General features: G+C 61.7%; 52 protein-coding genes and 1 pseudogene. 33 read left to right on the top strand and 20 right to left on the bottom strand.

The genetic code is table 11. The features are described from left to right. Positions 1 to 220: 220 nt before the first annotated feature. From copM to ACIPSK_RS13765, 3 genes and pseudogenes are all read right to left on the bottom strand, one after another. A complete protein-coding gene (copM, locus tag ACIPSK_RS13775; RefSeq protein WP_162118871.1) occupies positions 221 to 580 on the bottom strand; it encodes a CopM family metallochaperone in 360 nt (119 codons plus the stop codon). Between the two features lie 75 nt (positions 581 to 655). Further along, positions 656 to 1,021, bottom strand: coding sequence for a hypothetical protein (locus ACIPSK_RS13770; protein WP_162118872.1), 366 nt, complete (start codon positions 1,019 to 1,021; stop codon positions 656 to 658). 53 nt (positions 1,022 to 1,074) lie between these two features. Next, positions 1,075 to 1,864: pseudogene (locus tag ACIPSK_RS13765) on the bottom strand (hypothetical protein). Between the two features lie 129 nt (positions 1,865 to 1,993). Here ACIPSK_RS13765 and hisS point away from each other — a divergent pair. From hisS to hisG, 3 genes are all read left to right on the top strand, one after another. Then, complete coding sequence (gene hisS, locus ACIPSK_RS13760; protein ID WP_162118873.1) at positions 1,994 to 3,514, top strand: histidine--tRNA ligase; 1,521 nt, start codon at positions 1,994 to 1,996, stop codon at positions 3,512 to 3,514. Positions 3,515 to 3,691: 177 nt separating this feature from the next. Continuing rightward, positions 3,692 to 4,813: an ATP phosphoribosyltransferase regulatory subunit gene (locus ACIPSK_RS13755; RefSeq protein WP_162118874.1), complete on the top strand. Its 1,122-nt coding sequence runs from the start codon at positions 3,692 to 3,694 to the stop codon at positions 4,811 to 4,813. Continuing rightward, complete coding sequence (hisG, locus tag ACIPSK_RS13750; protein ID WP_162118875.1) at positions 4,810 to 5,505, top strand: ATP phosphoribosyltransferase; 696 nt, start codon at positions 4,810 to 4,812, stop codon at positions 5,503 to 5,505. The genes ACIPSK_RS13755 and hisG overlap by 4 nt, the downstream gene beginning before the upstream one ends. Before the next feature lie 78 nt (positions 5,506 to 5,583). Here the strand turns inward: hisG and ACIPSK_RS13745 are convergent, their stop codons facing one another. Beyond that, entirely contained in the window at positions 5,584 to 6,000 is a 417-nt protein-coding gene (locus tag ACIPSK_RS13745; protein ID WP_162118876.1) for a DoxX family protein, read from the bottom strand. A 313-nt stretch (positions 6,001 to 6,313) separates the two neighbouring features. Between ACIPSK_RS13745 and ACIPSK_RS13740 the strand changes: the two genes are divergently transcribed. After that, on the top strand, positions 6,314 to 7,024 hold the full coding sequence (locus ACIPSK_RS13740) for a glutathione binding-like protein (protein ID WP_162118877.1): 711 nt from the start codon (positions 6,314 to 6,316) through the stop codon (positions 7,022 to 7,024). 117 nt (positions 7,025 to 7,141) lie between these two features. On the opposite strand, the gene ACIPSK_RS13735 is transcribed toward ACIPSK_RS13740, so the two are convergent. The 3 genes from ACIPSK_RS13735 to groES form a co-directional block, all read right to left on the bottom strand. Next, positions 7,142 to 7,618 (bottom strand): hypothetical protein, encoded by a 477-nt coding sequence (locus ACIPSK_RS13735; RefSeq protein WP_162118878.1) that lies wholly within the window; start codon positions 7,616 to 7,618, stop codon positions 7,142 to 7,144. A gap of 726 nt (positions 7,619 to 8,344) precedes the next feature. Then, positions 8,345 to 9,988, bottom strand: coding sequence for a chaperonin GroEL (gene groL / locus ACIPSK_RS13730; protein ID WP_017967179.1), 1,644 nt, complete (start codon positions 9,986 to 9,988; stop codon positions 8,345 to 8,347). A 72-nt stretch (positions 9,989 to 10,060) separates the two neighbouring features. Beyond that, positions 10,061 to 10,357 (bottom strand): co-chaperone GroES, encoded by a 297-nt coding sequence (gene groES / locus ACIPSK_RS13725; RefSeq protein ID WP_003545797.1) that lies wholly within the window; start codon positions 10,355 to 10,357, stop codon positions 10,061 to 10,063. A 392-nt stretch (positions 10,358 to 10,749) separates the two neighbouring features. Between groES and ACIPSK_RS13720 the strand changes: the two genes are divergently transcribed. Together ACIPSK_RS13720 and ACIPSK_RS13715 are read left to right on the top strand one after the other, a co-directional pair. Beyond that, positions 10,750 to 11,598: a TIGR01459 family HAD-type hydrolase gene (locus tag ACIPSK_RS13720; RefSeq protein WP_162118879.1), complete on the top strand. Its 849-nt coding sequence runs from the start codon at positions 10,750 to 10,752 to the stop codon at positions 11,596 to 11,598. 31 nt (positions 11,599 to 11,629) lie between these two features. Then, complete coding sequence (locus ACIPSK_RS13715) at positions 11,630 to 12,613, top strand: bifunctional riboflavin kinase/FAD synthetase (RefSeq protein ID WP_162118901.1); 984 nt, start codon at positions 11,630 to 11,632, stop codon at positions 12,611 to 12,613. 11 nt (positions 12,614 to 12,624) lie between these two features. Here the strand turns inward: ACIPSK_RS13715 and ACIPSK_RS13710 are convergent, their stop codons facing one another. Continuing rightward, positions 12,625 to 13,083: a type II toxin-antitoxin system VapC family toxin gene (locus tag ACIPSK_RS13710; protein ID WP_162118880.1), complete on the bottom strand. Its 459-nt coding sequence runs from the start codon at positions 13,081 to 13,083 to the stop codon at positions 12,625 to 12,627. Beyond that, the gene (locus ACIPSK_RS13705; protein ID WP_017967183.1) at positions 13,080 to 13,343 is read right to left on the bottom strand and encodes a type II toxin-antitoxin system Phd/YefM family antitoxin; all 264 of its coding nucleotides are present in this window, start codon (positions 13,341 to 13,343) and stop codon (positions 13,080 to 13,082) included. The genes ACIPSK_RS13710 and ACIPSK_RS13705 overlap by 4 nt, the downstream gene beginning before the upstream one ends. A 352-nt stretch (positions 13,344 to 13,695) precedes the next feature. On the opposite strand from ACIPSK_RS13705, the gene ileS reads away from it, so the two are divergent. Then, on the top strand, positions 13,696 to 16,587 hold the full coding sequence (ileS, locus tag ACIPSK_RS13700; RefSeq protein WP_162118881.1) for an isoleucine--tRNA ligase: 2,892 nt from the start codon (positions 13,696 to 13,698) through the stop codon (positions 16,585 to 16,587). 133 nt (positions 16,588 to 16,720) lie between these two features. Continuing rightward, positions 16,721 to 17,350 (top strand): hypothetical protein, encoded by a 630-nt coding sequence (locus tag ACIPSK_RS13695; RefSeq protein ID WP_017962987.1) that lies wholly within the window; start codon positions 16,721 to 16,723, stop codon positions 17,348 to 17,350. A gap of 258 nt (positions 17,351 to 17,608) precedes the next feature. Here ACIPSK_RS13695 and ACIPSK_RS13690 read toward each other — a convergent pair whose 3' ends face one another. Further along, positions 17,609 to 18,046: a nucleoside deaminase gene (locus ACIPSK_RS13690; RefSeq protein WP_032985246.1), complete on the bottom strand. Its 438-nt coding sequence runs from the start codon at positions 18,044 to 18,046 to the stop codon at positions 17,609 to 17,611. 90 nt (positions 18,047 to 18,136) lie between these two features. Between ACIPSK_RS13690 and ACIPSK_RS13685 the strand changes: the two genes are divergently transcribed. The 3 genes from ACIPSK_RS13685 to ACIPSK_RS13675 are packed head-to-tail and all read left to right on the top strand — an operon-like array spanning position 18,137 to position 21,650. Beyond that, positions 18,137 to 20,215 (top strand): pseudouridine synthase, encoded by a 2,079-nt coding sequence (locus ACIPSK_RS13685; protein WP_162118882.1) that lies wholly within the window; start codon positions 18,137 to 18,139, stop codon positions 20,213 to 20,215. Next, positions 20,196 to 20,756: a 16S rRNA (guanine(966)-N(2))-methyltransferase RsmD gene (gene rsmD / locus ACIPSK_RS13680; protein WP_162118883.1), complete on the top strand. Its 561-nt coding sequence runs from the start codon at positions 20,196 to 20,198 to the stop codon at positions 20,754 to 20,756. The genes ACIPSK_RS13685 and rsmD overlap by 20 nt, the downstream gene beginning before the upstream one ends. A 12-nt stretch (positions 20,757 to 20,768) precedes the next feature. Further along, positions 20,769 to 21,650: a patatin-like phospholipase family protein gene (locus ACIPSK_RS13675; RefSeq protein ID WP_017962991.1), complete on the top strand. Its 882-nt coding sequence runs from the start codon at positions 20,769 to 20,771 to the stop codon at positions 21,648 to 21,650. Between the two features lie 16 nt (positions 21,651 to 21,666). On the opposite strand, the gene ACIPSK_RS13670 is transcribed toward ACIPSK_RS13675, so the two are convergent. Next, positions 21,667 to 23,481, bottom strand: a complete 1,815-nt coding sequence (locus tag ACIPSK_RS13670; protein ID WP_162118884.1) for a monovalent cation:proton antiporter-2 (CPA2) family protein — start codon at positions 23,479 to 23,481, stop codon at positions 21,667 to 21,669. Between the two features lie 119 nt (positions 23,482 to 23,600). On the opposite strand from ACIPSK_RS13670, the gene ACIPSK_RS13665 reads away from it, so the two are divergent. The 6 genes from ACIPSK_RS13665 (at position 23,601) to lpxK (ending at position 29,540) form a co-directional block, all read left to right on the top strand. Then, entirely contained in the window at positions 23,601 to 24,947 is a 1,347-nt protein-coding gene (locus ACIPSK_RS13665) for a TldD/PmbA family protein (protein ID WP_162118885.1), read from the top strand. 78 nt (positions 24,948 to 25,025) lie between these two features. Continuing rightward, a complete protein-coding gene (locus ACIPSK_RS13660) occupies positions 25,026 to 25,835 on the top strand; it encodes a 3'(2'),5'-bisphosphate nucleotidase CysQ (RefSeq protein WP_162118886.1) in 810 nt (269 codons plus the stop codon). 62 nt (positions 25,836 to 25,897) lie between these two features. After that, the gene (locus ACIPSK_RS13655) at positions 25,898 to 26,140 is read left to right on the top strand and encodes a DUF4170 domain-containing protein (RefSeq protein ID WP_162118887.1); all 243 of its coding nucleotides are present in this window, start codon (positions 25,898 to 25,900) and stop codon (positions 26,138 to 26,140) included. A gap of 170 nt (positions 26,141 to 26,310) precedes the next feature. Then, a complete protein-coding gene (gene waaA, locus ACIPSK_RS13650; RefSeq protein WP_162118888.1) occupies positions 26,311 to 27,630 on the top strand; it encodes a lipid IV(A) 3-deoxy-D-manno-octulosonic acid transferase in 1,320 nt (439 codons plus the stop codon). 9 nt (positions 27,631 to 27,639) lie between these two features. Beyond that, complete coding sequence (locus ACIPSK_RS13645; protein WP_162118889.1) at positions 27,640 to 28,362, top strand: HAD family hydrolase; 723 nt, start codon at positions 27,640 to 27,642, stop codon at positions 28,360 to 28,362. Positions 28,363 to 28,466: 104 nt separating this feature from the next. After that, positions 28,467 to 29,540, top strand: a complete 1,074-nt coding sequence (lpxK, locus tag ACIPSK_RS13640) for a tetraacyldisaccharide 4'-kinase (protein ID WP_162118890.1) — start codon at positions 28,467 to 28,469, stop codon at positions 29,538 to 29,540. A gap of 51 nt (positions 29,541 to 29,591) precedes the next feature. On the opposite strand, the gene ACIPSK_RS13635 is transcribed toward lpxK, so the two are convergent. Next, positions 29,592 to 30,476 carry a GntR family transcriptional regulator gene (locus tag ACIPSK_RS13635; protein WP_017963000.1) on the bottom strand — a complete coding sequence of 295 codons (885 nt, stop codon included), beginning with the start codon at positions 30,474 to 30,476 and terminating at the stop codon, positions 29,592 to 29,594. Between the two features lie 99 nt (positions 30,477 to 30,575). On the opposite strand from ACIPSK_RS13635, the gene ACIPSK_RS13630 reads away from it, so the two are divergent. From ACIPSK_RS13630 to ACIPSK_RS13620, 3 genes are all read left to right on the top strand, one after another. Further along, on the top strand, positions 30,576 to 31,634 hold the full coding sequence (locus tag ACIPSK_RS13630; protein WP_210254223.1) for an ABC transporter permease: 1,059 nt from the start codon (positions 30,576 to 30,578) through the stop codon (positions 31,632 to 31,634). After that, the gene (locus ACIPSK_RS13625; RefSeq protein ID WP_162118892.1) at positions 31,631 to 32,395 is read left to right on the top strand and encodes an ATP-binding cassette domain-containing protein; all 765 of its coding nucleotides are present in this window, start codon (positions 31,631 to 31,633) and stop codon (positions 32,393 to 32,395) included. The genes ACIPSK_RS13630 and ACIPSK_RS13625 overlap by 4 nt, the downstream gene beginning before the upstream one ends. Positions 32,396 to 32,473: 78 nt before the next feature. Next, entirely contained in the window at positions 32,474 to 33,391 is a 918-nt protein-coding gene (locus ACIPSK_RS13620; protein ID WP_017963003.1) for a sugar ABC transporter substrate-binding protein, read from the top strand. Positions 33,392 to 33,899: 508 nt separating this feature from the next. Here ACIPSK_RS13620 and ACIPSK_RS13615 read toward each other — a convergent pair. After that, a complete protein-coding gene (locus tag ACIPSK_RS13615) occupies positions 33,900 to 34,130 on the bottom strand; it encodes a DUF2093 domain-containing protein (protein ID WP_003545832.1) in 231 nt (76 codons plus the stop codon). 67 nt (positions 34,131 to 34,197) lie between these two features. Next, a complete protein-coding gene (gene mutL / locus ACIPSK_RS13610) occupies positions 34,198 to 36,000 on the bottom strand; it encodes a DNA mismatch repair endonuclease MutL (protein WP_017963004.1) in 1,803 nt (600 codons plus the stop codon). Between the two features lie 184 nt (positions 36,001 to 36,184). On the opposite strand from mutL, the gene ACIPSK_RS13605 reads away from it, so the two are divergent. Together ACIPSK_RS13605 and ACIPSK_RS13600 are read left to right on the top strand one after the other, a co-directional pair. Continuing rightward, entirely contained in the window at positions 36,185 to 37,906 is a 1,722-nt protein-coding gene (locus ACIPSK_RS13605; protein ID WP_162118893.1) for a response regulator, read from the top strand. A gap of 329 nt (positions 37,907 to 38,235) precedes the next feature. Continuing rightward, positions 38,236 to 39,600 carry a putative bifunctional diguanylate cyclase/phosphodiesterase gene (locus ACIPSK_RS13600; RefSeq protein WP_017963006.1) on the top strand — a complete coding sequence of 455 codons (1,365 nt, stop codon included), beginning with the start codon at positions 38,236 to 38,238 and terminating at the stop codon, positions 39,598 to 39,600. A 118-nt stretch (positions 39,601 to 39,718) separates the two neighbouring features. Here ACIPSK_RS13600 and ACIPSK_RS13595 read toward each other — a convergent pair whose 3' ends face one another. The 5 genes from ACIPSK_RS13595 to ACIPSK_RS13575 all read right to left on the bottom strand — a co-directional run bounded on the left by ACIPSK_RS13595 (position 39,719) and on the right by ACIPSK_RS13575 (position 43,774). Then, positions 39,719 to 40,330, bottom strand: a complete 612-nt coding sequence (locus ACIPSK_RS13595; RefSeq protein ID WP_017963007.1) for a PRC-barrel domain-containing protein — start codon at positions 40,328 to 40,330, stop codon at positions 39,719 to 39,721. 220 nt (positions 40,331 to 40,550) lie between these two features. After that, entirely contained in the window at positions 40,551 to 41,438 is an 888-nt protein-coding gene (locus ACIPSK_RS13590; RefSeq protein WP_017963008.1) for an SMP-30/gluconolactonase/LRE family protein, read from the bottom strand. Continuing rightward, complete coding sequence (locus ACIPSK_RS13585) at positions 41,435 to 42,076, bottom strand: 2-dehydro-3-deoxy-6-phosphogalactonate aldolase (RefSeq protein ID WP_162118894.1); 642 nt, start codon at positions 42,074 to 42,076, stop codon at positions 41,435 to 41,437. Before ACIPSK_RS13585 ends, ACIPSK_RS13590 begins: the two co-directional genes overlap by 4 nt. 13 nt (positions 42,077 to 42,089) lie before the next feature. After that, positions 42,090 to 43,007, bottom strand: a complete 918-nt coding sequence (locus tag ACIPSK_RS13580) for a 2-dehydro-3-deoxygalactonokinase (protein WP_162118895.1) — start codon at positions 43,005 to 43,007, stop codon at positions 42,090 to 42,092. Continuing rightward, entirely contained in the window at positions 43,007 to 43,774 is a 768-nt protein-coding gene (locus tag ACIPSK_RS13575; RefSeq protein ID WP_170262454.1) for an SDR family NAD(P)-dependent oxidoreductase, read from the bottom strand. The genes ACIPSK_RS13580 and ACIPSK_RS13575 overlap by 1 nt, the downstream gene beginning before the upstream one ends. A 108-nt stretch (positions 43,775 to 43,882) precedes the next feature. On the opposite strand from ACIPSK_RS13575, the gene ACIPSK_RS13570 reads away from it, so the two are divergent. From ACIPSK_RS13570 to ACIPSK_RS13560, 3 genes are all read left to right on the top strand, one after another. After that, complete coding sequence (locus ACIPSK_RS13570; protein WP_162118896.1) at positions 43,883 to 44,680, top strand: IclR family transcriptional regulator; 798 nt, start codon at positions 43,883 to 43,885, stop codon at positions 44,678 to 44,680. A gap of 250 nt (positions 44,681 to 44,930) precedes the next feature. Continuing rightward, positions 44,931 to 45,665, top strand: a complete 735-nt coding sequence (locus ACIPSK_RS13565; RefSeq protein ID WP_162118897.1) for a LuxR family transcriptional regulator — start codon at positions 44,931 to 44,933, stop codon at positions 45,663 to 45,665. 632 nt (positions 45,666 to 46,297) lie between these two features. After that, complete coding sequence (locus tag ACIPSK_RS13560) at positions 46,298 to 47,458, top strand: Mrp/NBP35 family ATP-binding protein (RefSeq protein WP_162118898.1); 1,161 nt, start codon at positions 46,298 to 46,300, stop codon at positions 47,456 to 47,458. A 227-nt stretch (positions 47,459 to 47,685) separates the two neighbouring features. Here the strand turns inward: ACIPSK_RS13560 and ACIPSK_RS13555 are convergent, their stop codons facing one another. Next, positions 47,686 to 47,922: a hypothetical protein gene (locus ACIPSK_RS13555; RefSeq protein ID WP_017963016.1), complete on the bottom strand. Its 237-nt coding sequence runs from the start codon at positions 47,920 to 47,922 to the stop codon at positions 47,686 to 47,688. A 39-nt stretch (positions 47,923 to 47,961) separates the two neighbouring features. Between ACIPSK_RS13555 and ACIPSK_RS13550 the strand changes: the two genes are divergently transcribed. The 8 genes from ACIPSK_RS13550 to ACIPSK_RS13515 all read left to right on the top strand — a co-directional run bounded on the left by ACIPSK_RS13550 (position 47,962) and on the right by ACIPSK_RS13515 (position 55,385). Next, positions 47,962 to 48,939 (top strand): CorA family divalent cation transporter, encoded by a 978-nt coding sequence (locus ACIPSK_RS13550; protein ID WP_162118899.1) that lies wholly within the window; start codon positions 47,962 to 47,964, stop codon positions 48,937 to 48,939. An 18-nt stretch (positions 48,940 to 48,957) separates the two neighbouring features. Then, positions 48,958 to 50,856, top strand: a complete 1,899-nt coding sequence (locus ACIPSK_RS13545; RefSeq protein WP_162118900.1) for a potassium transporter Kup — start codon at positions 48,958 to 48,960, stop codon at positions 50,854 to 50,856. A gap of 424 nt (positions 50,857 to 51,280) precedes the next feature. After that, positions 51,281 to 52,474, top strand: coding sequence for a cell wall hydrolase (locus tag ACIPSK_RS13540; RefSeq protein ID WP_162119675.1), 1,194 nt, complete (start codon positions 51,281 to 51,283; stop codon positions 52,472 to 52,474). A 272-nt stretch (positions 52,475 to 52,746) separates the two neighbouring features. Further along, complete coding sequence (locus ACIPSK_RS13535; protein ID WP_017963019.1) at positions 52,747 to 53,079, top strand: AtpZ/AtpI family protein; 333 nt, start codon at positions 52,747 to 52,749, stop codon at positions 53,077 to 53,079. A 62-nt stretch (positions 53,080 to 53,141) separates the two neighbouring features. Continuing rightward, entirely contained in the window at positions 53,142 to 53,894 is a 753-nt protein-coding gene (locus tag ACIPSK_RS13530; protein ID WP_017963020.1) for a F0F1 ATP synthase subunit A, read from the top strand. A gap of 67 nt (positions 53,895 to 53,961) precedes the next feature. Continuing rightward, positions 53,962 to 54,189: a F0F1 ATP synthase subunit C gene (locus tag ACIPSK_RS13525; protein ID WP_003545854.1), complete on the top strand. Its 228-nt coding sequence runs from the start codon at positions 53,962 to 53,964 to the stop codon at positions 54,187 to 54,189. 77 nt (positions 54,190 to 54,266) lie between these two features. Next, positions 54,267 to 54,890 (top strand): F0F1 ATP synthase subunit B, encoded by a 624-nt coding sequence (locus ACIPSK_RS13520; RefSeq protein ID WP_017963021.1) that lies wholly within the window; start codon positions 54,267 to 54,269, stop codon positions 54,888 to 54,890. A gap of 3 nt (positions 54,891 to 54,893) precedes the next feature. Next, on the top strand, positions 54,894 to 55,385 hold the full coding sequence (locus ACIPSK_RS13515) for a F0F1 ATP synthase subunit B (RefSeq protein WP_162119674.1): 492 nt from the start codon (positions 54,894 to 54,896) through the stop codon (positions 55,383 to 55,385). The last annotated feature ends 556 nt before the right edge of the window (positions 55,386 to 55,941 follow it).

The following is a 55,941-nucleotide window of genomic DNA, read 5'->3' as shown; positions in this document are numbered from 1 at the left end:
CGCGAATGGCTGCCCCTCACCCTAACCTCTCCCCCTAAAAACGGGGCGAGGGGACGTGCCCTGCGAGAGGTGGCGGGGGACGGAGAGGTCGCGGCATATCCCCTTCGCCCCGCGTGCGGGGAGAAGGTGCCGGCAGGCGGATGAGGGGCTGGTCGAGCATGACGAAAGAGTCTGGGAACGCCTGACATTTCCGGCGTTCCCCTTTTCCGTCAACGATCGACTACTTGCCCTGGGCCTTGAGCCAGGCATTCATCTCGGCGATCTCGGCTTCCTGCGCCTTGACGACGGCTTCGGCGAGCTTGCGGATATCGGGATCTTTTCCGTATCGCAGCTCGATCTTGGCCATATCGATCGCGCCCTGATGGTGCGGGATCATGCCGCGGACGAAATCCGCATCGGCATCGCCGCTATACTCGATCATCATATCCTTGTGCATCTTGGCATTCGCATCGCTGAAGGCGTGGCTTGCCGCATCGTGGTTGCCCATCGGCTTGCTCATGTCCATCGGCTTGTCTTCGGCAAGGACGGGAGCGGCGACGATCGCGAGCACTGCGGAGAGGGCAATGATTTTCAGAGACATGAGAGTTCCTTCCTCTGTCTGACAATAGGTTTGCCGGGCGGCTGGGTCACCCGATTGGCATGGATTGCTGTAGTGTCAGGACAGTCGGGGAGGGGGCGGCTGCGGTACCGGCTTGTCGTCGTCCAGGGCGTGGGCAGGCGCCGGCGTGGGGTAGCCGAAAATGGACTTTCCGCTGGCCACGACCGTCACCGTCGGTGGCAGCAACAGGCAGGCGACGCAAAGCGGCATATGTGCGGAATTGCCGCTGGCGCAGGGGCCTTTCGAGGGCTCAGTCTTTCTCCCCGACTCGGAGGTAGCCATGCCGTGCATTTCGTGGTGCACGCCGGTTTCGACGGCAACCGGCGCATTCATCGACGCACATGTCGGACAGCCTGCCCATGCGGACATGGCGCTGTAGACCAGCCAGCCGAGAAACATCGTGATGAGAGCGAACGTGCGCATGCTGTTTTATAGGCGAAGGCCGGATAGAAGCCAAGCCGGCGGTCACATCCCGGTCACCAGGCGGCAATGACCTTGTGCTCGATCTTATAATCCTTGCTCTCTTCGCCGAGCGGCGCGACCGGCCATGTCCAGGCGGCTTTTGCCGGCGGCGGCAAGACGCCATGCAGCAGGTCGGCCTCTTCATGCGTCTTGCCGTTGCGGTCGATGACGGCATAGGCGATGTCGGTCACCAGGCAGCTGCAGCAGGGAAGTCCCGCAAGCCCGGTCAAATGTGCCGCGATCAGCCTTTCCACCGTGTCTTCAGGCATTCGCCTGGCCTCGGCCTCATGGCGTCGTTTCACGCCGCGACCGATCTGCGACAAGAGGTTGGCGGAAACCACGAAATCGAGATAGGGCACGCGGCGCAGGAAGCCGAGCGGTTCGGGTTCGCAGCCGGCAGCAAGCTCATCATAGCCGGAGAGATCGCGCTCGATCAGCCGGACATTGCGATAGAATTTGGCCGACAGCCACAGGCGCACCGAGGCGAGATGAACGAGGTCGACCAGGACGACGGTGTCGAAATCCCGCGCCAGCGCTTCGATCGGGACGTCGCGCAACAGGCCGGAGCCGAGGACGATGGCGGTCCGCTTCTGCCTGAGGTCGGCCGCTGCCGCCAGGATCACCTTCCGGCTCATCTGCCGCCAGGATCACCTTCCGGCTCATCTCCTCATGTTCGGCCCAATCCGCCGCGTAGCGCTCGGCCCGTGACCAGAGATTGACGGAATAGCGGATGAACTTTCGATGCGGCTTGCCGGTCAGCGGCAAGGTCGCGGCATAGAGAAGCGCCTCGGTGATCATGAGCATATCCGCATTTCTGATGGAACTCCTTCGTTCAATCGATTCTCGCAGCCACATCAAGACCCTTCGCCCTTGCCGCTCCCCGCCCAATCCGCTAGGAAACCGCCACTGTCACAGTCAGTGGAATCCCCGGAAATGAACGACAAGCAGAAGAAACCGCAAAAGCTCAAGGCCCGCCTGCCGCGCGGCTTCGTCGACCGGACGGCCGGCGATATCCGCGCCGTCAACGAGATGACGGCAAAGATCCGGGAAGTCTATGAGCATTATGGTTTCGATCCGCTCGAAACGCCGCTGTTCGAATATACCGATGCGCTTGGCAAGTTTCTGCCCGATAGCGACCGGCCGAACGAAGGCGTGTTCTCGCTGCAGGACGATGACGAGCAATGGATGTCGCTGCGTTACGACCTGACGGCGCCGCTCGCCCGTCATGTCGCCGAGAATTTCAACGAGATCCAACTGCCTTACCGCACTTATCGCGCCGGCTACGTCTTCCGCAACGAGAAGCCGGGCCCGGGCCGTTTCCGCCAGTTCATGCAGTTCGATGCCGATACCGTCGGCGCGCCTGGTGTTCAGGCCGATGCCGAAATGTGCATGATGATGGCCGATACGCTGGAAGCCCTCGGCATCAAGCGCGGCGATTATCTCATCCGCGTCAACAACCGCAAGGTTCTGGATGGTGTGCTCGAGGCGATCGGTCTCGGCGGCGACGACAAGGCCGGCCAGCGGCTCAACGTGCTGCGCGCCATCGACAAGCTCGACAAGTTCGGCCCGGAAGGCGTGGCATTGCTGCTCGGTCCCGGCCGCAAGGATGAATCCGGCGACTTCACCAAGGGCGCTGGTCTCGATAAGGAGCAGATCGACAAGGTGCTGTTCTTTGTCGGCATCACGGACTATGCCGAAAGCGCTCTCCGTCTCGCCGAGCTGGTGGCGGGAACCGCCAGGGGTGGCGAAGGCGTCGAGGAGCTGAATTTCATCGGTGCGCTGGTGACCAGCGCCGGCTATAGCCCTGACCGCATCAAGATCGACCCCTCCGTCGTGCGCGGCCTCGAATATTATACCGGCCCGGTCTATGAGGCCGAACTGACCTTCGACGTCACCAATGAAAAGGGCGAGAAAGTCGTCTTCGGTTCGGTCGGCGGCGGCGGTCGTTATGACGGCCTCGTCTCCCGCTTCATGGGCCAGCCGGTTCCGGCGACGGGCTTTTCGATCGGCGTCTCCAGGCTGATGACGGCGCTGAAGAACCTCGGCAAGCTCGGCGCCAGCGAGGTCATCAAGCCGGTGCTGGTGACCGTCATGGACGGCGATGTCGAGGCGATGGGCCGCTATCAGAAAATGACGCAGGAACTGCGCGCCGCCGGCATCCGCGCCGAGATGTTCCAGGGCAACTGGAAGAAGTTCGGCAACCAGCTGAAATATGCCGATCGCCGCGGCTGTCCCGTCGCCATCATCCAGGGCGGCGACGAGCGCGCGACAAGCGTCGTGCAGATCAAGGATCTGATCGAAGGCAAGCGGCTCTCCGGCGAGATCGAGGACAATGCCAGCTGGCGCGAAGCGCGCGTGGCGCAGGAGACGGCGCCGGAAGCCGACCTCGTCGCCAAGGTCAGGGAAATCCTTGCTGCGCAGGCCGAGGATCGGAAGAGGGCAGCGGATGCGTAATAGACCCCTCCCCAACCCCTCCCCACAAGGGGGAGGGGCTTCAAGTGGCGCCGCTGTGCCCAACTCCACGTTTGCTTCATCGAGGGCGCTCTCAATTTTTTTCGGCGATCGCCGCGAGTTAGTCCCTCCCCCCTGTGGGGAGGGGTTGGGGAGGGGACTTTTCCCAGGAGCGACACAATGCCCCTAATCAATCTCCCCGAATTCGCCAACGACCTCATCGCCGAATTCGATGCGCGCAACGCCGAGCGCATCGACACGCCTGTCATTCAGCCGGCCGAACCTTTCCTTGACATCGCCGGCGAAGATCTGCGCCGCCGCATCTTCATGACGGAGAGCGAAACCGGCGCCAGCCTCTGCCTGCGTCCCGAGTTCACCATTCCCGTCTGTCTGCGCCACATCGAGACGGCGACCGGCACGCCGAAGCGTTACGCCTATCTCGGCGAGGTTTTCCGCCAGCGTCGCGACGGCGCCAATGAATTCTATCAGGCCGGCATCGAGGATCTTGGCGATATCGACCTGTCAAACGCCGACGCCCGCGCCATCGGTGATGCCACCGGCATTCTCGCCCGCCTGCTGCCGGGCCGGCGCTTAGCCGTGACATTGGGCGACCAGGCAGTCTTCGAGGCGGTCGTCCAGGCGCTCGGCCTGCCGCTCGGCTGGCAGAAGCGCCTGATCCACGCCTTCGGCAGTATGACGCAACTGGAAGCACTGCTTGCCGGCCTCGTCAGCCCGCAATTCGTCACCGGGCTGGACGACGATATCGCCAGGCTTGTTGCATCAGGCGACGAGCAGGCGCTGGTCTCCCATCTCGAGCGGGAGATGCAGAAGACCGGCTATTCGACGAATGCCGGCCGCTCGGCCCTGGAGATCGCCCGACGGCTCAAGGAAAAGCTCATCCTGTCCGAAACGCGCCTCGACGATGCGGCCTTCCACGTGCTGGAAGAATTTCTGTCCCTCGACGTGCCGCTGGTCAATGCTTCCGCAGCCCTTTCCGGTTTCGCCGATGCTGCCGGCCTGAAACTCGGCAATGCGCTTTCCCGCTTTAATGGCCGCGTTGCAGCACTTTTCAATGCCGGTGTCGATCTTTCCTGCCTCGACTACCGCGCCGCTTTCGGACGGCCGCTCGATTATTACACCGGCCTCGTCTTCGAGGTGACGGTGGAAGGTTCAAGCGCGGTTCTGGCCGGTGGCGGCCGTTTCGACCGGCTCCTGACCTTCCTCGGTGCGACGGACCGCATCCCGGCCGTCGGCTTCTCCTTCTGGCTCGACCGCATCGAAACCGAAAGGGCAGCCGCATGACCATCACCATCGCGCTTCCCTCCAAGGGCCGGATGAAGGAAGACGCTTCGGCGATCTTCGAACGTGCCGGCATGACGATTTCTGCGGTCGGCAACGATCGCTCCTATCGCGGCCGCGTCGAAGGCTGGGATGATGTGGAGATCGCCTTCCTCTCGGCTTCCGAAATCTCCCGTGAAATCGGCAATGGCACCGTCGATTTCGGCGTCACCGGCGAGGATCTGATGCGGGAGGGTTTTGCCGAGGTCGACAAACGCGTCGAATTCTGTGCCCGTCTCGGCTTCGGCCATGCCGATGTCGTCGTCGCCGTGCCGGAGATCTGGTTCGATGTCGACACCATGGCCGATCTCGTCGATGTCGCCGCCGATTTCCGCGCCCGCCACGGCCGACGCCTAGCCATCGCCACCAAATACTGGCGGCTGACCCAGCAGTTCTTTTCGAGCCAGCACGGCATCCAGCTTTATCGCATCGTCGAAAGCCTGGGCGCTACCGAGGGCGCTCCCGCCGCAGGCTCGGCCGATATCATCGTCGATATCACCTCCACCGGCTCGACGCTGCGCGCCAATCACCTGAAGGTGCTCCAGGACGGTGTCATCCTGCATTCGCAGGCCTGCCTCGTGCGTGCCCGCAAGGAAAACCACGCCGGTGAACCCGCCGTGCAAGCAATCATTGAGGCAGTGCGCGCGGCCCTCTGATCCCGGCCATTCAGGCACAAGAAAACCCGCCGTCGGATGACGGCGGGTTTCGTATTTGCGGGAGGATGTCTGCTGGTATCAGGCGGCCACGTAGGCGCCGCGGCGGGCATCGAGCGAGTAGGCGCCGGCACCGACGGTGGCGAGCAGTATGTACGCGCCGGCCAGCGTGATATTCTTCATGACCATGATCTGGTTGAGAATGTTCACGAGTTCCGTGCCACTTGCGTAGGGCAGGTGGAAGGCAATGCCCGTGAAGACACAGAAGGCGGCGAGCAGCCAACCGGCAATGCGGACCTGGAAGCCTGTGAGAACCGCAAGGCCGGCCAGCAGTTCGAAAAGGCCTGCGACATAGGCCAGCAGGGATGCTGCCGGCAGGCCGGCACCGGCGATCATGCCCGCAGTACCGGCAGGATCGGTGAGCTTCATGAAGCCGGAAAGGATGAACATGAAGGAAAGCAGGATACGGGCAATCAGGATGATGACGTTGTTCGACATGGACGTTGTCTCCGTTTCAAGGACTCTGGAGATCTTGGTGCCCCGGCACCGCTTCGACCTCGGATGCCTCTATGTCGCTCTTTTCTCGCGTTGTGGAAAGATAAACGAAAGGGGACACTTCGTTCACTAATATGGAACGATCTCCAAAGCGCGTCGCGTCCGACTGCATTCATGCGACGCGCTTAGATCTTTGTTGTCATGCATGTCGTTGTCCCAAAACCGCTGCGCACTTTTGGGCGACATGCATTGGCTGCCCCCGCTTGCCTTTGCCAAGCCGGGTCTTTTATGGTCGGCTGATAACATGGAGAATCCGATGGCAGATCTTTCCGCATTTCCGATCACGACGCGCTGGCCGGCGAAAAATCCCGATATCATCCAGCTCTATTCCCTGCAGACGCCGAACGGGGTGAAGGTTTCCGTCGCCCTCGAAGAGCTCGGCCTCCCCTATGAACCGCATTATGTTTCCTTCGCCGCCAACGAGCAGAAGTCGGCGGAATTCGAATCTCTCAATCCCAACGGCCGCATTCCGGCGATCATCGATCCGAACGGGCCGGACGGGAAGCCGATCGGCCTTTTCGAATCCGGCGCCATTCTGCTTTATCTCGCGGAGAAAACCGGCAAGCTCATCCCTGCCGATGCCGCCGGCCGATATGAAACTATCCAGTGGGTGTTTTTCCAGATGGCGGGTATCGGCCCGATGTTCGGCCAGTTCGGGCATTTCTACAAATTCGCCGCCGACAAGGTCGCCAACAATTCCTATCCGGTGGAGCGTTATCGCGATGAATCCAAGCGCCTGCTCGGCGTGCTCGAAGACCGGCTGAAAGGTCGCCAGTGGATCATGGGCGATCAGTACACAATCGCCGACATCACCACCTTCACCTGGGTTCGTGGCGCCGACATCTTCTATGGCGGCCGCGAGGTGCTCGAGTACGCGACATTCCCCGCCGTCTCGGATTGGCTGGAGCGCTGCATCGCTCGTCCGGCAAGTGCCAGGGGCCTCAACATACCGGTCAAGCCGGAGTAACGAAAAGATAGCTGGAAAGTAGAAAGGCCGCCCTCGCAGACGTCGGGGGCGGCCATTGATTTTGCTTCTCCGGCTTATTGCCGACGACCGAATAAAACGATGCAGCAATTCAAAATGCTACAGCGTCCTTCGCGCGTCTGAAAAGCTGCGCGGCGCTGTCGTGATCTGCCTTGCGCCTTCCTGCTTGAAGCGCGGAAAGACGAAAACGCCGGCCATGCTGCCGCTGTATTTCTGCTCGAGCCCCTGGGACTCTCCCATGCAGAAGAGCGGCTGGCGAAAGCCGTTCGGCATGATGATCGTCGTCGAAAAACAGAAGGAGGAGCAGAGCGTCGCCGCCTGCTCGAACAGCTCCAATATGTGGCTGCGGTCCTTGGCATCATAGCAGCGGATCAGGCCGAGCAGCCCGCATTCCTGTGCGGTAAGGCCGTGCAGCATCGCGCTCCATTCGCCGAGACGGAGCATGCCGCTGGAAAAATTTCCAGTCCAGGCTTCGGAAACGGAAAACTGCGCCAACGTCTTATGATTTTGATTGGCGTCATCAAGCGAGCTGGGTGTCAAAGGTACGCCTGCATTGGCTCTGGCGATGTTAAACAAGGCGTTCCCCCGTTCGGATGCGGCTCCTCGGCCGCACGCTCGGCAAACACAAAGAAACAGGATCACGCAGCAGCGGGCATGATGCCCGCGCTTACCTTCGGCGGTTATTGCCACGGCCATCTGGCCTCCGTAACCGGAGCCCTCGAAGCCGAACGTTAACGTATCGCTTTCCGCGCTCCGGCCTCGTCTATTGGCGAGAATTATCGCCGGGCGCGGTTGAAGTGCAGCGCGGATTTATAGGGGCTTTTGGACAAACGGCAACGGCTTTTTCAGGGGTATTCGGATCGGCCGCTTTTCTTAGGATGTCTGCATCTTCGGCCTATTTCGCGAGAATTGGCATGGGAATATCATCCTTGAGAGCTTTGCAAACGTTTTCACTCCACGTCGGGCCGGAAATGTTGCTGTGATCTCTCGCATGTCGGCGAGCTGATAAATACGCAGGCAGCGCAAGTTCAGCGCAAGCTTCGTGCCGGGGCCCGCAGGAGAGAACTGCGCAGGCGTTCGTCGGCTATGCAAATTACTATGCCGCCCGTCGAATCGCTTTGGGCAAAAGAAAAGGGCGACCCGAGGGCCGCCCTTCCTGTTCCGGATGCCGGAATGGTAGTCAGTGATGGCTTTCGCCTATCACATCATGTCCATTCCGCCAGTTCAGCGCGCTTGACGCGCTGAACCATCTTTAAATGATGGGCGGATTCATGAACGATGCTGTGAAAGGCCGTTGGCCTATCACATCATGTCCATTCCGCCCATGCCGCCCATTCCGCCCGGCATGCCGCCGCCGGCCGATTCTTTCTTCGGCAGTTCAGCGATCATGGCTTCGGTGGTGATCAGCAGCGATGCAACAGAAGCAGCGTTCTGCAGCGCCGTGCGAACGACCTTGAGCGGGTCGACGATACCCATGGCGATCATGTCGCCATATTCGGATGTCTGGGCGTTGTAGCCGAAGTTGTCTTCGTTCTTGTCGAGGACCTTGCCGACAACGATCGAGGCTTCGTCGCCTGCGTTTTCAGCGATCTGACGAACGAGCGACTGCAGGGCGCGGCGAACGATGTTGATGCCGGCTTCCTGGTCGTCGTTTACACCCTTGACGGTGATCTTCGTGGAGGAGCGGAGCAGAGCGATACCGCCGCCGGGGACGATACCTTCCTGAACAGCAGCGCGCGTCGCGTTGAGCGCGTCGTCGATGCGGTCCTTCTTTTCCTTCACTTCGACTTCGGTCGAGCCGCCGACGCGGATGACGGCAACGCCGCCGGCGAGCTTGGCAAGACGTTCCTGCAGCTTCTCGCGATCGTAGTCGGAGGTGGTTTCCTCGATCTGGGCCTTGATCTGGGCAACACGACCTTCGATGTCGGACTTGGCGCCCGAACCGTCGACGATCGTGGTGTTTTCCTTGGAGATCGAAACCTTCTTGGCACGGCCGAGCATGTCGAGCGTGACGGATTCGAGCTTGATGCCGAGATCTTCGGAGATGACCGTACCGCCCGTCAGGATCGCGATGTCTTCGAGCATGGCCTTGCGGCGGTCGCCGAAGCCAGGCGCCTTGACGGCAGCGATCTTGAGGCCGCCGCGCAGCTTGTTGACGACGAGCGTTGCGAGGGCTTCGCCTTCGACGTCTTCAGCGACGATGAGGAGCGGCTTGCCGGTCTGGACGACGGCTTCGAGAACCGGCAGCATCGATTGCAGGTTCGACAGCTTCTTCTCGTGGAGGAGAATGAAGACGTCTTCGAGGTCGGCGATCATCTTTTCCGGATTGGTGACGAAGTAGGGGCTGAGGTAGCCGCGGTCGAACTGCATGCCTTCGACGACCTCGAGTTCGGTTTCGGCAGTCTTGGCTTCTTCGACGGTGATGACACCTTCGTTGCCGACCTTCTGCATGGCTTCAGCAATGTCGAGACCGACCTGCTTGTCGCCATTTGCCGAAATCGTGCCGACCTGTGCAACTTCTTCCGAGGTCGAGATCTTCTTGGCCTTGGCCTGGAGATCCTTCACGACGTCGGCAACAGCAAGATCGATGCCGCGCTTCAGGTCCATCGGGTTCATGCCGGCTGCAACGGCCTTGTTGCCTTCGCGAACGATCGCCTGGGCAAGAACGGTTGCAGTCGTGGTGCCGTCGCCGGCGATGTCGTTGGTCTTCGAAGCAACTTCGCGGACCATCTGGGCGCCCATGTTTTCGAACTTGTCTTCGAGTTCGATTTCCTTGGCGACGGAAACGCCGTCCTTGGTGATGCGCGGAGCGCCGAAGGACTTGTCGATGATGACGTTACGACCCTTGGGGCCGAGCGTGACCTTCACTGCATCGGCGAGAATGTCGACGCCGCGCAGCATCTTTTCGCGCGCGGTGCGGCCAAACTTGATTTCTTTAGATGCCATATTAGTAACTCCTGAATTCGAGTTGTTCGGGCAAAACGCCCGTCAGCCATTTCGGGAAAGCAGGTCGGCCGATCAGCCGATGATGCCCATGATGTCGGCTTCCTTCATGATCAGCAGGTCTTCGCCGTCGATCTTGACTTCGGTGCCGGACCACTTGCCGAACAGGATGCGGTCGCCAGCCTTGACGTCGAGTGCGACGACCTTGCCGGACTCATCGCGTGCGCCGGAGCCGACGGCGACGATTTCGCCTTCCTGCGGCTTTTCCTTGGCGGTATCGGGAATGATGATGCCGCCCTTGGTCTTGGCTTCGGACTCAACGCGGCGAACAACGACGCGGTCGTGAAGGGGGCGGAAGTTGGTGCTTGCCATTGTCTAATCCCTCGATCGAATGACATTCGCGGGCCGGAGTGGCCCACATGGATAGATGTTAGCACTCCCTTGCGGTGAGTGCTAGCGACGAGCATTTAGGGATGGCTCCGAAAGGAGTCAATGAGAGCAATCACGAATTTTTGTGCCGGAATTGTGAAGAGGCCTGAGAATAGCCTGAGATTGCGGCCGAAACGCCGGCGCGGCCAACCTTTGCCGAAGTCGTCCGCCGTCGGCGATCTGCCGTTTCGGGATAATCGTCAGACCCTTTGCCGATCCCCGCCGTCGGATCGCGTTCGAGTTCTTCGCATGGGCCGGGCAGCGAAGAAAATGCCTTGCCATCGTCTTGCGCGTTTGCAATGTCACCGGTGATTGAAACAAATCGGGAAATCGGAATGGCCAGGCGGATAGAATACTTCTCGGAGATATCAGGTCGATATGATGTGGTGCTCTGCGATGTCTGGGGCGTCGTTCACAACGGCGTCGATCCGTTCCCGAAGGCGGCAGCCGCCCTTGAAGCGGCGCGCGAGAACGGCGTCGCCGTCATCCTCATCACCAATTCGCCGCGCCTTTCCTGGCAGGTGGTCGAGCAGTTGCGCCAGATCGGCGTTCCCGACAACGCCTATGACAGGATCGTCACATCTGGCGACGTCACGCGCGGGCTGATCGCCGAAGGGCCGAAGACCGTCTTTCTGCTCGGCCCCGAGCGCGACAAAGCGCTTCTCGAAGGCATTGGCGTCGAACGCCGGCTGGCGGGCGAAGCGCAATCGCTCGTCTGCACCGGCTTTTTCGACGACGAGACGGAGAAGCCGGAGGATTACACCGATATGCTTCTCGATTTCAAAGCCCGCGACGTGCCGATGATCTGCGCCAATCCCGACCTCATTGTCGAGCGCGGCCATCGCATCATCCCCTGCGCCGGCGCCATGGCCGCCTATTACCAGCAGCTCGGCGGAAAAACCCGCATCGCCGGCAAGCCGCACCGGCCGATCTACGAGGCAACGCTTGCGACTGCCCGCGAGCTTCGCGGCGATTTCCCGGTCGAGCGCGTGCTGGCGATCGGCGACGGCATGCCGACCGATGTGCGGGGCGCCTTGAATTACGGCCTCGACCTCCTCTACATCAGCGGTGGTATCCACGCCAAGGAATATACTCTCAACGGCGAGACCGACGAGGCGATCCTCAACGCCTATCTCGAACGGGAAAACGCCGCGCCGAAGTGGTGGATGCCCCGCCTTGCATGAAGACACGCCTTGCATGAAGAGAAGCCAGCCGATGACCGTCTTCCACCGCAATGAAACCCGCGAACCCTTGCCCGCCCATCTGAAGGGCGGCGTCATTGCCATCGGCAATTTCGACGGCGTGCACCGCGGCCATCAGTCGGTGCTGAACCGAGCGCTCGAAATCTCCAAGGCGCGCGGCATCCCCGCTTTGGTGCTGACCTTCGAGCCGCATCCGCGCACGGTCTTCCGGCCGCAGACGCCGGTCTTTCGCCTGACGCCCGCGCCCCTGAAGGCCCGCATCCTGGAAACGCTGGGTTTCAGCGCCGTCATCGAATACCCCTTCGATTACGAATTCTCGCAGCGCTCGGCCGATGATTTCATCCATTCGATCCTGAAGGATTGGCTCGGCGCCTCCGAAGTCGTCACCGGCTTCGATTTCCATTTTGGCCGCGGCCGCGAGGGCGGTCCCGCCTTCCTGATGAATGCCGGCCAGACCTACGGCTTCGGCGTCACCCTGATCGATGCCTTCCGCGACGAAAACGCCGATGTCGTCTCTTCGAGCCATATCCGCGCGCTCCTCAATGAGGGCAATGTCAGCGAAGCCGCCGGCATGCTCGGTTACCGCTATACGGTGGAAGCCGAGGTGATCGACGGCGAAAAGCTCGGCCGCCAACTCGGTTTCCCGACGGCCAACATGCGCCTGCCGCCGGAGGTCGATCTTGCCGCCGGCATCTACGCCGTCCGCTTTCGCCGTCAGGACGGCACGCTCCACGACGCCGTCGCAAGCTACGGCCGCCGTCCGACGGTGACGGAAAACGGCGCGCCGCTGCTCGAAACCTATCTTTTCGATTTCAACGGCGATCTCTACGGCCAGCTCTGCTCCGTCTCCTTCTTCGGCTATATTAGACCTGAGCTGAAATTCGACGGCCTCGATCCGCTGGTCGCCCAGATCAAGCGCGACGAGGAAGAGGCGAGGGCACTGCTTGCGGGTGTTAAGCCGCTCGGCGCGCTTGACCGGAAATTGTGCTTTTCCTGAGTGGCCTTGAGCTATCTTCGGCTCAGGGGAAATTGACCGGGATCGTTCGTCCATGGATCGAAGATTGCTGCGCCGGAGAAGCGCGTATCCCTGACGTTTCGCGTTACCAGGTAGAGATTGTGCTCGATTGCCGTAGCGGCGAGCATCGTGTCGACAACCGACGGCGCATGTCCAGTCCTCAGTTTCACGCGCCCTGAAATGACGCCCCAGTGCCTGACGGCTGCGTCGCTCAGCGAAAGAACGCGTTGCGAAAACCTTTCCTCCAGCGCATCGCGGGAGGCCGCATAACGATAGCGGTTTTGATCGTCCTCAGGCAGGTTTTCGATGCCCTTGTCATATTCCGCCAGTGTGAGGATGCTGATGAACATCTTCTTCTCGTCTTGAGCCGCAGCCCAGGATTTGACGGAGGGTGCACCGTTCGGATTGATCAGCGCGGCAATGACGTTGGTATCAAGCAGCCAGCCGATCACAGCTCGGCATCCCGTCCGTAATCTGCCTCTCGCTCAAGGTCGAGCTCTTTGAGATCGAGGCTTTCCATGAAGGCGACGAAAGGCTTTTTCGGTTCGGATTTGGTCAGTTGGTCGAGCTCTTCGGCGCTGATGACGACAACGCTGTCCCGGCCGCGAACGGTTACGCGCTGTGGTCCTTCGCTGTGTGCGCGGCGGACCACCTCGCTGAACCGCGCTTTCGCGTCTTCGAGCTTCCAGCTTTGCTTCGTGATTTGTTTCATGCCTCTGGCTCTCAATCTTGTCTGGTCAGATAGTCAGATATATAACGCAAGCCGCACAGAGTTTCCAGCCTTAGGCTTTCCGGAACGATGCGGCTACCGGCGATCCCAGCCACTTATGCCGATTGCGGGCCGCGAATTCTTCTCTTCCTTTTCCCGGCAAAAACGCCTATGAACCGGCGCGATGACGAAATATCGGCTGGCAATGATGATGCGAATTATCGGCCCGGCCTTCCGCGCGCGCTAAGCGGCCGGAAGGTCCGGGTTTTTGGCGCTTGGATACGAGCGCTTCCGTCACCAGCTATTTCACGCCCGTTGCGCCCCTTCCTGGGCCGCCAGAAAACGATTGTCAGACATGACCGACACAGCCGAAAAGATCGACTATTCGAAGACCCTCTATTTGCCCGAGACCGATTTTCCCATGCGCGCCGGCCTGCCGCAGAAGGAACCGGAACTCGTCAAGCGCTGGCAGGAGATGGGTCTTTACAAGAAACTGCGTGCTTCCGCCGCCGGCCGCGAGAAATTCGTCCTTCACGATGGCCCGCCCTATGCCAACGGCAACATCCATATCGGCCACGCGCTGAACAAGATCCTCAAGGACGTCATCAACCGTTCGTTCCAGATGCGCGGGTACGACGCCAATTACGTGCCCGGCTGGGATTGCCACGGCCTGCCGATCGAATGGAAGATCGAGGAGAAGTACCGCGAGAAGGGCAAGAACAAGGACGAGGTCCCGGTCAATGAATTCCGCCGGGAATGCCGTGAATTCGCCGCCGGCTGGATCAAGGTCCAGGCGGAAGAGTTCAAGCGCCTCGGCATCGAGGGCGACTTCGACAATCCCTATACGACGATGAACTTCCATGCGGAATCGCGCATCGCCGGCGAACTTTTGAAGATCGCCGCAAGCGGTCAGCTTTATCGCGGCTCCAAGCCGATCATGTGGTCGGTCGTCGAGCGCACGGCGCTGGCCGAGGCCGAGGTCGAATACCAGGATTATGAGAGCGACACGATCTGGGTGAAATTCCCCGTCGTCGAAGGTCCGGCCGCGCTCAAGGATGCGTTCGTCGTCATCTGGACGACCACGCCCTGGACAATCCCCGGCAACCGCGCGGTCTCCTTTTCGCCGCGCATCTCCTACGGCCTCTATGAAGTAACGGTCGCCGAGAACGATTTTGGCCCGCGTCCTGGCGAGAAGCTGATCTTTGCCGATAAATTGGCCGAAGAATCTTTTGCCAAGGCCAAGCTGCAATACAAGCGCTTGCGTGATGTCTCTGCGGCCGACTTCGCAGAAATGACCTGTGCCCATCCCTTCAAGGGTCTCGGCGACGGCTATGAATTCCTCGTGCCGCTGCTCGATGGCGACCACGTCACCGATGACGCCGGCACCGGCTTCGTCCACACCGCACCCAGCCACGGCCGCGAAGACTTCGATGCCTGGATGTCGGCTGTCCGCACGCTTGAGGCGCGCGGCATCGACACCAAGATCCCGTTCCCGGTCGACGACGGCGGCTTCTACACATCGGACGCTCCCGGCTTCGAGGGCGCCCGCGTCATCGACGACAACGGCAAGAAGGGCGATGCCAACGACCGTGTCATCAGGGAACTGATCGCCCGCGGCGCGCTCTTTGCCCGCGGCCGTCTGAAGCACCAGTATCCGCATTCCTGGCGCTCGAAGAAGCCGGTCATCTTCCGCAACACGCCGCAATGGTTCGTCTATATGGACAAGACCCTTGCCGACGGCACGACGCTGCGTTCGCGCGCGCTCGGTGCAATCGATGATACGCGCTTCGTGCCGGCCGCTGGCCAGAACCGCCTGCGCGCCATGATCGAGGGCCGCCCGGACTGGGTGCTCTCGCGCCAGCGCGCCTGGGGTGTGCCGATCGCCGTCTTTGCCGACGATGAGGGCGAGGTTCTGGTCGATGAAGCCGTCAACGCCCGCATCCTCGAAGCCTTCGAACATGAGGGCGCCGACGCGTGGTTTGCCGAAGGCGCCAAGGAGCGTTTCCTCGGCAATGACCACGACCATTCCCGCTGGACCCAGGTCATGGATATCCTCGACGTCTGGTTCGACTCTGGCTCGACGCACACCTTCACGCTCGAAGACCGCCCGGATCTGAAGTGGCCGGCCGATCTTTATCTCGAAGGTTCCGACCAGCATCGCGGCTGGTTTCATTCGTCGCTGCTGGAATCGGCGGCCACCCGCGGCCGTGCGCCTTACAACGCCGTCCTCACCCATGGTTTCACCATGGACGAGAAGGGCGAGAAGATGTCGAAGTCGAAGGGCAATGTCACCGCCCCGCAGGAGGTGATGAAGGACGCCGGCGCCGATATACTGCGCCTCTGGGTCATGACCTCGGATTATGCCGACGACCTGCGCGTCGGCAAGACGATCATCCAGACCAATGTCGACGCCTATCGCAAGCTGCGCAACACCATCCGCTGGATGCTCGGCACGCTCGCCCACGACAAGGGCGAGGAGATCGCGCTTGCCGACCTGCCGGAGTTGGAGCAGCTGATGCTGCACCGGCTGGCCGAACTCGACGAGCTGGTGCGTGAGAACTACGATGCCTTCGACTTCAAGAAGATCGCCCGCGCGCTGATCGATTTCGCCAATGTCGAGCTGTCGGCCTTCTATTTCGATGTCCGCAAGGATGCGCTCTATTGCGACGCGCCTTCGAGCCTGCGTCGGCGCGCCAGCTTGCACGTCATCCGCCAGATCTTCGATTGCATGGTGACATGGCTTGCCCCGATGCTGCCCTTCACCACCGAGGAGGCCTGGCTGTCGCGCAACCCGTCCGCCGTTTCAGTGCATCTGGAGCAGTTTGCCCCGGTTGCGAAGGAATGGCGCAACGATGCCCTGGCCGAGAAGTGGAAGAAGATCCGCGCCGTGCGTTCGGTCGTGACCGGCGCCCTGGAAATCGAGCGCAAGGACAAGCGCATCGGCTCCTCGCTGGAAGCGGCTCCCGTCGTCCATATCGCCGATCCGGAGCTGCTGAAGGCGCTGGAAGGCCAGGACTTCACCGAAGTCTGCATCACCTCGGCAATCGAGATCAAGGCCGGTGAAGGCCCAGCGGATGCCTTCCGCCTGGCTGAGGTGCCTCAGGTCAGCGTCGTGCCGAAGCTTGCAGAGGGTGAAAAATGCGCCCGCTCCTGGCGCATCACCAGGGATGTCGGTTCTGATCCGGAATATCCCGATGTTTCAGCCCGCGACGCTGCTGCCCTTCGCGAACTCGCCGCGCTCACGTGAAGAATATTGCCGGGTGAATTGCGCTTTCGCGGTTCATCCGGTAAAAGCTGCCTGAAAATGGCCGGATTTTTGCGTCAGGGGGACGGTTGTCCGGTTGGGCGACGATTGCACCGGCTGGGCTGGAAGGGTTTTCATGTTAGCAACGCATTGGTTCCGTATGGGCGCCTGCTTGTCTGTTGTAGTGGCGGGATGTTCCCTGGTGTCCGGTTGCGCCAGCAGCCCCACCTACGGCACCGACAAGACCGCCATGGAACAGTTGACCGACGATCTCGGCCAGTCCGTGTCGTTGACCGGTCCGGACCCGAAGAACAAGGGCGTCAAGTACACGCCGCGTCCGACGCTGGTGCTGCCGGCGCAGGCGCAGAAGGAGACCCTCGTTGCGCCGCAGCAGACGGTCGCCAACAAGGACAATCCGCAATGGCTTGAATCGCCGGAGGAGACCCGCGCCCGTCTCGTTTCGGAAGCCGACGCGAATTCGGACAATCCGAATTACCGCTCGCCGCTCGCCAGCTCTGCGATCGAAGGCGGCCGGCGCACGACGGAAGAACAGACCAAGGCCTATCGCGAAGCCCGCGCCTTGCAGAAGGGCTCCTATATCGATCAGCGCCGCTATATATCGGATCCGCCGCCCGGCTACCGCACTGTAGACGATCCGGCAAAGCTCGACGATGTCGGTGAGCCCGAGCTCAAGAAGCAGAAAAAGCGCAAGAAGGATGCAGCGGTCGCCAACACCGGCAAGCAGTGGTGGAACCTCCTGCAATAGGGGCTCTCGGCGCGTAGGCACTGCTGTTCGGTTGGTTTAAATGCCGAGCAGCCCCTCATCCGGCTGCCGCCACCTTCTCCCCGCTTGCGGGGCGAAGGGACATGCCGCACCGGTTTCCTCAACCTCAACGCCGCATTTGGCACGTCCCCTCACCCCGTTTTTACGGGGAGAGGGTTAGGGTGAGGGGCAGCCATTGGCGCGACCTAGACGGTCGTGGCACGAGGCCGAAGATGACGCCGCCGCGCCTAGGTGCCCGGACTACGGCGCCTCTCTCTTTTGCGAAAAGAACCTTCGCAGCATATCGGCCGATTGGACCTCGTTGAAACCGGAATAGACCTCCGGAGCGTGGTGACAGGTCGGTTGCGCATAGAATCGCACGCCATTGTCGACAGCGCCGCCCTTCGGGTCCTCGGCGCCGTAATAGAGCCTGCGGATACGCGCAAATGAGATCGCTGCTGCGCACATGGTGCAAGGCTCCAGCGTCACGTAGAGATCGGCGCCGACAAGACGTTCCTGCCCGAGCGCTTCGCAGGCGAGCCGGATCGCGGCGATTTCGGCATGCGCGGTCACGTCTTTCAGCTCGCGCGTGCGGTTTCCGGAGCGTGAAACGGCAATATCGTCGACAACGACGACGGCGCCGATCGGCACCTCGCCGCGTTCTCCGGCGGCACGCGCCTCTTCGAGGGCCATCTCCATGAAACGATTTGTCTTCACGATCGCAAGAATTTCCACTTAACCGCAGATGCGTGACCTGATAGACAGGCCGAAAAGGCAGGCAAACAACAAATGACACCCAAAGACAAGCCAAAACGCCCGGGCGCAAAGCCCTTTTCACGGGGCACCGGGCCGAAGCCGGGCGATGCGAAGCCGGCAAAGGCTGCAGCCGCACGTCCAATCGCGGCCGAGACCGATGGCGAGGCCAAGGCCGAACGCATTTCAAAGGTGATGGCGCGCGCCGGCGTCGCCTCCCGCCGCGACATTGAACGCATGATCATGGAAGGCCGTGTGACGCTGAACGGCAGGGTTCTCGAAACCCCCGTCGTCAACGTCACGCTCGCCGACCGCATCGAAGTCGACGGCGTGCCGATCCGCGGCATCGAACGCACCAGGCTGTGGCTTTATCATAAGCCCACCGGGCTGGTGACCACCAATGCCGATCCGGAAGGCCGGCCGACTGTCTTCGACAACCTGCCGGAAGAACTGCCGCGCGTCATGTCGATCGGCCGCCTCGACATCAACACCGAAGGCCTGCTGCTCCTGACCAATGACGGCGGTCTCGCCCGGGCGCTCGAGCTGCCGGCGACCGGCTGGCTGCGGCGTTACCGGGTCCGCGCCCATGGCGAGATCGATCAGGACGCGCTCGACAAGCTGAAGGACGGCATCGCCGTCGACGGTGTGCTCTACGGCTCGATCGAGGCGACGCTCGATCGCACGCAAGGCTCGAACGTCTGGATTACCATGGGTCTTCGCGAAGGCAAGAACCGCGAAATCAAGAACGTGCTTGGCGCGCTCGGCCTCGACGTCAATCGCCTGATCCGCATTTCCTATGGCCCGTTCCAGCTCGGCGACCTGCCGGAAGGTCATGTCGTCGAGGTGCGCGGCCGCACGCTGCGCGACCAGCTCGGCCCGCGCCTCATCGAGGAAGCCAAGGCGAATTTCGACGCGCCCATCTACAATGCGGCGGCGGTCGCCGCCGAGGAAGAGGCAGAGCCGGCAGCACCGGAAAAGCGCGAACGGCCGCGCCGTGACGAGGACAAGCGCGAACGGGCGCTGAGCCGCCTCGACACCAAGCGCGACGACCGCCACGGTGGGGCGCGCAGAGATGATGACCGCCGTGACGGCGGCCGCAGGGACGACGAGAAGCCGAAGCGTCCCCAGCCGCTCGGTCAGCGCCGCAGCGCCAATGTCTGGATGGCGCCGGGCGCCCGGCCGCTCGGCGAAAAGGCCGCGGCGAAAGCTGCCAAGAATGCGCAGACCGCACGCAAGCGCGGCGAGCAGTCGCCGGCAAAAGGCACTGGTTTCGATCGCATCGAAGATCGCCCGCGCACCCAGGTGAACCGTGTGCGCGAAGAGGATGGCGAATGGATCCGCTCGAGCGAAGAGCCCCGCCGCAAGGATGAGGGCGAGGGCTTCGGCCGCAAGCGCGGCTTTGGCGATCGCCCCGCCCGCGAAGACCGCGGTTCTGGCGACCGCCCGGCGCGCGGCGAACGGCCGTTCGGTGATCGTCCCTCGCGTGGGGATCGGCCCTTCGGCGACAAGCCTCGGGGTGATCGTAAGCCGCGTGCGGATGGTGACGAGCGGCCTCGTGCCGCCAGAAGCTCCGCCGGTGAGGGCCGTTCGGAGCGTCCGCGCGGCGACCGGCCGTTCGGTGATCGTCCCCCGCGTGGGGATCGCCCCTTCGGCGACAAGCCGCGCGGTGATCGCAAGCCGCGTGCGGACGGTGACGAGCGTCCTCGGGCGGCCAGAAGCTCCGCCGGTGAGGGCCGTTCGGAGCGTCCGCGCGGCGACCGGCCGTTCGGCGATCGTCCGTCGCGTGGAGACCGGCCCTTCGGCGACAAGCCACGTGGTGATCGCAGGCCGCGCGAGGAAGGCGACGAACGTCCGCGGGCAGCCAGAAGTTTTGCCAGTGAGGGCCGCTCCGAGCGTCCGCGCGGCGAAAGATCGTTCGGCGACAAGCCTGCGGGTGACAAGCCCCGCGGCAAGAGCTTCGCGGGCAAGCCCGGCGGGCCTAAGAATTTTTCCGGCAAGCCGAAAGGCGCCAAGCCGGGCGGTGACAGGCCGGGCGGCGACAGGCCTGCGGGCGGGCCGTCCAGAGGTGGTGCTAAAGGAAAAGGAATGACGCGCGGTGCGGATCGTCGGCGGTGAGTTTCGCGGACGGCCTCTCGCCGTGCCAAAATCCAACGAGATTCGGCCGACTGCCGACCGGACGCGCGAGAGCCTGTTCAATATATTGAGCCATGCCTATCCGGAATGCGTCGATGGCACCCGGATCCTCGACCTTTTTGCCGGAACCGGCGCCGTCGGCCTCGAAGCGGTTTCACGCGGCTGTCGCCATGCGCTCTTTGTCGAAAACAGCGTCGAGGGCAGGGCGCTGCTCTGGGAGAACATCGATGCGCTCGGCCTGCACGGCCGCAGCCGCATCCTGCGCCGGGATGCGACCGATCTCGGCAGCGTCGGCAATCTCGAACCCTTCGACGTGCTCTTTGCCGACCCGCCCTATGGCAAGGGTCTCGGCGAAAAGGCGATGGCGGCGGCGGCCGAAGGCGGCTGGCTGCGGCCAGGCGCCATTGCGGTGCTCGAAGAACGCGCCGATGTTGTCGTTTCCGTGCATCCTTCCTATGTTTTCCTCGAAAGCCGCATCTTTGGCGATACGAGGGTGCATTTCTTCCGATATCAGCCGCAATAAGCGGGGGCGGGCGTGCAGCAGGCAGAGATCATCAGCCCGAAATTGCCTGCGATCAGCGATGTGCCGACCGTCGCAGTCGCTTTTGGCGGCGGCGGTGCGCGTGGGCTTTCCCATATCCATGTCATCGAGACGCTCGATGAACTCGGCATCCGCCCGGTGGCGGTATCAGGCTCGTCGATCGGCGCGATCATGGCGGCCGGCATGGCCGCTGGCATGTCCGGCGCCGAAATCCGCGAACATGCGCTGACGACCGTCGGCAACAAGACGGCGGTCGTCGCTCGCATCTGGGGCCTGAGGCCGGCGACGGTGCGCGATGCGGTGGCCAAGGGTATCCGCATCGGCCAGTTCAATCTGGAGCGGATCCTGAAAGCCTTCCTGCCGTCCGAGCTGCCGGCCCGCTTCGAGGATCTGCTGGTCCCGATGAAGGTCATCACCACGGATTATTACGGGCAGTGCGAAGTCATCATCGAACAGGGCGAGCTGTTTCCCGCACTCGCGGCCTCTTCCGCCATCCCCGCCGTCTTCATGCCGGTGCGCCTGCGCGACCGCGTGATGATCGATGGCGGCATCAGCAATCCGGTGCCCTATGAATGCCTGATGGATCTTGCCGACATCGTCGTCGGCATCGATGTCGTCGGCGCGCCGGAAGGTGACGGCACCCATATTCCGAACCGCATGGAGAGCATCTTCGGTTCCGGCCAGCTGATGATGCAGACGGCGATCTCGCTGAAGCTGAAGCTTCGCCCGCCGCATATCTTCCTGCGCCCGACGGTCGGCCGCACCGGCGTCATGGATTTCCTCAAGGCCCGCGAAGTCCTCGCCATGTCCGTCGGCGTCAAGGACGACCTGAAATTCGCCCTTGACCGGGAAATTGAGGCTCGGCTGAAGAAATAATGCTCCATTCCTTCGTCTAAGCGTCCGCCGATGCATCCACGGTTCCAGCTAGCGGGTCGTCCTCGAAGGGATCGGCAGCGCGCTTCGGCTTGACCAGCGGTTCGGGGCGGACGGGGTGGGAAAACAGCATGTCGCGCCCGGCCTGCAATCCTTCGGACACCTGCAGCACCAGGCGCGCCTCGTCGCGCTTGCGGATATCCTCGCCGATTTCGTAGGCGTCCACCTCGGAAACGCCGAGCGCCTCCAGTGTTCGCCGTCCGAAGAGCAGGCCCGATTCCAGCGTTTCACGCAGTTCGTAGTCGACGCCCTTGTTGCGCAGTTCGATTGAGTGGATGCGGTCGTAGGAGCGCACGTAGAGCCGCGTGTGCGGATAGTCGGCCTGCACCAGCTCTACTATCTTGTCGGTGAGTTCCTTCTTCTGCGTGCAGACAAGCACGATCTTTGCCCGGTCGATGCCGGCCGAGCGCAACACGTCCTTGCGGGCGCCATCGCCGAAATAGATGCGGAAGCCGAAAGAGGAGGCCTGGCGGATGCGGTCGGCCGAAAAATCAATGACGGTGACGCTGCGCCCGCCGGCAAGCAGGATCTGGGCGGCGATCTGGCCGAAACGCGAGAAGCCGACCATCAGCACGTCGGCGCCCGCGCCTTCGAAATCCTCGTCCAGTTCCTCCTGTTCGTCGCCGTTGAGCAGCCGCTTCGAAAGGGCCGCCCCGATCGGCGTCAGCGCCATGGAGAGCGTGACGATGGCGATCAGCAGCGAGGCGGTGCTCGTCGACATCAGCCCGGTCGTACCTGCTGCGGTGAACAGCACGAAGCCGAATTCGCCGCCCTGCGGCAGCAGGAAGGCGATGCGGATCGCATCGTTGTGCGGGGAGCCCGAGATCCGGCAGAGCCCATAGATGACGATCGCCTTGATGGCCATGATGATCGGCACGGCGACGATGATGAAGAGCGCGTTGTCAGCGAGGACGTCGAGTTCCAGCGACAGCCCGACGGCGATGAAGAAGATGGCGAGCAACACGCCGCGGAACGGCTCGATATCCGCCTCCAATTCGTGCCGGTAGGAGGATTCGGCAAGCATCACGCCGGATAGGAAGGCGCCCATCGCCATCGAAAGCCCCGCAAGCTGCATCAGGCTCGCCGATCCCATGACGACGAAGAGGGCTGCGGCGATCATCGCCTCGCGCGCGCCGGTGCGGGCGATGATCTGGAAAAGCGGCGTCAGCAGGTAGCGCCCCATGACGATCATCGCCGCAACCGCGCCGACGGCGACGGCGAAATCGAAGAGCGGCGCGTTGTTGCCCTTGTCGCCGCCGTCGAGGATGGTGATCAGCGCCAGCAGCGGCACGATCGCCAGATCCTGGAACAGCAGCATCGAAAAGGAGCGCTGCCCATACCTCGTATTGACGTCGCCGTCGCCCTCGAGGATCTGCATGGCAAAGGCCGTCGAAGACAGCGCCAGGCCGAAGCCGGCAATGATGCTGCCGCGCCAGTCGAGAACCTGGGAAAACCAGGCAAGTGCGGTCAGCGCCAGCCCCGTCACCACCACCTGCGCCGTGCCGAGACCGAAGATGTCGCGCCGCATCTGCCAGAGGCGGGTGGGTTTCAACTCCAGCCCGATGATGAAGAGCAGGAAAACGACGCCAAGTTCGGCGACGGCGAGGATCTGTTCGCCGTCGGTAATGCCGTGGAAGACCGGGCCGATGACGATGCCGGCGGCGAGGTAGCCGAGCACCGTGCCGAGCCCGAGTTTCTTGAAGATCGGCGCGGCGACCACCGCGCCGCCAAGCAGCAGGATCGTTTCGGAAAAAAGGGCATTGGGCGCTGACATGCTGGCAATTTCTTTCAACGGCAGGGAGCAAGCAAGCAGCCCCGACAAAGAATCGGCGGCGGCGGCCTTGATGCTTTGGAGAGTGCACAATAAATGGAAGCCGAAGGAAAGGCCAAATCATGTCCTCTGAAATTGATTCCTCGACACTTCTTTCCCGCGCAAGTCAATTGATCGATCTGGCAAGGAAGGCAGGGGCCGATGCCGCCGACGCTGTCGTCGTCCGGTCGCGCTCACAATCGGTCAGCGTCCGCCTCGGCAAGGTCGAGGGCACGGAATCCTCCGAAAGCGACGATTTTTCCCTGCGCGTCTTCATCGGCAAGCGTGTCGCCAGCGTTTCGGCCAATCCGGGCTTCGATCTCCAGGCGCTGGCCGAACGCGCCGTCGCCATGGCCAAGGTTTCCCCGGAAGACCCCTTCGCCTGCCTTGCGGATGAGGCGAGCCTTGCGAAATCCTATCCCGACCTGCAATTGCTCGACACCACCGAGGTCTCCTCCGAGATGTTGCGCGAGGCGAGCCTTGCCGCAGAAGCAGCCGCCCTTGCGGTCAAGGGTGTCACCAATTCCTCCGGCGCCGGTGCGTCGGCTGGCATGGGTGGCCTCGTTCTTGTCACCTCGCACGGTTTCGAGGGCAGTTACATGGCCTCGCGTTTCGGCCATTCCGTCAGCGTCATCGCTGGCGAAGGCACCGGCATGGAACGCGACTATGATTTCGACAGCCGCCTCTATTATGCCGAGCTCGACGACCCCGCTGAAATCGGCCGTCGCGCCGGCGAACGGGTGATCAAGCGCATCAATCCGCGCCAGGTGCCGACCGGCAAGGACGTCACGGTGATCTTCGACCCGCGTGTCGCCCGCGGCTTCGTCGGCCATATCGCCGGTGCGATCAATGGTGCTGCCGTCGCCCGCAAGTCCAGCTTCCTGCGCGACAAGATGGGCCAGCAGGTGCTGAGATCCGGCCTGTCGATCACCGACGATCCGCTGATCGTGCGGGGGCCTTCCTCGCGGCCCTTCGACGGCGAGGGTGTGTCCGGCGAGCGGCTGGTGATGATCGAGGACGGCGTCTTGAAGCACTGGTTCCTCTCGACCTCGACCGCGCGCGAGTTGGGTCTGGAGACCAACGGCCGCGGCGTGCGCGGCGGCACTGCCGTCTCGCCCTCCTCCACCAACCTCGCCCTGGAGCCCGGCGACATCGCGCCGGAGGATTTGATCCGCAGCGTCGGTGACGGTTTCTATGTCACCGAATTGATCGGTCACGGCGTCAATATGATCACCGGCGAATACAGCCGTGGCGCCACCGGCTTCTGGATCGAGAACGGCGAACTCACCTTCCCGGTTTCCGAGGTGACGATCGCCTCGAACCTCAAGGAGATGTTCATGCGCCTGACGCCGGCAAACGACATCGACCGCAAGTTCGGCGTTGCGGCGCCAACCTTCGCCATCGAAGGCATGACGCTCGCAGGGCGCTAGAGCATGATGCCGAAAAGTGTGAGCGGTTTTCGGGCGACATCATGCTCTCACTATTGAATTGAGAAACGGATTGACGGGATGAGCGACGTGGAAAAGGCCCGCTGGCAGAGCGATCTCGCGCTGATCTCCGATGCTGCGAAAGAGGCGGGCGCCGTCGCTTTCAGCTTCTTCAACCAGTCGCCTGAAGTCTGGTGGAAGAATAAGGATCGCTCTCCCGTCAGCGCCGCCGATTTCGCCGCAAACAAGACTCTCGAGACCATCCTGCGCAAAGCCCGGCCGGATTATGGCTGGCTGTCGGAAGAAACCGAGGACGATGCCGACCGTCTCTCACGCGAGACGCTGTTCATCATCGATCCGATCGACGGCACGCGCGCCTTCCTTGGCGGCCAGAAGGTCTGGTGCGTCAGCGTCGCGGTGGTTCATCGCGGCCGGCCGGTCGCCGGTGTGCTCTATGCCCCGGCGCTCGAGGAGTTTTATGAGGCGGTCGAGGGCGGCGTGGCGCTGAAGAACGGCGTCCCCTTCACCGTCTCGGCCGCCGGACCGGAAGAGATGAGCCGCCTTGCGATCGGCGAAGACCTGCTGAAGGCCTTCCCGTCGGAGTTTCGCGACCGGGTCACGCGCGAGAAATACATTCCTTCGCTCGCCTATCGCATCGCCATGGTGGCGGACGGTCGTCTGGAAGGCACCTTCGTCAAGGGCAATTCACATGATTGGGACCTCGCTGCCGCCGATCTGATCCTCGTTTGCGCCGGCGGCGGTCTCGTCGACCTCGAAGGCAAGCCGATCGTCTACAACCGCGCCGATGTCACCCATAAAGTCCTCTGCGCGGCCCCGACGCCCCGCCTTGGCGAATTCCTCGCGGCCTTTGCGGGACGACGAGACAGTTGACGTTTTCGTCAAAATCCCGCAGATGGGGTGGCGGAGGAGAATAGGCAGAAAGAGAACAAAAAATGACTGAATCCGGTAAGCAGCTTTTGCATCTCGTTTTTGGCGGCGAACTGGAAAGCCTCGATGACGTCCAGTTCCGTGATCTGCAGGGTCTCGATATCGTCGGCATTTTCCCGGATTATGCCACGGCGCTGACAGCCTGGAAGGCGAAGGCGCAGCAGACGGTCGACAATGCGCATATGCGCTACTTCATCGTCCACATGCATCGTCTCCTTGATCCGCAGGAAAAGGCCAAGGGCAACTGACCTCGACAAATGCTGGCGGCCGACCGCTCGGCGAGCGGGGTTTTCGTGCATCGACGCCCGTCGATCCGGATTGTCTGACGCATTCTGAACAAATTGATCGGTCATTGCGGCCGCAACGATAATGAGGGAATGGGTTTGATGTCGATCGGTTTGGATCGGAGGCTGGCGCAATGAGTTCCCGAATGGCGCGCTTCGGTTTGAGCGCATACCGTCTGGCGGGAACCGTGGCCTCTCCTGTCGTCGGTCTCTATATCACCTACCGCACGGCCAAGGGCAAGGAAGACCGGGCGCGCCGCCTGGAACGCTTCGGCTATCCGAGTGCCAACCGGCCGCAGGGCCCGCTCCTCTGGTTCCACGCCGCAAGCGTTGGTGAAACCAATGCCGTCATCCCGTTGATCCGCGAAATCCGCCGCCGCGACATCCATGTCGTCCTGACGACCGGCACCATCACATCGGCCAAGCTCGCTGCCGAGCGCCTCGGCCAGGAAGCGATCCATCAATATGTGCCGCTCGACCTGAAGCCCTCCGTCAGCCGTTTCCTTGACTATTGGCAGCCCGATTGCGCCATCATCGCCGAATCCGAGATCTGGCCGGCAACGGTGCTGGAGCTTGGCCGCCGCCGCATTCCGCAGATCCTGATCAATGCCCGCATGTCGGACCGCTCCTTCGCCCGCTGGCGCCGCCGCCCGGCGATCGCCGAAGCCTTGTTCGAGAATCTTGCCCTCGTCATCGCCCAGTCGGATGTCGATGCCGAACGTTTCCGCGATCTCGGCGCCGTCCCCGTCATCACGTCGGGCAATCTGAAGGTCGATACCGACGCACCACCTTATGACAGCGCTGTCTTCGCCCGCTATAAGAAGCAGATTGGCGAGAGAAAGACCTGGGCGGCGATCTCGACCTTCGACGGCGAGGAGAACGCCGCCGCCATCGTTCACCGGGCGTTGAGGGAGCGCGACCGGCAATTGACGATCATCGTGCCGCGCCATCCCGAGCGTAGCGACGAGATCGAGGCGGCCCTGGTCAAGCAGGGGCTGAAGGTCGCCCGCCGCACCCGCGACGATGTCTTGTCCGCCGATGTCGATATCTTTCTCGGCGATACGATCGGCGAAATGGGCCTCTATTTGAGACTGACGGAAATCGCCTTCGTCGGCCGCTCGCTCTTTGCCGAAGGTGGCCAGAACCCGCTGGAGCCCGCCATGCTCGGCTGCGCCATTCTCTCCGGCGGCCACGTGCAGAATTTCCGCGATGCCTATCAGAAGCTTGCCCGCAGCGGCAGCGCCCGCATGGTGCGCGATACCGAAATGCTGGCCAAGGGCGTGCATTACCTGCTGACCAATGACGAAGCCCGCCGCAATATGATCGAAGCCGGCATCACCGCGGTGCACGAAATGCGCGGTGCGCTGACTGCGACAGTCAAGGGGCTGGAACCCTATATCAATCCGCTGACGGTGAAGGCGCGGTTGCTGCCCAAGGCCGCGGCCCAGGTCTGAGGAGCGAACATGTCGGCTGTGGCGCCTATCAAAGGCATCCTCTTCGATAAGGACGGCACACTGCTCGACTATGATGAGAGCTGGCTGCCGGTCAACCGCGAGCTTGCCCGCATCGCCGCCCAAGGGGACGAGCTTCTCGCCAACCAGCTGCTTTCGGCCTGCGGTATGGATCCGCTGACCGGCCATATCGTTCCCGACAGCCTGCTTGCAGCCGGCAATACCCGCCAGATCGCTTCGGGCCTTGTTGCCGCGGGTTCGATGGTCGATGTCGACGAGTTGACCGTCCGCCTCGACGAGCTCTTTTCCAGCGCCGCCGAATTTTCCGTGCCGGTGACCGACCTCGCCGGTTTTTTCGCCCGGCTGCATCGGCGCGGCTTCAAGCTCGGTGTCGCCTCCAGCGACAATGAACGGTCGATCCGCCAGACGGCCGAACGCTTCGGTTTCGCCCGCTATGTCGATTATATCGCCGGCTACGACAGCGGTTTCGGCGTCAAGCCGGAGCCGGGCATGGTGCTCGGCTTCTGTGCCGCGACCGGTCTTTCGCCTGAAGAGGTCGCCATGGTCGGCGACAACAATCACGATCTGGACATGGGTCTGAATGCCGGCACTGGCCTGCGGATTGCGGTGCTGACCGGCACCGGTTCGCGGGAGACGCTGACCGCTGCGGCCGATCATGTGCTCGACGATATCACCGCCATCGAGACCCTGCTGCCGGACCTGCAGCCGGCCTGACGGGTAAGGGCTTGCATTTTTTCAGGTTTTGGCTTCTCAATTCCTCCGTCGAGAAGCAGGGGACTGGCCGTAAACAGAGGCGGGCAGGGGAGCGGGACGGCAAGATGATATCCGAAGCGCCGCCGTTCTGGTGGAGGAAAGCCGATTGGCGGGCCTGGCTGCTGCTGCCGCTTTCTTTTCTCTATGGCCGTATCGCCGGCCACCGCATGGCCCATGCGCGTCGCGCCTCCGTTCCCATTCCGGTCATCTGCGTCGGCAATTTCACCGTCGGAGGCGCCGGCAAGACGCCGACGGCGCTGACGATCGCTCGCGCCGCCAAGGCGAAGGGGCTGAAGCCCGGCTTTCTCAGCAGGGGCTACGGCGGCTCGCTCGATGTGACGACCGTGGTCGATCCCGATCATCACTGGGCGATTGCCGTCGGCGACGAGCCCTTGCTGCTTGCCCAGGAGGCCCTGACGGTGATTTCCCGCCGGCGCGTCGAAGGGGCTCAGCGCCTGGTGGCGGAGGGCGCCGATCTCATCATCATGGATGACGGGTTCCAGAGCGCCCGGCTGGCGATCGATTATGCCCTGCTGGTCATCGACGCGACGCGCGGCCTTGGCAACGGCCATATCGTGCCGGGCGGCCCGGTCCGTGCTCCGGTCCGCCAGCAGCTGCGCTCTGCGACGGCGCTGCTGAAGGTCGGCGGCGGCAATGCCGCCGACAGGATCGTCCGCATGGCGGCGCGCGCGGCGAAGCCCTATTTCACCGCATCGCTGAAAGTGCGCGGCGACAATACGCTGGCCGGCAGCAAGGTGCTTGCCTTCGCCGGCATCGCCGATCCCGCCAAATTCTTCCGCACGGTCGAATCCCGCGGCGCCGAAATTGTCGTCGCCAAGTCCTTCGGAGATCACGAGCACCTGACCGAGGAGGAGATCGATGACATCCTGACGACCGCCGAACGGCAGGGCCTTCTGATCGTCACCACCTCCAAGGATTTCGTCCGCCTTTCCGCTCATCACGGCAAGGCAGCGCGGCTCGCCGAAAAGAGCCGGGTGATTGAGGTCGATATGGTTTTCGAGGATCACCTCGCCCCCAGCCTCATCATCGACCGGGCGATCGCCGCCTGCCGCGAGCGACGGCTGCGGGAGATGAAGGCCGGGGTTAAATCGATTCCGGGAAAGACTGAGCCGCTCTAACAAGCTGCTGCAAAACGTCTCGTCCTGCGCACATCCGTATATGCAATGCGATCAGGCGATCGAGTGAAGCAAAGTTTCGCGGGCGGAAGTCAGATGCAACCGGTATGCGCGATCGATCAACGCGATATTGCGGCTTTCGAGGGCTTCGATCAGCGCGAGATGTTCGCTAATGGCGACCTCATTCCGCGCGCGTTCATCACGCTTGTTCCACTGATAGTGATAGTGGAAGACCATGGCTATCACGTCTTGGAAGCTTTCGATAAAGCGGTTTGGCGCGACTGCCGTAATCAGCCGGTGGAAGCGGCTGTCCAGCTCCGAAAAATCCTGAAACCGAGCGTCGATATCCGCGAGCAGTTCCAAATGTGCCGCCCGCATGGATTGGATCTGTTTCCAGAGGGGCGACCCGTCGGGCAGGGCAGCGAAAAGCCGTGCGGAGCGCATTTCGAACATCTCTCTGATCTCGAACAATTCGAGTGCGAAACTGGCTGTGAACCCTTTAAAAACCCAGCCCGCATTCTGACGCTTCTCGATCAGCCCATATTTCTGAAATCGATTGAGAAACTCACGGACAATCGTTGTCGCGACGCCGAACTTCCGAGCCAATTCCGTCTCATTGATTTCTGTACCCGGACAGGCATCGCCGCGCAGCATCCATTCCATGAAGCTCGTCTCGACCTGTTCGGAAATGGCTAAGGTCTCTTCCTTCGGATAGCGCGCTATCTGCTGCGGTTGTTCACCTATGATCCGCCTGTGCGCTTCAGATTTGATGATCCCACGTGCGGACATCCCGGCCAGCACCTTCCGCACCGTTGTTCTGCTCACGCCAAGCTGGGCGCGCAGTGCATTTTCGGACGGCAATTCCTCCCCAAGATCGAGCGTCCGAATGATATCGATCATATCATTGAATGCCCGCTTGAAGGTCGTATCCGTTCGCATGGCACAACTCCTGGCATGGTTACTTATCCATAAAAAACAAGTTGACGCACGTGTATCATATGTTTCTTATGTATAAAAAACGGGGGAGGCTAGGGGAATTTGGAAGACTCCGGGATTCTGCCTCAGAATTCGTCGCGGCCTGGTGGTTCGCAGGATGCCGCTTTCCATCCGAGACAATCCGGCATCACTTTGGGGCTGAGGCTATTGAGCCTGGGCCCTCTATTGATCCTGATTATGCTCATCGCCGTCGTCAGTTTGATCACGCCGGCGTTTCTAAAGCCCGTTAATCTCGGGAACATCCTGGCCCAGACAGCAGTGATTGCTGTTGTGGCAATGGGGCAGCAGCTCGTTATCCTGACGCGCGGCATCGACCTGTCTGTCGGCTCGAATCTTGCGCTCGCGACGGTCATCGGCGGGCTGGTCTACCAGCAGGTCGATTCCTCGGTCGTCGTCATTATGGCCATGCTGATTGCCGGTGCTGCTATCGGTGCGGTCAACGGCCTGGTCTTTGTCTATGGCCGGCTGCCACACCCCTTTATCATTACACTTGCGACCTTGAGCATCTGCCGCGGCCTGGCACTTGCATTGGCGCCCGGCCACACCACCATGCGCGGCATGCCCGATGCAGTGACTGCAATCGGCGGCGGTACGACGCTTGGTGTGCCCAATTCCTTCTTTGCCGTTGCGATGTTCGGGCTTCTTTTTCTGATCCTGACGAAGTCGATGGTCTTTGGCCGATGGGTCTATGCGGTCGGTGGCGCGCCGAATGCCGCCAGAAGCATGGGTATACCGGTAAAGGGTGTTCTGCTCGCAACCTACGTTATTTGCGGCTTTTGTGCAGGTGTCGGCGCGGTGCTGCTCGCAGGACGGACCGCCGCCGCCTCGCCAATCTACGGCAACCTTTTGGAACTCGACACGATTGCTGCAGTGATTATCGGTGGTGCCAGCTTCCTTGGCGGACGAGGCCATCTCGGCCACGCCCTGATCGGCGCCGTGCTGATCGGCGTTATCCGCAACGCCCTTAACCTTCTCGGGATCGACGTGTTCTTTCAAATGATCGCGATTGGGCTCGTCATCGTCATCGCCGTAGAGGCCGACGTGCTTCGTAACCATCTCGAGGCGCGCGCGCGTGTGCTTCAATCGGCGAGAGTGCAATGAACCCGGCATCGACCACACCGGCACTTTCGGTTCGAAACGCCCAGAAGCGCTTTGGCGCCATCCATGCCCTGAAAAATGTAAGCTTTGACGCCTATGCAGGTGAGGTAACCGCTCTCTTGGGTGACAATGGCGCCGGCAAGTCGACGCTCGTCAAATGCATCAGTGGGCTTCATAGTCTCGACGAGGGAGAGATCCTCGTGGATGGTGCGCCCGTATCGCTCCATTCAACGGCGGCCGCCCGCCGCGCCGGTATTGAAACCGTCTATCAGGATCTGGCGCTTTTCGACAACCTGACCCCGGTGCAGAATTTCTATTGCGGACGAGAAATCTCTTTCCCCTCCTGGCTGCCGCGTCCGCTCCGCTTCCTCAACACGGGCGCGATGAAGCGGGAGGCAGCAAGTGTCATCGATCGCCTGAAGGTTAAACTGCCGAGATTCGACGCGCCGGTCGCGCTGATGTCTGGGGGGCAGCGGCAGGCGATCGCCGTCGCGCGCGCCATTGTTTTTGCGCGCAAGCTGGTGGTCCTTGACGAACCAACGGCCGCCCTCGGTCTTCGCGAGTCTCGCCAGGTTCTTGACCTCATCCATCAGCTCAAGGCCGACGGCAATGCCGTGATCATCATCACGCACAACATGGAACATGTCGTCGAAATCGCCGATCGGGCGGTTGTGCTGCGGCAGGGTCGCAAGGTGGGTGAACTGAAGCCGACGGAAGCGAACAAGCAGGACCTTGTCGCGATGATTGTCGGCGCCGAGGCTTAAGGGAGATCGCTGCTTCATTGGGGCAGTGGGCAACGAGATCGCTCTAGAGGAGGGCGGTCGAAACATGGGAGGTCTATCATGAAACCGCAATCCCTGCTGGGAGCTCTTGCGCTTCTGGCCGTCGCTGCAGTGCCGGCCTTGGCGCAGGAGCCGGTCAAGCTCGGCTTTATAACCAAATTCCCTGTACCGTTCTTCGCAACAATGGAGAACGCCGCCAAAGATTATGCGAAGAGAAATCCCGGCGTCGAGATCATCTACGGGCAGGGCACATCAGCAACCGACATCGAGGGCCAGATTGCACAGATCGAATCCATGGTGACACGAGGCGTGCAGGGCATTGCCCTCACGCCAGTCGATCCTACCGTGTCGACTGCGCTGGACAAGGCGGTGGCGGCCGGCGTCAAGGTCGTGCTGATGGATAACAACATTCCGGATTGGAAAGGCAGGACGGCGCTTGCCACGACCAATAATTTCGCTGCGGGCAAAATCGCCGGCGAATATCTCAAGACTGTTCTTAAAGCCGGCGATACGCTCGGGATTCTCGAGGGCGTGCCCGGTGTGCCGGCGCTTGATGACCGCGTAAACGGTATGCTTGAAGGGCTGAACGGCCTTGACGTCAAGATCGTCGGGAAAGGCGCAACAAACTGCACCGAGGAGTTAGGGATCAGTGTCGCCGAGGATCTGCTCACGAAAAACCCGGATCTCAAGGCCATTTATGCCGCTTGCGGCCCGCCCGCTGCTGGCGCGGCGCGCGCAATCAAGAACGCTGGCACTGCCAATGACAAGATTGTGCTGGTCGGTTTCGATTTCTGCTGCGGCGAAGAGGAAGCGCTGAAGAGTGGAGTCGAGGATGCGTCGGTGGCGCAGTTCCCCACCAAGATGGCTGAACTCGGTGTGGATGCGCTGGTAAAATCGATTCGCGGAGAGAAGGTTGAGTCTTTGATCGATTCCGGCGCTGCGCTCGTGACGCCTGAGAATATGGCAAAATTCAAGTGAACCGTTGCCCCATGTCGATCGCGTAGGCGGGGAGTCAAACCTCCCCGCTGTCGGGAATGATATCGTCGAGCCTTGCGGCCCGGAGCCACGTTGGCCAGCCGATACGGGCGTTGTCGTGGATGAGCCTATGATATTTCAAGTCGCCGGGTAACCGGAGCGGATATTCTCCCTGGAGCAGCTCCGGGCTGCAGACCGGAGAACCATCACAGCCAGAACCTCCGACGCAGATGGCAGCAGCTAGAGCCTTTCCGGGCTAGATTGAAGTATTCTGTTGGCTCAAACGGAGTCGGATGGTCGACCGGCCGGCGCGCGTCGTAGCCAAGCTCTACGGCCAAGCCGGCCGGTCGATCAGCCGGCCCGTTTCAGCCAACCCGAAGGGCCGGGCATCTTTCCACCAGGATCAAAGGCGATCGGCTCGGACGTACCAAGGGGTATGCCCTTCGCCAATCGCCTCTGCCCTGACGAAAACCTGCTCCGGCAGAATGCTTCAATCTAACCCGGAAAGGCTCTAGCGCCGCTGGTTCGGCAGCACACCGGCGCGTTTGTCGGCATCGATTGCCGAGATCACGTCGGCATAGGGCTCCTGCCGGGCGACGCTCCAATAGCGTAATTCGTCGAGCGGGATCTGTTTTCCCGTCATCGCGCAGACGACATAGGAGCCGGGCGAGAGAATCTGGAAATCGCCATCGAGATACCGGATCTTCGCCTCGCGGTTTCCGTGTCCTTCGAACAAATTCATGCGCTCCGTTCCCTGCAGTCTGTCATCCGTCTGCCATACTCCCGCAAGGGCTGCTTTTCCAGCTTTTTTAGCTTCTGCCGAAAAGCCGTTCGATATCGCTGAGCTTCAATTCGATATAGGTCGGCCGGCCGTGATTGCACTGGCCGGAGCCGGGCGTCACTTCCATCTCCCGCAGCAGCGCGTTCATTTCCTCCGGCCGCAATCGCCGTCCGGAGCGCACCGACCCGTGGCAGGCCATGGTCGCCGCCACATATTCGAGCTTGGCCGACAGGCCGGACGCCGTGTCCCATTCGGCAATCTCGTCGGCGAGCTGGCGGATCAGGCCATGCGCATCGACCTCGCCGAGCATGGCAGGCGTCTCGCGCACGGCGATCGCGCCCGGGCCGAAACGCTCGATCGCCAGGCCGAGTTCGGAAAGCTCGGCCGCATGCTGCATCAGCCGGTCGCAATCCTCTTCCGGAATGTCGATGATCTCGGGGATGAGCAGCACCTGCGAGGCCAGCCGCTTCGAATGCAGCGCCTTGCGCATCGCTTCGAAGACCAGCCGCTCATGCGCGGCATGTTGATCGACGATGACGAGCCCGTCCTCGGTCTGGGCGACGATGTAGTTTGCGTGGATCTGCGCCCGTGCCGCGCCGAGCGGATACCGTGCATTTGGTTCGGTCGCTGCCGGCTGCGGCGAAAATTGCGGCTCGGCTCGCGCCGTCGGCATCGAAAGTCCGTCGAAGGACGCCTGGGGCCGCTCGCCGAAACCCGTTGTCGGCTGATAGGGCCGGGAGGGCGACGTTTCGGCCGACCATGGCGTTTGCGGCCGCTGGCTATTCGGCTGGAAGCCGGGGCGGAAGGAACGCAGCATGTCGCTCGCCCCGGTCGTCGCCGCCCGGCTGCCGTCGCGCGCCAAGGCCTCGCGGATGGCGCCGACGATCAGGCCGCGCACCAGGCCAGGGTCGCGAAACCGCACGTCGGATTTTGCCGGATGCACGTTGACGTCGACCAGAGCGGGATCAAGCGTGATCGACAGAACCGCCACCGGATGGCGTCCGGATGGGATCGTCTCGGCATAGGCGCCGCGGATCGCCGAGAGGATCAGCTTGTCCTGCACCGGCCGGCCGTTGACGAAGGCGTATTGATGGGCGGAGTTGCCGCGATTGAAGGTCGGCACGCCGGCAAAGCCGGTGAGCGAGATCTCTTCGCGCACGGCGTCGAGCGCAATGGCGTTGTCGCGGAATTCCTTGCCGAGTACCTGCGCCATGCGCGCCAGATGATCATCGCCGGTTGCCGGGAATTCCAGCGTCGTGCGGTCCGAGCCCGACAGCACGAAGCGCACGGCCGGAAAGGCGATCGCCATGCGCTTGACGATCTCGGTGATGGCGCCAGCCTCGGCTTTCTCCGTCTTCAGGAATTTGAGGCGGGCGGGTGTGGCAAAAAACAGGTCGCGCACTTCGACGATCGTCCCGGGATTGGCGGCAGCCGGCCTGATATGCGCGATCTTGCCGCCGGCAACGGCGATCTCGTGGCCGCCGGCGCTGTCGCGCCTGCGGCTTGCGATGCTGAGCCTTGCAACCGAGCCGATCGAGGGCAGCGCCTCGCCGCGGAAGCCGAGCGTGCGGATATCCTCGAGCGTCTCGGAGATCTTCGAAGTGCAGTGGCGCCTGACCGCCAGTTCCAGATCGGCCGCGTCCATGCCCGAGCCATTGTCGCTGACGCGCAGCAGCGCCTTGCCGCCGCCTGATGTGGCGATCTCGATGCGCGTCGCCCCCGCGTCGAGCGCGTTTTCGATCAGTTCCTTGGCAGCGCTCGCCGGCCGTTCGATGACTTCGCCGGCGGCGATCTGGTTGATGAGCGTTTCGGAGAGCTGTCTGATGGCCATGGGCTATTTTCGGAGATTCGCGGGCCGGAGGGAAGGGCTTTCCAAGCGCTTTCCCGAACCGTGATCCGGGGGCTTCCCCAAATGTGGGGGTAGGTAATGTTAAGCCGGTTTTAACATAAAAATGGCATTTCTATTCATATGCCTCCGGAAGCTGCGAAATCGAACAGATGTGGGACGGAATAGAATGAGTGCCGGCTTCGAAAAGGCGGACACATCATCAGGAATCGATGGGGCTCCCGCCGAGGCCGATCTGCAGACGGCGCTTTTCGATGTCGTGTGCGACAGCCTTTCCGCAGCTTTCATCATCTACGACAAGAACGATCATCTCATCTTCGCAAGCCGCCAGACTCTCGAATTCTTTCCGCTGCCCGCCGAAATGCTGAAGCCGGGCACGCGGCTTCGCGATTTCCTCGGCGCAATGTACGACACCGGCATTCGCCAGCAGTATGATGTCAGGCGAGGTGGCTCGCTCAGCCGCGAAGACTGGCTGTCGGAGAAAATCGCCTCCCATTGGCGCGAGCGTTTCGACGCTGTCGAGCGCCATGGCACCGACAGCTGGGTCCGCTTCGTCAAGCGCAGGCTGCCGGGCGGCTACGGCGTCACCATCATCTCCGACATTTCCGAGAACAAGAAGCGCGAAGAGCAATGGCGCTCCGATCTGGAGCGCGTGCAGCTCACCGAGGACATTCTCGACAATCTGCCGTTTCCGCTTTTCGTCAAGGATCGCAACCTCACCTATGTCGCGGTAAATCTCGCCTTCTGCGAGAAATATCAGACGAGCGCCGACGAGGTGCTCGGCCGTAAGAGCGGTGATCTGTTTTCAGAGGAGATCGCCAAGCGCTTCGAGGAGAGCGATCGCCACGTGCTGGAGACCGGCGAGATGTCCGTCTCCCGCCAGCGTCAGATCTCCCGCGACGGTATCGAGCGCGACATCGTCAGCCGCAAACATCGCATCGGCAAGCCCGGCCGCTATTTCCTGGTGTCGACCACGCAGGACCTGCCGCGCGACGGCGCCGATCTCGACGAGTTCGGCCAAGCGTCCGCGATCACCGCCTCCAGCAATCAAAGCTATCGCCGCGCCTATGTGCCGGTACCAACGAGCGTCGAGCGGCGCGAACCAGCGGCGATGGAAGCGATTGTTCCGGAGAATTTCTCCGGCCGCAAGGTCCTCGTCGTCACCGCCGACCTCGCAGCCGAAACCGCCGCGCTGCGGACACTGACGAAATACGGCTTCGAATCCTGCTCGGTCCGCGGCGAGGACGAAGAGGAGCGGTTCCTGGAAATCGCCACCTCCTCCGGCATCTCGCTCGATCTTTTGATCATCGACAACCAGATGGGCATGCGCTGCCTCGAGCTTGCCGAGCAATACGGCATCCCGGCGCTCGTCATGGACGGCTTCCAGATCGCCAACGAGCTCACATTCCAGATCGCCCGCCATTTCAACCGCAACAGCCGCAGCGCCGCCGGTTCGGATGCGGATTGGGAAATCAGCACGTCCGACGATGTGGTCGGCCTGCAGATTCTTGTCGCCGAAGACAACGATATCAACCAGATCGTCTTCTCGCAGATCCTTGAAGGCCTCGGCTACCGCCATATGCTTGCGGCGACCGGCGACGAGGCCGTGCGCCTCTGGGCCGAGCACCGGCCGCAGATCGTACTGATGGATATTTCCCTGCCGGGTTTCAACGGTTTCGAGGCCGCCCGCCTCATCCGGCAGATGGAGGAAACCGGCGGCGGAACCCGCACCCCGATCATCGGCGTGCTCACCCAGGCCTTCGAGCGCGACCGCGCCGAATGCGTCAAATCAGGCATGGACGACGTCATCATGAAACCCGTCAGCCCGGACATGCTCGAAATGGTATTTCAGAAGTACCTGATGGGCGAGGCTTTGCGGGCGCGAAACTAAAGCATGTCGCGCAAAAGTGTGCAGCGGTTTTGCGCTAACGACATGCGTGAAAACAAAGACCTAAAGCGCGAGGAGCGAATCTGAAAGATCGCGACGCGCTTTAGAGCAATTTCAGGAAAAGTGTGAAGCGGTTTTCCGTCCGGAATTGCGTAAAACAAATGTTAGAGCGGTTCGGCGCTTCCATGAGAAGCTGAACCGCTCTAACAGAAATACCCGTCAACTCCTAGATTTTGGGTGTTCCAGGCGGCAGAGGTCGCTGATTTCCTATCGAATTGTTAAGACATGCCGGTCATTCTTTTGCATAGCTGCGGGGGAAAGCTCGGGTTTGCATGATAAAATCGGCGGAAATAGCTTTCTTGACCGTGGGTCAGAATGAGCTTCAGGCGATGGCCTACACCGATCCGCTGACCGGATTGGGAAACCGCAATCGCATGCGGGACAAGGTCTTGCAGATCTCTTCCGAGCGCGCCAGCGATCCGGCCCCCTTCACCATCGGCATCGTCAACCTCGACAGCTTCAAGCCGATCAACGACCTGTTCGGCTCGACAGCCGGCGATGAAATCCTCTGTCAGGTCGCTCATCGTCTCAGGGCCTGTATTCCGGACGGCGCGCTTGTCACCCGCCACGATGGTGACGAATTCGCCTTCGTGCTGCCATTGATCTTCGAGCGGGCGAGTGCCGAGAAGTTCGGCCAGATGATCCGCGAGGTGCTATCAGCCCCCTATGACCTCGGTGACCGCAACGTCCGTCTCTCCGCTTCCCTCGGCTTCTCTATCTATCCGTTCGCCGGAGAGGATTGCGAGGAACTGCTGAAGAGTGCCGAAACCGCCCTCTACCGCTCCAAGCGCCGCGGTCGCGGCCAGATCACCGTCTATTCGCGCGAGATCGCGCAGGAAATGAAACGCGCGACGCAACTGGAGCAGGCGCTCAGAAACGCCATCATCTCGGATGCGATCGACGTGCATTTCCAGCCGATCGTCTCGTTGTCCAACAATCAGGTCGTCGGCTTTGAGGCGCTCGCCCGCTGGAACGACCCCGATCTCGGCTTCGTGCCGCCCGGCGTCTTCGTGCCGCTCGCCGAAGAGCGCGGCTTCATCGATGCGCTGTCGGAGGCGTTGCTGCGTAAAGCCGCCGAAGCAGCATTGTCCTGGCCGCGCGAACTCTTTCTGTCGTTCAATCTATCCTCGGCCCAGCTGATGGATCCGGGAACGAGCAGCAGCGTCCTGTCGATCCTCGGCCGCGTCGGCTTCGATCCGCATCGGCTGGAGCTGGAGATCACTGAGACCGCCGTGATGAGTTCGGCCGATACCGCTCATCGGATCATCGCCGATCTGCGCGCCGCCGGTGTGCGCATCTCGCTCGACGATTTCGGCACCGGCCAGTCGAGCCTCGGACGCCTGCGCGACTTTATCTTCGACAAGATCAAGATCGACCGTGCCTTCGTCTCGCGCATCAATTCCGATCGCGCCTCCGAACACATCATCAAGGCGATCCTCACCATGTGCGAGGGTTTGGAGCTGGAGGTCGTGGCGGAAGGCATCGAGGATTATGCGGAGGCAGTGAAGTTGCGTATGCTCGGCTGTGGCATGGGCCAGGGCTATCACTTCGGCCGTCCGGCCGATGGTATCGCCACGCTGCGCTTCCTACACGAGAACTACTACGATCCGACTATGATGGAGCGTGTCAGCGCATAAAACGATGGCGCCCCATAAAACGATGGCGCCCCTAGAGCATGATGCTTTTAGGCCGATCTGGCCTAAAAGCATCCAGTTCTAGGAGCGCCATCGCCTACGCTATACTACCGCGCACGGATTATTTAGGCGTGGTCGAGCCGGTCGCCGTGGTATCGGTACCGTTCGCAGCCGGAGCCGGAGCCCTTTCGGCCGACTGCATTGCCAGCGTCTTGAACTCCGGTGCGGCCTTCAGCGATTCAGCCGTTTCGCTGGTCGTCAGCTTGACGCTGCCGTCCTGAGTGTTCTGCGCGACGGTGATCTTTTCCATCGGAACGGCGACATCCTTTTCGCCGATACCGAGGAAGCCGCCGACGCCAACGATCGCAGCAACAATGCCGCCGTCCTTCTTCATGATCAGGTCGTTGACGCTGCCGATGCTTTCATTCTTGGCGTTATAGACCGACTGGCCGATATAGGTGTTGGCACTGATCTGATCCGGAGCCTGCTCCGTCAGATAGCCGACCTGAGCTGTGTCTGCGGTCGGTGCTGCGGCCGGAGCCTGTGCGGCATCGCCTGCGGGCTTGGTGACATCGGGCGTCATCGGCTTAGGTGCTGCCGGGTTGGCCGGAGCTGCCTGGGTTGGAGCGGCGGGATTCGCTGGCTGCGGCGCCGCCTGCGAAAATGCCGCCGGTGCGAAAGCCGTGGCAAACAGTGCGCCAGCGGCAACGGTCGTCAAGAGTTTGCGTGTCATTTCGAACCTACTTTCATTTCCCTGGAGTAATCACTGACCGGCAACGCCTGTTTGATTGCAGCGCCGGTTCGAAAGGAAAATGAGTGGTGGGCCGATTGGTTCCGGTTGAAAACACGGAAAATTTCTCGATTCTCACGGAACATTTATCGAGGAGCTGCCGCCAAACCCAGAAAAGGCGCCCCGGTCGGGGAGCGCCTCAGATGGCCTCGGCCCCCCGTGTTCAGAGCACATAGACGGGATCAAACACGCCCTTGACCTCGATGCCGAGCTCCAGAAGCGCGCCGGCACTGGGCTGGGCCGAACGGGCATCCTCGTCGAGCCCTTCCCAGGCGGTCGTTACCGCAAGCCGGTCGGCATTGACGCCGATAAAGGCAGGGCAGGAAGGCTGGACGGCGGGGACCTTGTAGCGCGAAATACGCAGGCCATCGGGATTGTAGCGGTCGACGACACCCGCACCCCAGCGCGCATTCCAGATATAACCGTCGGCATCGACCACCGAGCCGTCGATGTCGCCGGGCTCGTTCATGCTGTCGACCAGCACGATAGGCTCGCCCGAGGGCAGGCCGGTCAGCGGATCGACCATGACTCGCATCAGCCGGTTGATGCGGGAATCCGTGTAATAGCCGATCGTGCCGTCAGGCGAGAAGCAGATCGAATTCGGGATGCTGATGCCGTTGAAAATCTTCGTCACCTTGCCGCTGGCGACATGATAGATGGCGCCGGCCTGGTTTTCCGCCCGCTTGCTCATCGTGCCGATCCAGAGCGCGCCGGAAGGATGCGTGCGGCCGTCGTTCGAACGGTTTTCCGGCCTGTCGTTTTCGAGCGCGGCGTAGAAGGTGAGGTTGCCGCTTGCCACGTCGCGCACGAAAAGCCCTTCTTCCGTCGCGATCAGCTGCCGCGCTGCGTCGATGCGTGCAAGCACGCTCGCCATCACAGGCAGCGGATGCACCTTTTTCGCGCCCGTCGAAAGATTGAGCTCGTGCAGTTCCTTGCCGAGGATGTTGAACCACCAGACGGTATTGCTGTCCGGATCATAGGTCGGGCCTTCACCGAGAACGGAATTGGTATTGCAAAGTGTTTTGCCCTCGAACTCATAAATATCGGTCATACGTTCACGCTCCCAATGGCTGCATCATAGGCGTAAATGGTCGCCTTGGCGCGCTCGGCAACCTCTGATGCGGTCATTCCTGGCTTGTAGATGCTGGTGCCGAGGCCGAAGGAGAAGATGCCGGCCTTGGTATAATCGCCGAAATTCTTGTCCGACACACCGCCGACGGCGGCAATCATCAGCTCAGCCGGCAGGATTGCCCGGATCGCCGTGATGCCGGAAGGGCCGAGCACGCTTGCCGGAAAGAATTTGAGACCGGTGGCCCCGGCGCGCGCTGCCGCCAGCGCCTCGGTCGGCGTAAAGACACCCGGCATCGTCACCATGCCATATTCGCGCGCCCGGATGATCACCTCAGGCTCGACATTCGGGGTGACGAGCAGCTTGCCGCCGGCCGCATGCAGGCTGTCGACCGCCTCGACGGTCAACACCGTGCCGGCGCCGATCAGCACCTCGGCCGGCGCCATCTTTGCGGCGATCTCGATGGACTTGAACGGTTCCGGCGAGTTGAGCGGAATCTCGATCGCCGTCAGGCCATTTTCGATCAGAGCACCGACGACGCTTTCGGTCTCGTCAGGCCGGATGCCGCGAAGGATGGCGATCAGCGGGCGCTTCATATCGGGGAAGGGGATGCGGTTCATCGTGTCAGCTTTCTCAATTCGGCCAGATGGATTCGGCGGCAGCCGAAAGCCCGCGGCGCACGGCGGCGTCGGCGTCGATGGCGGTGAAGGCAAGGGAGAGGGTTCTGAAGGCCTGTTCGTAAAGTGCCTGCAGCCGCCCGGAGGCGACGAGGGTGATGTCGGTGCCGTTTGCCGCATCCTGCAGCGCCCCGGCGATCTCGAGGCCGATCAGCGTGCCGGAAAGCCGGGCTTGCGCGGCAGCGGCTGATATGCCGTGAAGGAGCTGGCCCGAGCGGGCGGTGAACAGCAGGTTGGAGGCAAGGGCCGGGCGCGTAAAAGCGGCCGAGACCGCCGCCTCGAAGGCTGCCGCATCCGCCTGCCGCTCTCCCGCGCCGGCAACGGCGTGCGAAAGGATCGTGTGTTTGCTGACGACGTCGAAAAGCTCGCCGGTCATGAAGGTCGAAAAGCCGGTGACCTTGGCGTCCGTCACATGCACCCATTTCGAATGCGTGCCGGGCATACAGACCGCCTGCGCCCCCGAGCTTGCGCGGCCGAGCGCGCCGAGAAGCTGGGTTTCCTCACCGCGCATGACGTCGGGCCTCGCCATGTCCCGCTGGGCAAGGCCCGGCAGGATGCGGATGTCGCGGCTTTCGCCTGGCACGGAGACCGCCCCGGTCAGGATCGAGACGAGCGGCGCCGGCACGTCGATATAACCGGCCTCAACCCAGCCCTGCCTGGCGCCGGCCATGCCGCAGACGATCACCGGCAGGTTTTCCGGCGCCTCGATGGCGGTGAGATGGCTGGCAAGCACCGCGGAAAAGCCGGTCTTTGCCGCGCTCGTCATGCCTTCGCCGCTGCGACGTTCGGCAAGGACGGTGCCGTCTCTGTCGATCAGCCAGAGCCGAAAGCTGCTGGTGCCCCAGTCCACCGCGACATAAGCGGGATTTGCCATTACAGAACGCCTCCATCGACAATCAGGGACTGGGCGGTCATTCCAGCCGCACAGTCGGATGCAAGAAACAGGCAGGGACCGACGATCGCATCGGGTTTGAGCGCGACTTTCAGGCACTGATCCTCGATCGAGCGCGCAATGCTCTCCTCGGTGAGCCAGTGCTGCATCTGCCGCTCGGTGACCACCATGCCGGGCAGGATGCAATTGACCCGGATATTCTCCGGCCCGAGCCTGCCCGCCAGGCTCTTCGTCAGTCCGACGACCGCTGCCTTGGCGGCCGCATAGGCGGGAAAACCACCCATGTTCAGCTTGAAGGCGATTGACGACATATTGATGATCGCCCCGCCGCCGGCCGTCCGCATCGACGGCACGACTGCCTGCGAGGTGAAGAACACATGCTTGAGGTTGACCGCCTGGTTATTGTCCCAATAGGCCTCGGTGACCGCGTCAAATTCATGGCGGTCGTCCCAGGCGGCATTGTTGACCAGCACGCGGATCGGCCCTGACCTGGTAATGACGGTATCGACCGTGCGCCGGATCGCCTCGATGTCGCGCAGGTCGGCATGGTGAAAGGAGACCGGATGCGTGGTCTCCCGCGACAGCCTTTCGGCGAGCTCGCGGCCGGCGGCCTCGGCGATATCGATGAATGAGACCTTGGCGCCTTGGCGCGCGAAACCTTCGACGATCGCAGCACCGATGCCTGATCCGCCGCCGGTCACCAGCACGGTTCGGTTTTTGAACTCGGGAAATTGTGCTGCTGGCATCATGGTCACCGTCGCCTCCCGACCTTATCGTTGTTCCATTATTTGGAACTTAATTTGACTATATGGAATTATCGAATTACAGTGCCCTTTCTGTCAAGGGTGAGTGACGCGATGAATTCGAACGGCGACGGCGCAGCACAGGCACGCGAGACCGGCACGCTCGGCAAACTGATGGTTCTGCTCGATCTCGTCACCCATGCCGACGCCCCGTTGCGTTTCACCGATATCCTGGCTCTCGCCGGCCAGCCGCGCGGCACGCTGCATCGCCAGCTGAGCCACCTGGTGGAGGAAGGGCTGATCGAGCTCGATGGTGACGGCCGCTATGCGCCAGGCCTGCGCCTGCTCGATTTCGCCGCGCGCAGCTGGGCGCGCAACGAATTCCGCTTGATCGCCGAGCCGCACCTCGCCGATCTGCAGCGGGCGACCGGCGAGACGGTGCATCTCGGCGTTCTCCGCGGACAGTCGATCATCTATCTCGATAAGGTCGAAGGCCGTCAGCCTGTGCGCATGTATTCGCAGATCGGCAATGCCTCGCCCTGTTATTGCACCGGCGTCGGCAAGGCCGCCTTGTCGCTGCTGCCGGCCGAAGGCCTTGCCAATCTCGTCGCCGGCTTGAGCTTCACCAGCTTTACCGCCTCGACCCATGTCTCAGCCGAAACGCTGCTTGCGGAAATCCGCGAGATTGCCGATCAGGGCTATGCCTTCGACCGTGAGGAGCATGAGGCCGGCATCCGCTGCGTTGCCGCACCCGTCTGGTCGGAGGATCGGACCTTTATGGGTGGCATTTCGATTACCGGCCCGGCCTATCGGTTGTCGATGGAACTTCTGCACCAGTGGGCCGTTCCGGTTCGACTGGCGGCTGGGAGGATCATGGAAGGCATGCGCGTTCGTCTCGGTCCGCGCCGCTGAGGGAAAAATCACAATCGGCCCGCTGCCGGACGCGAGCAGAGCATGCTTATGATGAGCGCGATATTGAGATTTGCCGACGAATCACCACAACTAGAACGGTCCGCGAAATCTACAACCAGTCATCGGCTGAACGCTCAACGCTGAAGCCGATTCCACAAGCGATCGTCGTTCCCCATGCAATTGAAACACCCCTAGCGGGCAGGTTTCGCAAACGGTTTGCCGGCCGCTGTGCCGAAGATGAAGAAATGTGATGGCACCCTTGTCGCAAACATCCACGGAAGAAGACGATTATGTTCAGGAAATTGCGGGCCTGAAGACCCAGTTCGATATTTTTCGTTTCATGAAACGGGTGACGGAAGCCTATCGCAGCCGTGCCTTCATGGTCCTCAACCTGCCGCCGATCACCTCCCTCGATCTTCAGGGCAGCACCGTCATTACCAGCTGGCCGGCCGAGCTTCTGGCTCTCTACGACCAGGAAGGCCTGATGGTGAACAGTCCGGTTCTGAGGCGCCTCAGAACATCCGCGCGACCCTTTTTCTACGACATGTCGCGTCAGAACTGGTCGCGGGACGACGGCAAGTCCATTCTCGTTGCCTCGCTGTTCGAACGTTTCAAGATGATGCGCTGCGCCTATTTCCCGACGCATGATCCTTCCGGCCTGCGCGGCGCCGTCTCTTTCGCCGGCGACCGCGAGCCCTTCAATCCGGCCGAGATGCGCGAGCTGTGCTACATCGCCATCCACGTCTTCGACAGGCTTGGGGAGATCCGCAACCTCGATACGCGCATGACGGACACGCTGACCGACCGCGAGATCGATTGCCTCAACTGGACGGCAGCCGGCAAGACCAGTGCTGAAATCGCCGAAATCCTCACCCTCTCCGAGCACACGGTCAATCACTACCTCAACCGCGCCACCAAGAAGCTCGACACGGTCAACCGCACCCAGGCCGTCGCCAAGGCGCTGCGCATCGGCCTGATCAAATAAGTTGCAAAAAACAACCGACTGCTTTCCGAGCCGCCCAGCGCGTAGGCATACCTTTCCCGCTGAGGGGCTGCCGCAAGCGCTTTTGCGCTCTTTTCCCTGATTTTTCATCTGGCACGCTTTCTGCATCTCTTCGGCGAGAGGTCCAGAGGGGACTTTGAGACCAGCGCCAGGAAATGGCGCGGCCGACACACCGCTGCCCGACGCCGATGCCGCTTTTCTCCCGGCCCTTCGGCGTCGGCGGCGGTTGTTGCGTTTTGGCACCGCTTCTTTCGCAGCTGTTGGCGATTTCATCTTCCTTGTTCACTTTTCGCTGGTCTTTTTTTCGGCTTGCGCTAGTTCGCCCCGGATTGCGCCGGTTCTAGGGGAGACCGTTGCGGCCATCAGGGCGAAAGCCCGGCGGACTTGATGGCCGCAACGGACTGCCAATTCTCCCCGGCGTTCTTTTTGGCCCGCCGGATTTTCCTCCCGATGATTTTGTTTGGCGAAGGCTTCGGTCTCCACTATTTCTACTGCATGACTTAGCCTATCGGAATGGCTTGGGCTAAGTCTGCAGCAATTCAAGTGCTACAGCGTCCTTTGCGCGTCTTGAGAGACGCGCGGCGCTGTAGTCTGCAAGAAGCATTGAGGGTGAAATGGCCGACGTCACCAAGGAACAGGTTCTCGAAACGCTGAAGACCGTGCGTGGACCGGATCTCGAGCACGATATCGTCGAGCTCGGCATGGTCTCCGACGTCTTCATCTCCGACGGCAAGGTTTATTTCTCCATCACCGTCCCGGCCGATCGCGCCAAGGAGCTGGAGCCGATGCGGCTCGCCGCCGAGCGCGTCATCAAGGAAATGCCGGGCGTCAAGGGCGCCCTCGTCACACTAACGGCGGACAAGAAGGCGGCCGCCGCCGCTCCGGCTGCCCGCCCTGCGCCGAACCCGCCGCACGGCCATGCCGGCCACGATCACGGGGCTCACGTCCCTCAACAGCCGCCGCGCGCCGGCAAGATCGGTGTGCCCGGCATCGGCGCCATCATCGCGGTCGCCTCGGGCAAGGGTGGGGTCGGCAAGTCGACCACCGCCGTCAATCTCGCACTCGGCCTGCTCGCCAACGGTCTTCGCGTCGGCATTCTCGATGCAGACATCTACGGTCCCTCGATGCCGCGCCTGCTGAAGATATCGGGCCGCCCGACGCAGATCGACGGCCGCATCATCAATCCGATGGAGAATTATGGCCTCAAGGTCATGTCGATGGGCTTCCTTGTCGACGAGGAGACGGCGATGATCTGGCGCGGGCCGATGGTGCAGTCGGCGTTGTTGCAGATGCTGCGCGAAGTCGCCTGGGGCGAGCTCGACGTCCTCGTCGTCGACATGCCGCCCGGCACCGGCGACGCGCAGCTGACCATGGCCCAGCAGGTGCCGCTTGCCGGTGCGGTCATCGTCTCCACACCGCAGGATCTCGCTCTGATCGATGCCCGCAAGGGCCTCAACATGTTCCGCAAGGTCGAGGTGCCTGTGCTCGGCATCGTCGAGAATATGAGCTACTTCATCGCCCCTGATACCGGCACCCGCTACGACATCTTCGGCCATGGCGGCGCCCGCAGGGAGGCCGAGCGCATCGGCGTTCCCTTCCTCGGCGAAGTGCCGCTGACGATGAACATCCGCGAAACCTCTGACGCCGGCACGCCGCTCGTCGCCTCCGAGCCGAACGGCATCGTCGCCGGCATCTATCGCGGTATCGCCGCCAAGGTCTGGGAGCAGCTCGCCGGCCAGTCCCAGCGCCCGGCGCCGGCGATCGTCTTCGAATAATGCATGCCGCCCGGAAGTGTGCAGCGGTTTCCGGGATGACGGCATGCATAAGACAAAATGCATGCCGCCCGGAAGTGTGCAGCGGTTCCGGGATAACGGCATGCATAAGACAAAATGCATGCCGCCCGGAAGTGTGAAGCGGTTCCGGGATAACGGCATGCATAAGACAAAGAGCTGGCGCGCGTCGCATGAATCGGGTTCGACGCGAGGTGCTTTAGCGAGCCGAATCACCGCAGCGGATACCCCAAATTGTGGGGGAAACGTGGTGAAAAGCCGCGCTTCACGGAAGATGTCTTGATTATTTCACGGCTTTGCTTCATATGCCGCGGCGCCATGATGGCGTTTTGCTGCAGATGCTCAATGAGGCCGTCCCCGTTTCGAAGGGTCCGGCCCGCCTGCAAGTTCGGAGTTGTCTTGTCGATCGAAGGATTGGGAACTGCGATGCAGTTGAGCACAATGCGCATGCCGGCCTTTGAGGTTGGATGCAGCCGGAGAGACTACCGGTGATTACCGCTTACTGTTCCAATTGCAAGTCGGTCGAGATCCGCGATCTGTCGCATGCCGCCTCCTTTCCCGAGGATGTCGTATGGATCGACATGATCGAGCCGACCCGCGACGAGGAACTCTATGTCGAGAAGGTTCTCGGCATAGAGGTCCCGACCCGCGACGATCTCAAGGATATCGAGCCTTCCGCCCGTCTCTATGTCGAAAACGACGCCGTCTTCATGACCGCCTCGCTGCTCTGGAAGGCTGACACCGACGTGCCGACGCTGACCGACGTCGCCTTCATCCTGGCTGGAAATCGCCTGGTCACCATTCGCTACGCCCATCCCAAATCCTTTGCGCTGTTCATCGCCGCCCTCCACCGGCTGCCGGAAAACTGGCGCAGCGGCGCTGCCCTTCTCGCCAAGCTCTTGGAGACGATCGTCGACCGCACCGCCGAGATCCTCGAAATCTCCATCTCCCGCATCGACATCCTGTCGACACATGTCTTCGGCGATCGGGCAAGGAAGGTGCGCAAGCCCTCGAACTACCTCGAGGAGAAGTTGCGCGATATTGCCGGCCATCACCGGATGATCAGCAAGGTGCGCGACAGTCTCGGGTCGCTTGCCCGCCTGCTGACGTTCTTTCACACGACCCCGGCGATCCAGCAGGACCGCGAGGCGAAGGAGCTCTGCCGCACCGTCTCGCGCGATGTCCAGTCGCTGTCGGAGCATGCTTCCTTCGTCGCCGCCAACATCACCTTCCTGCTCGATGCTTCGCTCGGGCTGATCAACATCGAGCAGAACTCGATCATCAAGATTTTCTCGATTGCCTCGGTGGTGTTCTTGCCGCCGACATTGGTCGCCTCCATCTATGGTATGAACTTTCAGGTCATGCCGGAGCTGACCTGGGTCGCGGGTTATCCCTATTCGCTGGCCCTGATGGTGATTTCAGCCGTCATCCCCTTTTTCTTTTTCCGCTGGAAAGGCTGGCTCTGAGGAGCCTGATGCAACTTCATGTCCGAAGAGAGCCATCCGAACGAAAGCCATATGACGCCGAAAAAGCTGTTCTATCTAGCGTTGGGTTCCGTCGGTGTCGTCTACGGCGATATCGGCACCAGCCCGCTCTATGCCTTTCGCGAGGCGCTGAAGCCGGTGGCCCATGACGGCGTCACCCGTTTTGAAGTCATCAGCCTGATCTCGCTGATGATCTGGGCGCTGACGATCATCGTCACCATCAAATATGTGCTCTTCCTGCTGCGCGCCGACAACGACGGCGAGGGCGGCACGTTGTCGCTGCTTGCCCTGCTGATGAAGACCGCCAACGGCCATACCGCCGTCCTGATGCTGCTCGGGCTGATGGGTGCGGCCCTCTTCCTCGGCGACGCGATGATCACGCCGGCTCTATCGGTGCTGTCGGCCGTCGAAGGCCTGAAGCTCGTCACGCCCAGCCTCGCGGAATATATCGTGCCGATCTCGGTGGTGATCCTGGCGCTGCTTTTCGTCGTGCAATCGCGCGGCACCGGTGCCGTTGCAAGGTTCTTCGGCCCGATCACCGCCGTCTGGTTCCTCGTCATGGCCGCTGCCGGCATTTCTCATATCTCGGACGATTACGGAATCCTTGCCGCCTTCAATCCCTATTATGCCGTTAGCTTCCTGCTGCATGAGGGCTTCTACGGCGTCGTCGTACTTGGCGCCGTCTTCCTGACGGTGACGGGCGCCGAGGCGCTCTACGCCGATCTCGGCCATTTCGGCCGTCGTCCGATCCAGTGGGCCTGGTTCCTGCTGGTATTCCCGTCGCTGACGCTGAACTATCTCGGGCAGGGGGCGCTGGTTCTCGGCAATCCGGCGACGATGTCCGATCCCTTCTATCTGATGTATCCGAAATGGGCGCTGCTGCCGGTCGTCATCCTGGCGACCGCCGCGACGATCATCGCCAGCCAGGCTGTCATCACCGGCGCCTTCTCGATGGTGCGCCAAGGCATCAACCTCGGCTTCCTGCCGCGCATGGAAATCCTCTTCACCTCGGAAACCAATACCGGGCAGATCTTCGTGCCTTCGGTCAACGCCGTGCTGTTCATCGGCGTCATCTTCCTGGTGCTGAGTTTCAAAACATCGGACGCGCTGGCGACCGCCTACGGTATCTCCGTCACCGGCGCGATGGTCGTCACCTCGATCATGGCCTTCGAATTCGTCCGCGTCCGCTGGAACTGGTCGCTTCCGGTTGCGGTGATCGCGCTCGCGCCGCTGGTGGTGCTCGAAATGATCTTCCTCGGCGCCAACCTTTTGAAAATCCACGACGGCGGCTATATTCCGATCATGATCGCCACGGCCTTTACCGTCGTCATGTGGACCTGGCGTCGCGGCACGGCGATCCTGATGGAAAAGACCCGCCACACCGATATTCCGCTCGCTTCCTTCGTCAGCTCGATCGAGCGCAAGAGCGAACATTCGCCGGCCCAGGTCCCGGGCACGGCGATCTTCCTGACCAGCGATCCGGAATCGGCCCCCGCCGCCTTGCTGCACAATCTCAAGCACAACCATGTGCTTCACGACCGCAACGTCATCCTGACGATCCGCACGGTCAACAAACCGCGCGTCCCGAGCCAGGACCGCTACCGGGTTGAGCAGATTTCCGAGCGCTTCTCCCGCGTCGAACTGCTCTTCGGCTTCATGGAATCGCAGAATGTCTCGCAGGCCCTGGCCACGCTGCGCAAGACAGGCCTGAAGTTCGACATCATGTCGACCTCCTTCTATCTCGGCCGACGCAAGCTGGTGCCGGACGCCAAGTCGGGCATGCCCTACTGGCAGGACCGGCTCTACATCGCGCTCGCCAACGCCGCCGCCAACCCCTCCGACTACTTCCGCCTGCCGGCCAACCGCGTGGTGGAACTCGGCTCGCATGTTATTATTTGATGGGTTGAAAGAGGGGCGCTTGCTTCGATCCTAGCTGTGCGATGTTTCGGATCTTCGGCCTTCGCGAAAAAGACCCCGCCCCAAACCCCTCCCCACAAGGGGGAGGGGCTTAACTTGCCGCTCCGGTGCTTCCCACTTTATCGTTTCATCCGCAGAACGGCTGATGTTTGTTGCGTGCGAGCGCCGCAAATTAGTCCCTCCCCCTTGTGGGGAGGGGACTTTCGCAAGGTGGGGAGGGTACTTTCGCAAGGTGGGGAGGGGACTTTCACAAGGCTGCGACACACCTCATTCCACGAAACTATCAGCCACATTAGAGCATCCAAAAGTTCCCACGGTCACATTTCGGCACAGCCCGTTAACCGGACATCAAGGTTAATGCGAGATTTTCAATGGAATGTTCCCGCGTTCCATGCCGGAGTCTGCGTTGCGTCGAAAGAGCCCTTCCCGTAGCAAGCTACGTCTTTTTCCCGAGAATTGGGTGTCGCCCGCAATCTTCGGTCTCGCCGGCTGGCTGATTTTCCCGAGTGTCGCATCCCATGCCGATCTCGCCGCTATGCTTGCCGGCCTCGATCATGAGGGTGAGAACTGGCGCATGGTGCTGACCAATTCGCCGGCCGGCTCCATCCACCAGGCCGAACTCGCCTTCGCCGAGCCGGTGGTGACGGGTTCGATCTCCGCCGGTGCCGGCATGGTGCTGCCCGATGGCCGCAAGGTCGCTTTCACCGCCAAGGACAAGGGCACTGCCAAGGATAGGGGCCGCGAGGATACGCCGGACGAGGATCGCGTCAACCGCGGCGCTAAGAAAGGCCGGGTCGTCGCCGTCGAGCAGATGCAGCCGCCGAAGGATTTTTCCGCCGGCTCGATCCTCGAACGTACCAGGATGCTCTTCGCCCCGAGCTTCGATCTCAAGGACCGCTCGGCCTTCGTCAAGCCGAAGATCCAGGGCAAGGAAATCGAGATCGCCACATCTTTCTATAAGAAGCAGCCGGTGGCGATCGACAACGGCGTGCCGGCCATGCTCGCAAGCCTCGTCACCAGCGACAAGGCCGATGTGCTGGCCACCGCCTATGGGCCGGCGGCACCCGACTATTCCCGCCAATCGCCCTTCGATTCGATCATGATCGATCAGGACAGCGGCCGCTTCGTTCCGGAGATCGGCCCGCACGACCATGCCTGGGCCGCCAGCATATTGTCGCCGAGCGTCTTTTCCGCTCGCGAACAGCAGTGCCTTGCCTCCGGTATCTATTTCGAGGCGCGTGGAGAATCGGTGAAGGGCCAGGCGGCCGTCGCCCAGGTCATCCTCAACCGCGTCCGCAATCCGTCCTATCCGAAAACCATTTGCGGCGTCGTCTATCAGAACGAGGATTGGCGCAACCGCTGCCAGTTTTCCTTCGCCTGCGACAGCATCAAGGACAGGGTGAACTCCGAATATCACTGGCGAGTCGCCCGCGATGTGGCGATGGCGGTGACATCAGGCAAGATCTGGCTGCCGCAGGTGGGCTCGGCGACTCACTATCACGCCGTCTATGTCAGGCCGAAATGGGCAAAGACCATGGAAAAGGTCGGCCGCATCGGACTTCATGTCTTCTATCGCACCTATGGCGGCGGCTGGAGCTGAGATAAATCGCTTGGGTAAGCCGATTTCCGGCCCGGAAAAGCGGATTCTTTCCGTCGAATTTCTGTGATCGACCCAGAGCCGATTTATCTCTTTGATTTAATGGAATTATTTTCTCGCTGGACAGAAGCTGTCTACGCCTTGACTATGCTAATCCCTAAAACTATGTTGCGCGCGACTTCAGAACGGGCCGGAAGGGTCTCAACCTTCGCGTCCGGGGTCCGAATGACCGGGGTAGCGGGAGTGCGGGCGACGGGCAAAGCGAGGAGAGATCCATGGCGGACGACCGCGAGGAAAGTCTTGAAAAGCGCCGTGCGCAACTGGGAGCGGAACTCGCGACCAAGCGTGTCGAGGCGGGAGTGGAACATGCAAGCGAGGCCCAAGCCGAGGTAAGCCGCAAAGGTTATGCCCAGGCGATGAAGCTTTCCAGCGAGTTCATTGCTGCAATCCTCGTCGGTGCTTTTCTTGGCTATGTTCTCGACCGTTTTGTTGGCACGGCGCCTTGGGGGATGATTGTTCTTCTGCTTCTCGGATTCTGTGCCGGCGTTCTGAACGTGCTGCGTTCTGCGGGGGTGGTGGCCCATCCTCTGGATGACGACAAGAAATAAGGACCGGTTCCGGTCCAGTGCAATGACCCCGCGTCCTGCGGGCCAAAGAGAGAGAACAAGCGGTGTCTAACGATCCGACTCATCAGTTCCTGATCCAGAAGATTGTGCCGATCGAAATCGGCGGAATTGATTTTTCGTTCACCAATGCATCGCTCTTCATGGCCGTTTCGGCTGCCGCTGCCGCAGGCTTCCTCTATTTCGCGACGTCGAACCGCGCCACCGTGCCGGGCCGTTCGCAGTCGGTCGCGGAAATGTCCTATGAATTCATCGCGAACATGCTGAAGGAAGGCGCTGGCAAGCAGGGAATGAAGTTCTTCCCGCTGGTCTTCTCGCTCTTCATGTTCGTCCTGACGGCGAACCTGCTCGGCATGTTCCCGTATTTCTTCACTGTCACCAGCCAGATCATCGTCACCTTCGCTCTCGCGATTTTGGTTATCGGTACGGTTCTCGTCTACGGTTTCTATAAGCACGGCTTCAAGTTTCTGAATGTCTTCGTGCCCTCGGGCGTACCGGGCATTCTGTTGCCGCTGGTCGTCACGATCGAAATCATCTCTTTCCTCTCCCGTCCGATTTCGCTCTCGGTTCGTCTTTTCGCCAACATGCTCGCCGGTCACATCACGCTCAAAGTGTTCGCAGGCTTCGTCGCCTCGCTCGGAACCTTGGGTGCTCTCGGTGTCGGCGGCGCCGTTCTTCCCCTCATCATGACCGTCGCCCTGACCGGTCTCGAGTTCCTCGTCGCCTTCCTTCAGGCTTATGTCTTTGCGGTGCTGACTTGCATGTACCTCAACGATGCAATCCATCCGGGCGGGCACTAAGGATAACGACATCGACGTCAAAGGGCGTCAGTCATTTGCCGCAACAACCATTTCAAAGGAGTTCAACATGGAAGCGGAAGCAGCAAAGTACATCGGTGCAGGCCTGGCTTGCTTTGGTATGGCCGGTACGGCTCTCGGCCTCGGCAATATTTTCGGCAGCTACCTCTCCGGCGCTCTGCGCAATCCGTCTGCCGCTGACAGCCAGTTCGGCCGTCTGGTATTCGGCTTCGCCGTTACGGAAGCTCTGGGCATCTTCTCGCTGCTCGTCGCTCTCCTCCTCCTCTTCGCCGTCTGATATCGGCGAATAGATGGATCACGGCCTGCGATCGCAAGCCGTGATCCTTTGCATTTGCAGTCCACCTGGAGGTGAGCATGTTTTTTGTGACCCCGGCTTACGCTGAGGAAGCACCGGCGGCAGCGACGGGTACGGATGCGCATGCCGCTCCGGCCGCAGGCGAGGTCCATACCGAGACTGGTGTTGCCGAAGGCGGACACGTCCGCGGCCCGTTCCCGCCTTTCGATTCGACGACCTACGCGTCCCAGCTGCTCTGGCTGGTGATCACATTCGGCGTCTTCTATTTGCTGATGCAAAAGGTCATCGCGCCGCGCATCGGGGCGATCCTCGATCAGCGTCACACGCGCATTTCCCAGGATCTGGAAGAGGCAGGCCGCCTGAAGGCCGAAGCCGACGCCGCCGTCCAGACCTATGAGGGTGAACTGGCCGCTGCCCGCGCCAAATCCAACGCGATCGGCTCCGCCGCACGCGACGCCGCCAAGGCCAAGGCCGAAGGGGAACGCCGCGCTGTCGAGGCAAGCCTGTCGGAAAAGATCAAGGCTGCCGAGCTCCGCATCGGCGAGATCAAGGCCAAGGCCTTCGCTGACGTCGGCACTATTGCCGAGGAAACCGCGGCTGCCGTCGTCGATCAGCTGATCGGCGGCACCGTCGCCAAGGCCGATGTCGCCGCCGCCGTCGCGGCTGCCAAGAAGGAGGCTTGATCGATGGAATTTGCCTTTGATGCGACTTTCTTCGCCTTTGTCGGCCTCGTCCTCTTCCTGGCGCTGGTCGTTTACCTGAAGGTTCCGGGCATGATGGCACGGTCGCTCGACGACCGCGCCGACCAGATTCGCAACGAATTGGCCGAAGCCAAGCGTCTGCGCGAAGAGGCCCAGCACCTGCTCGCCGAATACCAGCGCAAGCGCAAGGAAGCTGAAGCCGAAGCGGCCCACATCGTTGCCGCCGCCGAACGCGAAGCCGAGATGCTGACTGCCGAAGCGAAGAAGAAGACGGAAGAATTCGTCGCCAACCGCACGGCGCTGTCCGAGCAGAAGATCAAGCAGGCCGAGGTCGAGGCAATGAAGGCGGTGCGTTCCGCCGCCGTCGATCTTGCCATCGCGGCCGCAGAAACCGTGCTTGCCAAGCGGGCCGACGTCAAGGTTCAGTCCGAGCTCTTCGGCAATGCCGTCGGCCAGGTCAAGACGCGGCTGAACTAAGCAACTTTGAAAAAGATTGAGAGGAAGGCCGGGCATGTCCCGGCCTCTTCTTTTGCTGGCAAGGCTTGGTCTTTACTCGGCTTGGGGCCGAGGACAATGCGGTACCGTTGAACCGGCATCGCCACCTTCGCCTGGGTCGAATCACGTTTCTCGAGCCGTCTTCGAACCGTTGCAAACAGGGCGAAGGGACATGCCGCAACGTCTCGATTCCCTCTTCTCCCCAGCGGGGAGAAGGTGCCCGTAGGGCGGATGAGGGGGCCGCGAATCCGATCTTTCCTACAATGCCGATGCGCGCGCTGGGACACATGGCGTTGCCGTCGCGGCGGATAGGTAAGTGGGAGCGTGATTGCCGTGCGGCCCCCTTGCATGTTCAAACTGCATCCGTTGATGATGGGTGCGACCCCTGGGGGATGGCCATCCCCCAGGGGACGGACGGGCGGGACCGTAACCCCCTTGGCGTGAACCGGGGATGAGCCTGGTCCGCCCGTCCTTCGCGTTTGTCCTGAACAGATAGTGGGGAGCAGGTCCCGTATGCAAGGCAAGGTATCGTCCGAAC

Source organism: Rhizobium sp. LARHSG275 (genome assembly GCF_052871115.1).
This window is presented reverse-complemented; position numbering and strand designations above follow the sequence as displayed.

What these genes read in the sequence shown, in the direction of transcription:
- hisS (WP_162118873.1), top strand. Translation starts at nt 1,994, where the DNA reads ATGAACGACAAGCAGAAGAAACCGCAAAAGCTCAAGGCCCGCCTGCCG.
- groES (WP_003545797.1), bottom strand. Translation starts at nt 10,357, where the DNA reads ATGGCAAGCACCAACTTCCGCCCCCTTCACGACCGCGTCGTTGTTCGC.
- ileS (WP_162118881.1), top strand. Translation starts at nt 13,696, where the DNA reads ATGACCGACACAGCCGAAAAGATCGACTATTCGAAGACCCTCTATTTG.
- ACIPSK_RS13655 (WP_162118887.1), top strand. Translation starts at nt 25,898, where the DNA reads ATGACTGAATCCGGTAAGCAGCTTTTGCATCTCGTTTTTGGCGGCGAA.
- ACIPSK_RS13560 (WP_162118898.1), top strand. Translation starts at nt 46,298, where the DNA reads ATGGCCGACGTCACCAAGGAACAGGTTCTCGAAACGCTGAAGACCGTG.
- groL (WP_017967179.1), bottom strand. Translation starts at nt 9,988, where the DNA reads ATGGCATCTAAAGAAATCAAGTTTGGCCGCACCGCGCGCGAAAAGATG.
- waaA (WP_162118888.1), top strand. Translation starts at nt 26,311, where the DNA reads ATGAGTTCCCGAATGGCGCGCTTCGGTTTGAGCGCATACCGTCTGGCG.
- ACIPSK_RS13580 (WP_162118895.1), bottom strand. Translation starts at nt 43,007, where the DNA reads ATGGCAAATCCCGCTTATGTCGCGGTGGACTGGGGCACCAGCAGCTTT.
- ACIPSK_RS13555 (WP_017963016.1), bottom strand. Translation starts at nt 47,922, where the DNA reads ATGCGCATTGTGCTCAACTGCATCGCAGTTCCCAATCCTTCGATCGAC.
- ACIPSK_RS13770 (WP_162118872.1), bottom strand. Translation starts at nt 1,021, where the DNA reads ATGCGCACGTTCGCTCTCATCACGATGTTTCTCGGCTGGCTGGTCTAC.
- ACIPSK_RS13535 (WP_017963019.1), top strand. Translation starts at nt 52,747, where the DNA reads ATGGCGGACGACCGCGAGGAAAGTCTTGAAAAGCGCCGTGCGCAACTG.
- ACIPSK_RS13745 (WP_162118876.1), bottom strand. Translation starts at nt 6,000, where the DNA reads ATGTCGAACAACGTCATCATCCTGATTGCCCGTATCCTGCTTTCCTTC.
- ACIPSK_RS13670 (WP_162118884.1), bottom strand. Translation starts at nt 23,481, where the DNA reads ATGTCAGCGCCCAATGCCCTTTTTTCCGAAACGATCCTGCTGCTTGGC.
- ACIPSK_RS13600 (WP_017963006.1), top strand. Translation starts at nt 38,236, where the DNA reads ATGATAAAATCGGCGGAAATAGCTTTCTTGACCGTGGGTCAGAATGAG.
- ACIPSK_RS13695 (WP_017962987.1), top strand. Translation starts at nt 16,721, where the DNA reads ATGTTAGCAACGCATTGGTTCCGTATGGGCGCCTGCTTGTCTGTTGTA.
- ACIPSK_RS13575 (WP_170262454.1), bottom strand. Translation starts at nt 43,774, where the DNA reads ATGATGCCAGCAGCACAATTTCCCGAGTTCAAAAACCGAACCGTGCTG.
- ACIPSK_RS13590 (WP_017963008.1), bottom strand. Translation starts at nt 41,438, where the DNA reads ATGACCGATATTTATGAGTTCGAGGGCAAAACACTTTGCAATACCAAT.
- ACIPSK_RS13565 (WP_162118897.1), top strand. Translation starts at nt 44,931, where the DNA reads ATGGCACCCTTGTCGCAAACATCCACGGAAGAAGACGATTATGTTCAG.
- ACIPSK_RS13665 (WP_162118885.1), top strand. Translation starts at nt 23,601, where the DNA reads ATGTCCTCTGAAATTGATTCCTCGACACTTCTTTCCCGCGCAAGTCAA.
- ACIPSK_RS13645 (WP_162118889.1), top strand. Translation starts at nt 27,640, where the DNA reads ATGTCGGCTGTGGCGCCTATCAAAGGCATCCTCTTCGATAAGGACGGC.
- ACIPSK_RS13620 (WP_017963003.1), top strand. Translation starts at nt 32,474, where the DNA reads ATGAAACCGCAATCCCTGCTGGGAGCTCTTGCGCTTCTGGCCGTCGCT.
- ACIPSK_RS13570 (WP_162118896.1), top strand. Translation starts at nt 43,883, where the DNA reads ATGAATTCGAACGGCGACGGCGCAGCACAGGCACGCGAGACCGGCACG.
- ACIPSK_RS13615 (WP_003545832.1), bottom strand. Translation starts at nt 34,130, where the DNA reads ATGAATTTGTTCGAAGGACACGGAAACCGCGAGGCGAAGATCCGGTAT.
- mutL (WP_017963004.1), bottom strand. Translation starts at nt 36,000, where the DNA reads ATGGCCATCAGACAGCTCTCCGAAACGCTCATCAACCAGATCGCCGCC.
- ACIPSK_RS13715 (WP_162118901.1), top strand. Translation starts at nt 11,630, where the DNA reads ATGACCGTCTTCCACCGCAATGAAACCCGCGAACCCTTGCCCGCCCAT.
- ACIPSK_RS13605 (WP_162118893.1), top strand. Translation starts at nt 36,185, where the DNA reads ATGAGTGCCGGCTTCGAAAAGGCGGACACATCATCAGGAATCGATGGG.
- ACIPSK_RS13545 (WP_162118900.1), top strand. Translation starts at nt 48,958, where the DNA reads ATGTCCGAAGAGAGCCATCCGAACGAAAGCCATATGACGCCGAAAAAG.
- ACIPSK_RS13595 (WP_017963007.1), bottom strand. Translation starts at nt 40,330, where the DNA reads ATGACACGCAAACTCTTGACGACCGTTGCCGCTGGCGCACTGTTTGCC.
- ACIPSK_RS13690 (WP_032985246.1), bottom strand. Translation starts at nt 18,046, where the DNA reads ATGGAGATGGCCCTCGAAGAGGCGCGTGCCGCCGGAGAACGCGGCGAG.
- ACIPSK_RS13525 (WP_003545854.1), top strand. Translation starts at nt 53,962, where the DNA reads ATGGAAGCGGAAGCAGCAAAGTACATCGGTGCAGGCCTGGCTTGCTTT.
- ACIPSK_RS13520 (WP_017963021.1), top strand. Translation starts at nt 54,267, where the DNA reads ATGTTTTTTGTGACCCCGGCTTACGCTGAGGAAGCACCGGCGGCAGCG.
- ACIPSK_RS13705 (WP_017967183.1), bottom strand. Translation starts at nt 13,343, where the DNA reads ATGAAACAAATCACGAAGCAAAGCTGGAAGCTCGAAGACGCGAAAGCG.
- ACIPSK_RS13740 (WP_162118877.1), top strand. Translation starts at nt 6,314, where the DNA reads ATGGCAGATCTTTCCGCATTTCCGATCACGACGCGCTGGCCGGCGAAA.
- lpxK (WP_162118890.1), top strand. Translation starts at nt 28,467, where the DNA reads ATGATATCCGAAGCGCCGCCGTTCTGGTGGAGGAAAGCCGATTGGCGG.
- ACIPSK_RS13660 (WP_162118886.1), top strand. Translation starts at nt 25,026, where the DNA reads ATGAGCGACGTGGAAAAGGCCCGCTGGCAGAGCGATCTCGCGCTGATC.
- ACIPSK_RS13685 (WP_162118882.1), top strand. Translation starts at nt 18,137, where the DNA reads ATGACACCCAAAGACAAGCCAAAACGCCCGGGCGCAAAGCCCTTTTCA.
- ACIPSK_RS13720 (WP_162118879.1), top strand. Translation starts at nt 10,750, where the DNA reads ATGGCCAGGCGGATAGAATACTTCTCGGAGATATCAGGTCGATATGAT.
- ACIPSK_RS13755 (WP_162118874.1), top strand. Translation starts at nt 3,692, where the DNA reads ATGCCCCTAATCAATCTCCCCGAATTCGCCAACGACCTCATCGCCGAA.
- copM (WP_162118871.1), bottom strand. Translation starts at nt 580, where the DNA reads ATGTCTCTGAAAATCATTGCCCTCTCCGCAGTGCTCGCGATCGTCGCC.
- ACIPSK_RS13585 (WP_162118894.1), bottom strand. Translation starts at nt 42,076, where the DNA reads ATGAACCGCATCCCCTTCCCCGATATGAAGCGCCCGCTGATCGCCATC.
- ACIPSK_RS13625 (WP_162118892.1), top strand. Translation starts at nt 31,631, where the DNA reads ATGAACCCGGCATCGACCACACCGGCACTTTCGGTTCGAAACGCCCAG.
- hisG (WP_162118875.1), top strand. Translation starts at nt 4,810, where the DNA reads ATGACCATCACCATCGCGCTTCCCTCCAAGGGCCGGATGAAGGAAGAC.
- ACIPSK_RS13635 (WP_017963000.1), bottom strand. Translation starts at nt 30,476, where the DNA reads ATGCGAACGGATACGACCTTCAAGCGGGCATTCAATGATATGATCGAT.
- ACIPSK_RS13515 (WP_162119674.1), top strand. Translation starts at nt 54,894, where the DNA reads ATGGAATTTGCCTTTGATGCGACTTTCTTCGCCTTTGTCGGCCTCGTC.